The following is a 57,671-nucleotide window of genomic DNA, read 5'->3' as shown; positions in this document are numbered from 1 at the left end:
TTCGAGCGCCTTGCCAAGCTACCGCCAACCCAAACACCGAGCGTGCTGATTGCAGTACCGCCTGCCCCGCCCGAACCGCCTCAGGCTAAGGAGGAAGCACCGAAGGTCGCCGAAGCACCGCCAGTGATAAAGCCGCCTGAGCCAACTCGGCTTCAAAAGCTGATGGAGTTCCTCGAGCCAGAAGTCCAGCAGAAGCTGGTGACGCTGGCCGAAGTGAACGGACGTCTGAGAGTTCGCATCAACAATTCCGGCCTCTTCGAGACAGGCAGCGCCGAGGTGAGCCCGAAGTTCCGCGATCTAATCCAGCGCATCGGCGGGGCATTGTCGGCCGAGAAATTCCGCGCCGTGGTCATCGGCTACACGGATAATGTGCCAATCAAAACCGTTCAGTTCCCGTCCAACTGGCACCTATCCGAAGCGCGCGCAAAAGCCGTCGGCGATCTTCTTGCCCAATTTACCGGCCCGGAAGCAATCCTGACCGAGGGACGCGCAGACAGCGATCCGATCGCGGACAACAATACGTCCGAGGGACGGGAGATGAACCGCCGCACTGAAATCATGGTGCTGACCAACCCAGACGAGAAACTGAGCGACGCCGGCATTCTCTCGCCAACCATCACCACGACGCCGGGACAGCAGCCAGGAGCCCAGCAATGAATCCGCTGAGTTATTTTTATACAATCCGGGCTTATGTCGAGAGCTACGCCTCGCTCGTCGGGCGTCGCTTCATCTCGCTTCTGTGGGCCATTGCCCTTTGCGTCGTCATCTGGTTCTACGGCTATCTCGTCGCCTTTGGAAATTTCAAACCGTTCGGCACGACGCAGGCGCGGCTTATCGCCATCGGCGTCATTCTCCTCGTCTGGGTCGTATATATCACCATCGCCCTGTTGCGCGCCCGCAAACAGGACAAGGAACTGATCGACAGCCTCGAGCAGGAGGCGTTGGCCAATCGCAACGCAGAAGTCGGCGAAATCCAGACGCGGCTTAAGGAAGCGCTGGCGCTTCTACGCCGCATCACCAAAAAGCGCTTCGGCTATATCTACGATCTCCCTTGGTATGTGATCTTTGGTGCTCCGGGCTCAGGCAAGACCACGGCACTGACAAATTCCGGCCTGCAATTTCCCTTGGGTGACGCAATTGGAGAAAACGCGGTCCGCGGCGTTGGCGGAACGCGAAACTGCAATTGGTGGTTCTCCGACGAAGCGATCCTGATCGACACCGCCGGTCGCTATACGACGCAGGATGATCTGGATGGGTCCTCAAAAGCCGGCTGGGAGGGGTTCCTCAATCTGCTTCGTCGCTACCGCCGTTCGCAGCCGATCAACGGCGCATTGGTAACGCTATCGATCCACGATCTTCTGACCCGCGATCCGGAAGAACAGCGGCAGGAACTTCGTTCGCTGCGCCAGCGCCTGTCCGAGCTCGACGAATATCTCCACGCGCGCGTCCCGGTCTATCTGGTGCTGACCAAGGCCGACCTTCTGGATGGTTTCGTCGAATTCTTCGATGGCTTCAACAAGACTGACCGCCAGCAGGTATGGGGCACGACCTTCAAGCTGGACGAAAGCTACACCTCACAGTCTCTGCCCCAACGCTTCCTGGAAGAATTCGAGCTTCTTCAACAGCGTGTGGATGCCATGCTCATCGAGCGGCTGCAGCAGGAGCAGAATACAGAGATCCGCGGGCGCATCTTCCGCTTCCCGGCAGAACTTGCCAAGTTGAAGGATCGCTTGCACGAGGCATTGACTGAACTTTGTGCCAGTTCCCCCCTCATCGAGGCACCGCTTCTGCGCGGCGTCTATTTTGCTTCGGGTACCCAAGAAGAGACGGACATCGCAACGACGCGGACGCGACGAAGCTACTTCCTGTCACGCCTGTTCAAGGATGTTATCTTCCCGGAAGCAGCGCTCGTCATGCGCGACAAACGCCTGTCGGGGCGCCAGCATCTGGTTCGGCGTCTGGCCTATGGTGCAGCAGCAATTGTCGCCGCGATCGTCTTTACAGGTTGGATCAGTACCTACTACTCAAACACCCAGGCGCTTGCCGAAGCGGATCAGAAGCTCGACACCTATGAACGGCTGGTGCAGGGCATTCCGGTGCGGGATGTGTCCGACGCGGATTTTCTGCGCATCATGCCCGCTTTGGACAATCTGCGGGATGCCAGCTCTGGCTTTTCCAAGGACCGTCTGTGGAATATCAGCTTTGGCCTCGATCAGAAGGACAAGATCGCCGGACGCCAGAGGGATGCCTATCAGCGCGCCCTCAACGCCCTTCTTCTGCCGCGCATGATCGTGCAATTGCAGAAGCAGTTGGAGGACGAGAAGGACGTCACGCGAACATTCAATTCGCTGAAACTGTACGGCATGCTGGGCGGGATTGGCGGTCTGGATCGCGATTTCATGACGGTGCAGGCTGAAGACATGTTTGCTTCTCTTTATCCTGGCGACGGGAGAGCGGCAGCGCGCGCCTCCCTTAATGACCATGCCCGCGCCCTCGCCAATGGGAATCTCGCTCCCATCGAACTCGATGCCCGATTGATTGCGAAGGCACGTGAGACGATCAAGGACCAGGGCGTCAGCGCACGTGCTTACGACATCCTCGCAGGCTTGCCGCAAGCGCGGGCTCTGCCGGAGTGGACACCAGCCGCAGCTTTCGGGCCGCTCGGAGAGCGCGCCTTCGAGCGCCGCAGCAAGACACCCATGGTGGACGGCATCGAAGGTCTTTTCACGGCGGATGGCTATCGCAATGTGGTAATCCCGCAAGTAGCCTATGCCTCGCGCGTGGCACTCTCCGAAGCCTGGGTTCGAGGCTCGGATGACGCCGTGCGTGGCGCGACTGTGGAACAGGTGGCTGAGGCCGCGTTGCAGATCTACTTCGACCGTTTCGAAAAGCGCTGGGCGGATGTGCTCTCGGACATCCGGGTGAAGCCATCGCAAACGCTGGGTGATGCCGTCGAGACCACGCGGATTTTGGCAAACGACCGGAATATCGTCGTGGAGGCAGCCAAGTCCATTGCCGATGCAACCGATCTACGGCCGAATGCCGGCGCGAACCTTACCACGCTCGCCTCCACTGCCGATGGCGACGCAACGGCGACGATCCTTTCGGCGACGGTCAATGCCGTCGATCCCTATGCACGGCTGCGCGATATGCTGGCTGAAAAATCCGCGGCCTCGGTAGCGGACGCACAGTCGGCAGAGAACAAGACAGCCGGTACTCCATCCGAACAACTTCTCGCCAATCTGAAGACACTCAACGAACAGCTGGCACGCTCTTCCACCACCTCGGACGAGGTGGCGAAGGTCTTCGATGTTGACAGTCAATTGACCAAGTCCAATCAGGACCTGCTGCAACAGGCGCGGCAACTGCCTGCCCCGCTGGACGTCTGGATCGCTGGCATTGCGGCAGATGTCGGATCACTTGCGGTGAAATCCGCACGCAGCCGCATCGCCGATCTTTGGGCTTCGGACTCTGCGTCGCTGTGCTCGTCGGTCGTTGCCGGACGATACCCATTTGACCGGGCATCCTCGAGAGATGTGGCGATGGCGGACTTTACCAGGCTTTTCGGACCGAAGGGTGTCTTCCAGACTTTCTTCAAGCAGCGGATGGAGCCCTTTGTCGACAAGACGACGGCGCCGTGGAGCTGGAAGGGCACCTTTGGCTCGGCGGGGATTCCAAGTGAAGCCATCGCCCAGTTCGAAAATGCCGACAAAATTTCTCGGGCATTTTTCCCGAATGGCAGCGAGGTGCCGGTCGTTTCGATCAATGTGAAGCCGGTCTCGCTCAGCGAGCAGTCCAGTGCTGTCATGCTGGAAATTGAAGGAGAACGGGTGGTTTATTACCACGGTCCAATCCAGGCGAAATCAATCCACTGGCCTTCTCAGGAGAATTCCGCCAACCTGTCTCGCATCGCATTTCAGCCAGGCGGCTGGCAGCAGGCGAAGACTGAAAACGGCGATTGGTCTCCCTTCCGGCTGTTCGATGATGCGACAATCGAGGCCCAGACGGGCGACATCCTCCGGGCGCGCTTCGAAAATGACGGGCAGACCGCGGAGTTCGACATTCAGTTCGGATCTGTCCTTAACCCCTTCAGGTTGGATGCGCTGTCGCAATTTTCCTGCCCGACGCAATTTTGACCAGAGGTGAGAAGACCAATCAAGGAGAGGAACTTCATGCGCAATGACGGCAACAACCGAAGACAGATCACGCCTGGCTGATGACTAAGCCAGATCCAAAGCCGGCCGTTGCGGCGTCGGACAGCGACCGTATCGGCTTTTTCGGCAAAGTACCAAGCCACGGAGATTTCATTTCCGAGGGCCTGGACCGTGAGTTCATAACAAGACTGGATGAGTGGCTAAGAGCTGGCATGCACGCATGCGCCGACCAATACGGTGCGCGTTGGTCCTCCGTTTTTTCCAACGCGCCGCCGACGCGATTTATCTCCGAGATCGGCGTGTGGGGCGATGCCGCCTATGTCGGCGTCTTGCTGCCGAGCCGGGACCGCGTCGGTCGAAGATATCCGCTGGTGGTTCTGGCGCAACTTGCCAGATTTCGACTGCACCCAAGAACGCTTTATCTTGACGAAACCTGGTTCATGGCTGCAGAGGCTCTGGCTGAAACCTCGATGTCCGAGGATTTCGACATGAACCGCTTCACCACAGCGATCAAGCGGCTTCGCCTCCCCAAACCCAAGGAGGACGATGATGCTCCAGTTCCGACACACAACCGCGACAAACCGACGAGCCTCTGGTGGCAGATCGACGCGGAAACCCGCCGCCCGAAGGGCGTGAAGCTGGACGGCAGGCCCGGCACGGCAGATTTCATCAAGCTTTTCCAGGATAACAAGCTTCCGCCAGAGCCTGCCCCTCACTCCGAAAAGCAGCAGCAAGTGGGCGCGGCCAAGTCCCCGACACTTGCGCCCAAAGCGCCGGTTGCTCTCCCGCTTGCAGCGAAACCTGTTACGTCGACCCCGATCATCTACAGCTATGCGACGCATGCCGGAACGAAACTGTCGGCCAACGCGGACTCGCTCTTCGTATCCAGTCAACCTCCGCTCTTTGCCATCGCGGACGGCATAGGAGAAGGCCACGCGGCAGCCGAAGCAGCCCGGCTGACCGTAAACCTTCTTGCCGATGTGACGGCAGGCAGCGAGCATAGCGTCGATCCACAGACGATCAGAGGGAAACTCGGTACTGTCAACAGTCTCCTTCTGTCCCGACAGGTCGGCGAAGGCGCTTTGCGTCCGGGAGCAAGCGTCGTTGCGGCATCAATCTTCGATCAGACGATCACCGTCTTGTGGTCGGGCGATGCGCGAGCCTATCTTTTGAGGGATGGAACCATGCATCCGCTGACACGCGACCACGTGATTGTCGGAATGAAAAGAACTTTGGCGCAATATATCGGGCACTCGCAGCAATTCCGGCCCGACATTATTCGGGAAAACTGGGGGTGGAGCGACAGGTTGCTGCTCTGCAGTTTTCCGCTCGTCCAGCAACTGAAGGAACGGGTGGTCGCTGAACTTCTGTCCGAAACCAAGATCGAGGACTGCGCCGAAGCGCTCATACAGGAAGCGCTGATCGAGACCGCAAGAGACAATATCAGCGCCATCGTGATTGGGCACGACCGTGTGCCGAGATAGCAGCAATGATCAGGGCCTGGTAGCGCAGCGATATGCCGATCTCTGGCGCGCCATTCAGCAGGGGAACGAAGGCCTGCGCCCACCCCAGGATGCATTGGAATTGCTCGACCAGATCCGCAACGCGCTCGACCGAAACGCATCCACGATCTACGCGCAAAACTTTGGCCGGATCGCAAACACCTTCCTTGTCGAGACGGTCACCTTCACGAGCGAACGCACAGAAGTCCTGCATCTGCGCCATATCGATCTCGGCACGTCGCACGCGCTCAAGACGCTGCGACCAACTTGCCGCGACGACATTGTTATTGCACAATCCCTGCGTCGAGAGGCAGAAATGGGACTGCGTTTCAGGCATCCCAACATCCTCGAGACATCAGCCTTGTTACGTCTAGAGGATGGCAGACCGGGATTAGTGATGCCATGGCGTCCGCTCACACTTGCTTCTCTATCACAAGAGCAACTGCTCAATGAACGAGAAGCCTCAACGATCGTGAGAAGCGTTCTCCTTGCACTCGACACGATACATCGAGAGGGCCTTGTTCACTGCGACGTGGCGCCGAACAACATTTTCCTGCATGGAGACGATTTCGAACAGTCGCTGCTTGGAGACTTCGGCATCGCCATTCCGATAGGGTCCAGGCATCGAGATATCGGCATAAAGCGCGCGGGATCGCCAGAATTTGCAGCTCCCGAGCAGTTGCAAGGGGAGGAAGCCCATCCGTCTCACGATATCTATGCCATTGGAAAGCTGGCCGAAAAGCTCGCAAGCAAAATAAATGCGCCGAGGTCAATCTGGAGCGAATTGATAAAGCAATGCTGCCAGTTGCGTCCAGAAGACCGGCCGCAAAGCGCTCGGGAGATTCTGGACATTATATCAGGCTAAAAGTCGGCGCTGTCGCCTTCCGGCTGGTTAGCCTAACGTGCTCAGTTCGCGCTTCCCGGCTGAGGCGCTGCTGCTGTCGGTATGCTCTTCTGGAACACCGTCAACAGCTTGGCGGCATCAACAAGCGGCGCGTTGCTGGCATAGAGAACATCACCCTTCTGCATCTGGAACATCTGCATCAGCGCAATGCTGGAAGCGTCACGCATGTTCACACGGTAAATCACAGGGCGTTTCTGCGTTAGAATTTCGGCACGTTCCTTGGACGCAGTCGGACCGACCGAACGGAGCGGCACCTCTTCAGTGCGGAAGACATAGACATTGCGCGAGTCGGCGCGATCATCAAGAAGACCGCCTGCACGACCAACCGCCTGGGCAAGCGTCAACTTGCCGGTTTCAAATTGAAATTCGCCCGCGCTCTTGAACGCGCCAAGTGCCGTAAAACTGGATGCGTCGCCGTCAATCATGATTTGATCGTCAGGCGACAAACGAACATTCTGTCGATCTTCACGCATCACCCGATCAAGGGTTGCGCTTGCTCTCTGCTGACCGCGAACGATCGTCACGGTCGCAGCCCCCGGCGCCACTGCCGGGCCACCCGCTTGGCTGATCGCATCGAGAACCCGTTCCTGTCGCGCCGTCAAAGCGATCTTGCCTGGTGTTTTGACCGCCCCGCTGACCATCACAGCACTTGTCGGCTTGTCGACGACTGTCACGACCGCCTGCGGATTAACGGCAGATCCCTTCAATCCTGCAACAACCTGGTTCTGCAGTCCTTCTGGCGTGGAGTCGATCACCCTTTGTCTACCCACGAATGGCAGATTGACGTTGCCGCTTTGGTCGACGGTGAATCGACCAAGATTGAGCGTCTTGCTCTGCGTGGACGAGAAAAGACCATCTTCGCCCGTATCGAGCACGGTGATATCGACCACGTCTCCGCGCCGCAGACGCTGAGCGTTATATCCTGTGTTCCGCAATGCGGCGAGACCGGGGCCAGCAGAGTAAGACATGATACTCGCGTTCGATGTCGAAGCAGGAGCATTCGCAAGATCGATGACCGCAATTTTCTCGTTGGTATTCGGGAGAGTTGCTGACCTAATGTTTCCTGCAGTGGGACCATCAGAAGGTCTTGCACAAGCACTCAGCAAGGCCAAAAGAAGCACAGGAACGATCTTCTTCATCCATAATCCCCAACACAGAATCAGCTGCACGCAGGAATAGCATCAACGAATGAACCCGCAATAACTTTAAAGCCAAAAATTGAAAAATGCCGCTCAATCTCCGCTTTTATGTGTCGAACACGCAACCTCCGGGTCATGCAATAACGGCGCCAGTTCTGCAAGCACTCCGTCCACGGCCCGCCCCAGTTCGTCCAGCCTCGCCAGTAATAGTTTCCTTTGTCTTCCCGCACCTGATCCGTTGCCCGATCGGCTTATCACCTTCGTGCCTTCGGGGACGCTGTTCTCCTGGGGCCGTATTTCCATCGCGCCGGGCCAGTCCGACAGATGACGATGATGCTATCATGAGCATGATGGAGAAGAGCAGCAAAGAAGCCCGTGGCATCGAGCACCCGACCTTCAGGCAGCGCGCTAACCAAAAATGGAGGCGACCAAGCCGATCGTAGGGCTACTTGTGTCCCGACGCGTCCATGTTGATAGCGAAGTGAACGCCCATGCAACCAAACCTCTTTTATGCTACAAATCATCCATGGCACTTATTACCCTTGCTGTATCCGGCTATCGTTCACTTCGCAGTCTTGTCCTTCCGCTCGAACGATTGAATGTGGTAACGGGCGCAAACGGAAGCGGAAAGTCGAGCCTATACCGTTCGCTACGTCTGCTTGCGGACGTTGCGCAGGGTCAGGCAATTGCTTCCCTCGCTGCGGAGGGTGGTCTGCGATCGACCATGTGGGCAGGAGGATCAGGCTACTCGGTCGCAATGCGCTCAGGGCGGTCACCTATGCAAGACAACATCGGCGGCGGTCCGATTTCACTTCGTCTTGGATTTGCATCCGAGGACTACGGCTATGCGATCGATCTGGGTCTTCCTATCCCCGGTCCCGGCGCCAACCGGGAGGAAGTGTCGCTGTTCGGGCACGATCCGGTCGTTAAGGCGGAAGCTGTCTGGGTCGGCGAGAGGCTGTCGAGGCACAATGCCATTGCCCGGAGAAGCAATGCCTCTGTTCTGGTGCAGGACAGAAATGGTCGCCTGCGGCCTGTCGTCACTGACCTCGCGCCTTTTGAGAGCATGATGATGCGCGCCGCTGACCCGACCGATGCGGTCGAACTACTTCTTCTTCGCGAACGCATGCGGGCTTGGCGCTTTTACGACCACTTCCGGATTGATCGAGACGCTCCGGCGCGCAGTCCTCGGATCGGAACGCGCACGGTCGCGCTCGCGTCCGATGGTTCGGACCTGGCGCCAGCCATTCAGACCGTGCGGGAGATCGGCAATGGACCGGCGTTCGACGAAGCGATCGAGGATGCCTTCGCTGGGTCGTCCGTCGAAATCGGTGCTGCCGACGGTCTGTTTCGTCTGTCTATGCGTCAACGGGGGCTTCTCCGCCCTCTCGATGCCTCAGAACTTTCGGACGGAACCTTGCGTTATATCGCACTGGCAACAGCCCTTCACACGCCGCGACCCCCAGAACTGATGGTATTGAACGAGCCAGAAGGCAGCCTGCATCCGAGCTTGTTGGAACCACTTGCACGCATGATTGCATCGGCCAGCGAGCGCAGTCAGGTCATCGTAGTGAGCCATGCCAAGTCCCTCGTTGATGCACTCTCCCACCATGGGGCGCAGATGCTGGCACTGGAGAAGGAAAACGGCGAAACGATCGTTGCGAACGTCGAGCCCCCAGCTTGGACCTGGCCCGACCGGTGATCTACATGCACTTCTCCCCGGGGGAGAAAAATCAGAAGCAACCTTCACGCATCTTTTCAGAAAATCACTTTAAGCGTCTGTGATCATATGAGAAATTTCCGATATCGCTTTTGGCACGCAGATGCCCCTCCTCCATTCGCAGGGCTGCAACCCTTGCAATGACGTCGTCTGGCGGCACCGGTGGCGAAGAGAAGGCGAAAGAGCGATAAATGCTGGGCCTTGTTGCTCATGTGTTGGAAGATGACGAAAGGGCTGGTCGCACTGAATGCAGACCAGCCCTCGTTGTTGGAGTGACGAGATTACTCTTCGTCGTAGTCGCTTGCGGCGGCATTCACCGAGTCTTCAGCAAGTTCCGTGAGGCTCGCGTCAGCGGCTTTCTCCTGCGCTAGGATGTCATCGATGTGCTGCTTGGCCTCATCCATGCCGAGCGCGTCTGCGAAAGCGCGCATCGAACCATAGCGGGTAATCTCGTAGTGCTCGATCGCCTGACAGCTGAAGATGATTGCTGCGTCTGCGGCAACACTCGAGCCAAAATCCTCCAAGAGGCTTTCACTCTCTTCCAGAATTCCGTCGATAGCGTCGCACTTTTCAGCTTTAGCGCGCTTGCCCAGGAGCTCAAAAATTGCCTCAAGCTTCTCGATCTGGCCGGCAGTTTCTTCGCGATGAGACGTCAGTGCTTGCACCAGCTCAGGGTGATCCGCTGCCTTAATCATCTTTGGCAAAGACTTGTAGATTTTTTTCTCAGCGTAATAAATGTCGCCGAGCGCGTGCTCGAAAAGGTCAGAAAGACTTTTGTCGTCCTTCGCGGAGACGCTCGTCGCTTTCTTGGCGGCAGACTTGCTTGCCACAGCCTGTGCACGCTTCTTGCGCGCGTCGGAGCTCGCAGCCGCACTTTTGGTCCCAGACGCGCGCGCGGTCTTTTTAGCGGCGGTTCTCGAAGACTTATTTTCCTTGCTAGATTTTTCGGCTGTCGCCATCTCGTTCTCTCCCTTTAGAGCCTTATAATAGGCGTGGGAGAACGAAAGCGATTGGGCGATGTTCCAGAGAACGACGAAGTTAATTTCTCACCATACGAAATCAATTTAGGGAGAATTTCACTGGCCGACAAACATGCGGCTCAACGCGTGTCGTGAGACCTCGCTAGGAGCTCAAAGTCTTTTTGTGGATCTGTCGAAATGAAGTCGGAGATAGATGGGGTGGGCAGATCATACCATCTGCCCACCCTGCGACATCAGGCAAGAAACTCTATCAGGTCTTGGTTCAAGCGGTCAGGTACTGTCGCAAACAGGCCATGAGGTTCTCCGTCATACTCGATGAGTTTTGCTCCGGCGATACCATTGGCAGCGGCCCGACCCGTTGGATCGATAGGAACTGTCTTGTCACCCGTACCGTGGATCACGAGCGTGGGGATTGTAAATGCTGCAAAATCGGGACGGAAGTCGGTCTTGGCAAAGGCGTCAACGCACTCGATTGTGGCCTTCGGGCTCGCCATCACTCCGAGAACGAAAGACCAGTCCAGGACTCCCTGGCTGACCGGGCTGGTCACCAGGCCGACACCATAAAAGGTCTTGGCAAAGCTTTGCAGGAAGTCGAACCTGTCTTTGCGAATGTCTTTTTTCATGCCTTCAAACACGCTGGCATCGACACCGTTAGGATTGCTCTCGTCCTTTAGAAGGTAGCCGGCAACGGACGCAACGAGGACGGCTTTCGACACTTTCGACGCGCCATGGCGAGAGAGATAACGGGCTATTTCGCCGCCACCCATAGAAAAGCCTACTAGGCTGACGTTTTGGAGTTCAAGGCCATCGACGACGGCGGCGAGGTCGTCGGCGAAGGTGTCGTATGTGTAGCCGCTCGCGGGATGTCCCGACTGGCCAAAACCACGACGGTCATAGGTGATGACACGAAAGCCCGATTCCAAAAGGGCAACGGTCTGGTACTCGAACATATCGCCAGTTAGCGGCCAACCGTGAATGAGGATTACTGGGCGACCTTGGCCCATATCCTTGACGTGCAGTTTAGTCCCATCTTTTGCTTCGATGAATGCCATTTGGTAACTCCCTTAATGGTGCACCGGTAAAAGTCTGGCATGCAAATAGGGTTCCCTCGCTGCACCAAGTGAACACCATATAAGGGAGGTTTAGGAATGATCCCCGCGGTTACGGTTGCAGCCGCTCTGATCTGAAAGGCGAAGACGACGGCTCTCAAGCGTTTCTATCAGCCCCCCTGCTGAAACTTAATTTCAGCGAAAGGGACTGATCAAAACAAAGCGCGGACATGGCCTCTTGCGATTTCGCCCGTCACGCTTTGGCGGTCACGGCGCTGGGTCGTGCGCCGTCCGTCACCTTGCGATAGACGAGAAGTGTCGCCACCAGACCGCAGCCGCCTGCAAAGGCAAGCCAATAACCCGGTGCTGCCTTATCGCCAGTCTCCTCAATGAGGTAGGTGGCGATGGCTGGCGTAAAGCCCCCGAAGATCGCGGTTGCCAGCGAATAGGCCAGCGAGAAGCCCGCTGTCCGCACGATCGGCGGCACGATCTCCGTTAGCGCAACCACCATGGCGCCGTTGTAGCTGGCATAAAGGAAGCTGAGCCAGAGTTCGGCGATCAGCATGCGTTCGAAGCTCGGTGCGGCTACGAGCCAGGCGATCACCGGATAAGCTGTCACCAGCGCGAGCGCCGAAAAGACCACGAGGACAGGCTTTCGACCGATCCGATCAGAAACGGAGCCCATGACCGGCAGCCAGAAAAAATTCGACAAGGCCACGCAGAACGTTACGAGAAGACTGTCGGTTTCCGAGAGCTTCAGGACGGTCTTACCGAAGGTCGGCGTGTAAACGGTGATGGCATAGAAGGACACCGTCGTCATAACGACCATCAGCATACCGAGCAGGACAATCCCCCAGTTGGCCGCCAGCGTTTGGTATACCTGCGTCATTGTGGGGCGATGTTGACGGGCCGCAAACTCCTGCGTCTCTTCAAGCGATCGCCGAACATAGAACAGGAACGGAACGATGCCGCAGCCAATGAAGAAGGGTATCCGCCAACCCCATTCCGACATTGTGCTCTGCGGCATCAGAGAATTCAACGCGTAGCCCAGCAGGGCCGCGACCATGATGGCAACCTGCTGGCTGCCAGACTGCCAGGATACGTAGAAGCCTTTTTTGCCGGGCGTTGCCATCTCCGAAAGATAGACTGAGACTCCACCGAGCTCCACACCCGCCGAGAAGCCCTGCAGCAGGCGGCCAATGAGAACGAGAAGCGGTGCGAAAAGACCTATGGTCTGGACGCCGGGCACGAAGGCGATGAGCACGGTGCCGAGCGCCATGATGCACAGCGTGACGATAAGGCCCTGGCGACGGCCGATCTTGTCGATATAGGCCCCGAGAAAGATCGCACCGAGCGGTCGCATCAGGAAACCCGCACCGAAGGTCATGAAGGTCAGCATCAGTGATGCAACTTCATTGTTCGACGGAAAAAAGGTCTTGGCAATATTGCTGGCATAGATGCCGACGAGGAAAAAGTCGAACATCTCGAGGAAATTGCCGCTTGTTACGCGCAATACGGTGCCGACGCGGGATGAGCGTGTAGTTGCTGTCATGTGTTTCTCCCTTTGCATGAGACTCACCCCGTCTGGGGTCCTCCGGTCTTCATGCGAACGGCCGTGCATCAGTCGTAATAGTCCACGTCGCTTGGCGACGGCCGGGCTCCGACCTAAAGCTTGACCATACTGATGTCTAACCGCTTACATCGGAATTCCTGTCACCATCCTGTCACGGCGCCCGGGCGGCAAGAAATTGTCTTGTCCCACACCCGTCCTCCATGCTTGATCTAGGCCGAAGCAAATTATGACCAGGGAGGAAGGCATGCGGGTCCTCATTGTGGAGGATGACCCGTCGTTGGCGCGCGGGATCGTTTCGGCGCTCGTGGCCGCCGGCTACGCGGTCGATCGTGTCAGCAATGGCCGAGACGGGCTCGCTGCGGCCCTTGAGGAAGACTATGCGCTCGTCGTACTCGACCTCGGCTTGCCGGAAATGGACGGGCTCACGGTGCTGAAGGCACTGCGGCAAGCTGGCTCGTCAACGCCGGTGATGATCCTGACGGCGCGCGACGCTATCCCCGACCGGGTCGCCGGGCTTGATGTTGGAGCAGACGACTATCTTACCAAACCTTTCGCGCTCGAGGAATTCGAGGCACGTGTTCGCTCGCTCGTCCGACGCGGCCAAAATCAGCCGAGCCCGATCCTCAGCTGCGGAGCGCTTTCTATCGATCGCAATTCCAACACGGTAACGCTGGCGGGACGCACGCTCTTCCTGCGTCCACGAGAATACTCGGTCCTCGTCCTTCTTCTCAGCCGCGCTGGGCAGGTGGTGCAGAAGGAGCGCCTTGCCTCGGCGATTTCGAACTTCGACGATGCACTCACGCCTAACGCTGTGGAGCTGCATCTCGGCCGCCTGCGCAAGAAGCTTGAGCCACACGGCCCCAATATCCGTACAATCCGCGGGGTCGGCTATATTCTTGAGGTTGAGTGAATGAATGCGAGCGCGACGCCGTCCATTCGTCGGCGCCTTCTGCAAAACATGGTGCTGCCGGTTGCGGTGCTGGCGATCGTCTTTGGCATCGGTGGCGCCTTTTTGATCCACAGCGTTGTCAGCCTGACACAGGATCGGCTGCTCGATGCAGCACTCGTCTCCATCATCGACCGCGCGACCGCGCAGGGTCCGGCGCATCTCGACAACACGCTGGTACAGGGCGCTATCGAGATCTTGCGCGACGATGCGAATGATACATTTGCCTATTGTATTTCAGATGGCGGCGGCTTTCAGCGCGGCGATCGGGATCTTTGCGCACTGGACACGGGAACCGCACCACTCGACCGAATTGTGCATGTACCGGCCGATCTGGATAACAACCAGGTGCGCGTTGCGATAACGCGCCGCATCATTGAGGGCTTTGGGCAGCCCCTTACCTTCAGAATGGCAGAGACCCTTAACAGCCGACTCAATATGGAGGCACGGATGCTAGTGGTCCTCGTCCTTTTCGAGGCCGTCCTCCTCAGTGCTGCTGCCATTCTCTCTTACATGGCCATTCTGCGCGGGCTTCTACCGCTCACCGAGATCAGTCAGGAGCTTTTGGGGCGAGCTTCCCCCGGCGCTGTTCCCTTTGCCCGCATCGATACCGCGCCGGTGCCGGAAGAGGCTGTGGATCTCGTTTCAGCGATCAATACATTGATGGAGCGCCTGGATGAAACGATTGCCGGTGTGCGCGATTTTACTGCAGATGCCTCCCATCAGTTGCGCTCGCCACTAGGGGGCATCAAGCTGCATCTGGAACTTCTGCAACGGCAGGCCGCGGGCCAGGACAATCTTCTCGCAACACTGAGCGAAGCGCAGAACGGCGTCACCCGCCTGCAACGCATGCTTCAGCAATTGATCGTGCTAGCGCGCGTCGATTCCAAGAACGACACGGTCGATCTCGATCAGCGCGTCGACCTCAGCCGACTTGCGGCCGACGTCCTGGCAGAGCAAGCGCCTGAAGCTCTGAACCGCAATATTGATATCGTGCTTGATGCGCCCGACGATCCCATCAACGTCACGGGAAATCCACTTCTTATCAAGGAAATCATCGCCAACCTTGTCGAAAATGCGATTGCCCATAGTGCAGACGGCGATTGCGTCACTGTGCGCGCAAGAGCGGAGGCGGCGACGGGAACAATCGCAGTTGAGGATGAAGGGCCGGGTATTCCCGAGGAAGAGCGTAGTCGTGTCTTCCAACGCTTCTACCAGATTGCCCGTGGCAACGCGAAGCCGGGTTCAGGTCTTGGTCTTGCAATCGCGCGTCGGATCGCCGACCTCCACGGCGGCTTGATCACTCTCAGCGACACCGCTTCAGGCCGCGGCTTGTGCGCCCGGCTCAGCCTGCGGCTCTCTCAAACGAAGTCGCCGGACTGACCACGAGAGCCTATAGTGGCAAGGGATAGCGCATCGGCGATCTCGCCAGATCTAGAATGCCACCTCTGAGTATCCGGGATGACATAACCTGCGTTCTGTCACCCAAGATATGTTGAGAATTCTCCTCATAATTTGTTGACGGGCCGGATTTTTGTGTCCAGAAGTGACGTCTTATCCAGTTCTTAGAATTTGGCGACAGGCTGAAAGGCGTGTGCGGTGACATATCTTCACGCAATGCAAACCGAAATCCAAGGCATCCATGCCGTTTCACCTCCAAGGTGGCGTTCACTGGATGGCATCGTCGGTGTGCACTGGGAGGCTGAAGGTCACGCGGGCGCAAGTGGATATTACCTTTCGCCAGACCCCCGCATCATGCTGTTCTTCAAGGAAGTCAGCAGCCATATCCGCGTTTCCGATCAATCGTCTCGCTTCGATCGTTTCGAACGGGGATTGGCGTCCGCGGTTTATGTACCTGCCGGCGTGCCGTTATGGACGAAGTTTACGCGGCGTCATCGTTTTTCGCACCTTGATTTGCACCTGCACCAGGATCGCCTGATGCGTTACATCGCTCCAATCGTCGGGTCTTCTGCTGCTCGTGCCGTCTCAAAAAAACCGGTTGAGCTCAAAGAGGCCGGACCTTTGATCAGTCTCGCCAATCTGGTTGTCGATGAACTGGACCAGAGCGCCAGACACCCAGCATTTGCAGAGAATTTGGTCGGCAGCATTGTAACAGGCCTCCTTGATCTCCATGCGGCTGACGAGGAAAAGACTGCTGCAAGCGGCCGCCTGACCCAAGCTCAACTGAACCGGCTTTCAACCTACTTTGCGAATTGCGGTGGTCGACGTCTAACCGTGCGAGAAATGGCGGATGTCGTCGGCCTGTCCGAGAGTTGGTTCGCCACCGTCTTCAAGCAAACCACTGAGATGACTCCGCTGCAATGGCAGTTGTCACGGCGTATCGATCTTGCCAGACGCATGCTGAGCGACACCAGCGTCAGCATCGCCGATATCAGCGCGCAGCTTGGCTTCTCAGATCAGGCGCATCTGACCAAGGTCTTTCGCAGCCTCACTGGCGAAACACCGGCCGCGTGGCGACGTAAACACCCTTCAGAGTGAGAAGTCCCGGTGGCTTTCACCGGGACTATGACTGCCTACCAGGTCTGACGGAGCGTCGCATAGATGGTGCGTCCGGGATTGTAGTAGAGTGCACCGCCGTCGTTGTTCGCAATGTGCTTCTCATCGAAGACGTTGTTAACATTCAGCTGGAAGCTGGTGTTTTCCCGAATATTGTAAGAGAACGAAGCGTCGAGGACCACCGCTCCCTTCGATTTGCGCGTGTTGGCGTTGTCGAAGTAGTAGACGCCGGTGAAACGCGCTCCAGCTCCAAAGGTCATGTCACCGCGCTCGCCGCTTCCTTCCAAGGTGTAGGTGCTCCAAAGAGATGCCATATGCTCCGGCACCTGGGCAAACCTCTTGCCGTTATAGGTTGCGCCAGTGTCCACAATCTTCGAGTCGATGTACGAGTAGGCACCGATCAAGTTGACGTTGGACGTGAGCTCGAGTTTTCCTTCGAGATCGAAGCCCCGGTGGCGCACCTCTTTCACCGTGTTCGGCAGGTAAACGGGAGCCTCGTAGGTGGTGATGTTTTCCAGCGTCAGATCATAAATGGAAGCCGTAATGAGGGCCGGCATTGAACCCGGTCGATATTTGATCCCAGTCTCATATTGCTTGCCGTAGGTCGGTTCTTTTCCAGAAGTTGGCGGGGCCACTGATTCTGCGTAGCTGACATAGGCAGCGAGTTCGTCCGTCAACTTGTAGCTCAGGCCGAGGCGCTTGCTGAGTTCGCTGTAGGAGCCACTCGCGGTTGTGCCGTTGTTGAGGTTCTTATCCTCGAGATCCAGCCAGTCATTGCGTAGCCCGAGGCTTGCGGTAAGGCGGTCGTTGAAAACCAGGTCCTGCTGCAGGTAGATCCCGCCATTGACCTGATCCTTTTTCGAGCTGCTGAACGGCGCGAGCGGACCGGGCCCGCCTGCAAAAACGGGATTTGCAAAATCAATCTGTGGTGCAGCAGTATAATAGTTGGCGCCTCGAGAATTGAAGTTGCTGTAATCGGCCCCGACCAAGGTGCGGCTTTCAACCTGCTCAAACTCGGTTTCGTAAAGGAGATGGGCATCTGTAATGAAATGCTCAGCCGAACCGTCGCTGCCGAAGTAGTCGCGCTTGACCATGGTATCTGCGGAATCGCCTGCACCCAAGGTGTCATAGATGTAGGTGTAGCCAAAGCCGTTTCTCGACTTGCTGTAGCGCGTGTTGGAGCCGAACGACAGACCATTGCCGAAATCGTGCTCCAACATGACGGAGTAGGTGTTCCGGTTCGTCGTGTCGTAGTTGTAGGACGGCTCGCCGAAGAAGCGGTCGCGGTTGAAGTCTGTGGAGAGTGGGTGACCGCCGCTGCTTGGCGTGCCATCACGGTCCAGATGGTCGAACACGAAGGTCAGTGAGGTCGCATCGGTCGGCCGCCATGTCAGGCCACCTTGAACGAAGTTCTCATCATTGTTCGAGAAGTCGAACTCACCGTCCGAGCGCTCGAATTTCCCCGTCAGCCGGTAGGACAGCGTATCGTCTTCGGTCAGGTTGTCACCAAAATCGAAGCCCGCCTCCTTGTGTGCGTAAGAGCCCGTGGTGCCGTATATTTCGCCGAAGCGCTCGCTGCGCGGCTTCTTCGTCACATAGTTGATTGCACCACCCGGGTCTGAAACGCCAAAGCCCGTGGAGTTGGCACCCTTCAGCACTTCCACACGCTCAAAGCCATAGGGTTCTTCCTTCACGCCGGTCCAGGTGCGACCTACCATCAGGCCATCGCGATAGGTGAAGGGCGTAAAGCCGCGAATCTTGACGTAGTCGTAGCGCTCGTCCGAGCCATAGTAGTCGGTTGTTACGCCAGCGGTATATTGCACCACCTGTTCGATGCTATCGGCCTTGCGCTGTTCGATTTCCTTGGAGGTCACTACCGAGACCGTCGCAGGCGTGGTGAAGATTTCGCCCGGCATCTTGCCGACGGCACTTGATCGTTCCGCGACAATTGACCTGGAGTCATTGTCCGACTGGCCACTTCCCTGGATGGTAATTGTCTCCAGCACTGTCGCATCGCCGTTCGTCTCCTGCGCCAATGCGAATGCCGGCAGCAATGCGATGACTGCCGTGCAGCCAAGAAGGGTTGCGGTGCGATATCGCAGGAGGGCTTGTGTCTTGCTGTGGGAGGGAATGGCGCTGATCATGCTTTCATCCAGTCATTGGCGTTCCGATACTCCGCCAATGACCTGGTCATCGTCTGGAGCCGACCGACATCGCGCCACCCGCACATGGGATGCGAAGGAAGGCTGGCGCCGGTCAAACGCCCTTTAACTGGATAAATTAAATCCAGTATTGTATATATCTCTCTTTTGTAAAATCCCCCGGAAAATCAAGCCTGGTGACGCAACTGGAGGCCCAAATTGCTTGACCTTCCGACTTTAAGCTGAGACTGACGGTCAACTTAATGAGAAAGGAACAGGACCATGCGGATCAAACTTCATCAACTCGCGCCGCTTGCAGCCCTGCTCCTCAGCATGAGCGCACTACAGACCGCGGCAGATGACGCGGCTGGCTTTCCGCTCGACATCAAACATGCGCTTGGCACGACGACGATCGCGAAAAAACCAATCCGCATCGCAACGGTTGCCTGGGCCAATCACGAAGTTCCGCTTGCGCTGGGGATTGTCCCCGTCGGCATGGCGGCGGCCAATTTCGGTGACGATGACGGTGACGGTCTGCTGCCATGGGTCTCGGAGCGCCTTAAAGAGCTTAATGACAATCCGCCGCGCTTGTTCGATGAAGGTGACGGCATCGATTTCGAGGCGGTGGCCGAAACGCAACCAGATGTCATTCTCGCCGCCTATTCCGGCTTGAACAGAAACGACTACGCGACACTGAGCCAGATCGCGCCGGTGGTTGCCTATCCCCAGGCGCCGTGGTCTACCGATTGGCGCGAGACCATCCGTCTCGATAGCGCCGGTCTGGGAATGGCCACGGAAGGCGAAGCATTGATCTCGGACATCGAGAAGAAGATCGCAGCAGAGGTTGCAAAATATCCGGAGTTGATGGGCAAGTCTGCGATGTTCGTGACACATCTCGACGCAACCGATCTCAGCATTGTCAACTTCTACACATCACAGGATACACGGGTTCGCTTCTTCAAGGATCTGGGTCTCTCCATGCCCAAAAGCGTGGCTCAGGCATCGTCCAATGGCAGCTTTGCTGGCTCAATCAGTGCAGAGCAGATCGACATGTTTGACGACGTCGATATCGTCGTCACCTACGGCAATCAACAACTTGTCGAGGCAATGAAGGCCAATCCCCTTCTCGCCCGCATGCCGGCTGTCAAACACGATGCCATCGTGACTTTGGGTCGCGATCCGGTCGGCACGGCAGCCAACCCAACGCCTCTTTCCATCACCTGGGTCCTACCTGCCTATGTGGCCAAGCTGGCGGAAGCGGCGAGAAAAACGGAATGAATGCCCGCCGTATGCTGCATTTGATTCAGCAGCCGACGCCTACCCTGCCAAGTCGCACCAACCTCCTATGTCTCGTCGCGGTTCTCGTGGTCGCGACCATTGTGGCCATCCTTTCTCTTATGGTAGGGACGCGTGATGTAGCGCCGTTCGAGGTGTTGGCTGCGATTGCGGGGGACACGTCCACCCTGGATCGGGCAGCCGTGGCGACGCGAATACCGCGAACGGTGCTGGCGCTGATTGCCGGGGCGTCTCTCGGATTGGCCGGAGCCGTGATGCAGGGCATCACCCGCAACCCCTTGGCCGATCCCGGCATTCTGGGAATCAATACGGGCGCTTCTCTTGCTGTTGTCGTTGGGGTGGCCTGGTTCGGTATAAGCTCCGCTCACAGTTTCATATGGTTGGCAATTTTCGGGGCGGCAGCAACCTCCGTCTTCGTTTATTCGATCGGCTCAATGGGGCGCGGAGGCGCCACGCCTTTGAAACTGGCCTTGGCGGGCACGGCAACAGCCATCGCCTTTTCTTCGCTCGTCATCGCCATCGTTCTGCCGCGGGCAGATATCGCAGGTGGAATCCGTTCCTGGCAAATCGGCGGTGTTGGCGGGGCGACTTTCGAGCGCATGGAACCGGTTTATGGCTTTCTGATCATTGGCTTCGTGCTTTGCCTGCTCTCCGCCAGAAAGCTGAACGTGCTCGCACTTGGCGACGAACTCGCTGCCGGGCTCGGAGAAAACGTAGCCGTTGCGCGGATTACCGCGACAGTCGGCGCAGTGATACTATGCGGCGCGGCAACCGCCGTGTGCGGGCCCATAGGTTTTGTCGGTCTGGTGGTTCCACATGTCTGCCGCCTTCTGGTCGGTGTGGATTACCGCTGGCTCCTTCCATTCTCCGCACTTGGCGGCGCGATCCTTCTGACAGTGAGCGATATTGTCGGTCGCCTGGCCGCACGCCCGTCCGAACTGGAAGGGGGCGTCGTGACCGCTTTGGTTGGTGCGCCGTTCTTCATCTTCATCGTCCGTCGACAGAAGGTGAAGCAACTATGATTTATGCGTCCACCCACCCGGCTGCTGGGGGAACGATCAGAGAGAGCCGGAACCGCCACCTTCGACGTCGCCACGTGCTGCTGGCCGTCATGGCGCTGGCCATCCTCGCCGGATTTTGCTGCTCCCTCACCTTCGGCCAAACATATGTCCCTTTTTCGGATGTCATCCGCATCCTTGCGGGCGAAACCGTGCCGGGCGCAGGCTTCACTGTCGGCCAGCTGCGGCTGCCGCGCGCAGAGCTTGGTCTGGTCGCAGGTATGAGTTTCGGGTTGGGCGGAGCGGCATTTCAAACCCTCTTGCGTAATCCGCTCGCAAGCCCCGACATCATCGGCATCACGTCGGGTGCCAGTGCGGCGGCTGTCTTCTCCATCGTCATTCTCGGCATAGGCGGTCCTGCCGCCTCCGTCTTTGCTGTGGTGGCAGGGCTTGTCGTGGCACTGCTTGTCCATGGCCTCTCCTATCGCAACGGCGTCTCAGGGGCTCGGCTCATTCTTGTTGGCATCGGTGTTTCCGCCATGCTTGAGAGCATGATCGTCTATATCCTCTCACGCGCGCCTGCCTTCAGTCTTCAGGAGGCCATGCGATGGCTTACCGGAAGCCTGAATGGCGCAAAGCTCGACATGGCAGGTCCCCTGCTCCTCGCCCTTCTCATTTTTGGCAGCGTTCTTCTGGTTAAGGCACGTGATCTTGAGGTGATGCGAACCGGTGAAGACACAGCCACCGCACTTGGCGTCAACGTCTCATCAACCCGCCTTCTGGTGATCGTTTCCGCCGTGGGACTGATTGCAACAGCCACTGCCATAACCGGACCGATCGCCTTTGTTGCCTTTCTGGCAGGTCCGATTGCCGCTGGCCTATTTGGACGCCGCCATTCGATCCTCCTTCCCGCCGGACTGATTGGCGCAGCGCTGGTTCTGGCAGGTGACTTTGTCGGGCAATTTCTTTTGCCCAGCCGATATCCTGTTGGTGTCGTGACTGGCGCACTCGGGGCGCCCTACCTCATCATCCTGATCATTCGAAGCAACCGCCAAGGAGCTGCCTCATGACTGATCCCCGCCTCGAGGCCGCAAACTTGTCCGCCGGCTATGGTGAGAAGCAGATATTGAAGGGTCTGGACCTGGCTATTCCTTCCCGCCAGATAACTGCCGTTGTTGGGGCAAACGCCTGCGGGAAGTCCACGCTGCTCAAGGCCCTTTCGCGCCTCATCGCGCCGCAACAGGGCGAGGTACTTCTCGACGGGCGTGCCATCCACCGGCTGCCAACGAAAGAGCTTGCACAGCGGCTAGGGCTTTTGCCGCAATCACCCATTACACCCGAAGGCATTACGGTCATGGATCTGGTCAGCCGGGGACGGCATCCCCATCATGGTCTTTTCGCGTCCTGGACCAAAGATGACGACCGCGCCGTCGCCGATGCGCTGGTGGCAACGCAAACCCTGGAACTGGCAGACCGACCCGTCGATGAATTGTCTGGCGGCCAAAGGCAGCGAGTCTGGATTGCGATGGCACTCGCGCAGCAGACCGAAGTGCTGCTGCTGGATGAGCCGACCACATTTCTGGATGTGAGCCATCAGATCGATGTCCTCGACCTCTTGACCGACCTGAACCGGACGCGTGGCACGACCATCGTGATGGTCCTTCACGATCTCAACCTCGCTGCGCGTTACGCGGACCACCTTGTCGCCATGCTGGAAGGGCGGCCTTTCGTGGCAGGCCCGCCCCAAACTGTGCTGACGCAGGATCTGGTTCGAAACGTCTTCGGACTGGAGAGCCAGATCCTTCTCGATCCAACATCAGGCCGACCGATGATGCTCCCGATCGGTCGCCATCATATGCAGGCCCGTCACGTTCCATTTATGCAGGCAAGATCATGAACACACTACTCCTCTCCACCCTTTCCGGTGTCGCCTACCCCGCTGACGTCAACGCAATGCTTGCCGAGATTTGCGAGCACTTCGTTGAGCACTCCGACGTCGTTTCATCGCAGCAAGGCGCCTCCCTTAGATCTGAGGATTGGGCGATCGATGTAACCACCGCCGATGAGCGGTTGATGATCGAAATTCGAACAGAGAACGACCAGATGCTCGCGGCAACACGCACGATGTTTGCCGAGCACCTGTTCTATTTCGCCGGCGATGAACCGTTCACTCTCGAATGGTCAATACCAGCGCCAAAGGTTCGCCCACCCGGCTTTCACGAGGCAACGGTTGTCGGTTCCCAGATTGTTACGCCGCGCATGCGGCGGGTCATTCTGGCGGTAGACGATGTAACCCCGTTTGTCGGTGGCGACATGCATGTGCGTGTGCTCGTTCCGCCCGTCGGCCGGGTACCGGTTTGGCCAAAGCTGCAGGAAAACGGCCGCATTGGCTGGCCAGAAGGCGAAGACGAACTTCTTGTGCGCGTCTATACGATACGCTCGGTGGATCAAGAGGCCAACCACGTCAGCATCGACTTTCTCCAGCATCCGAAGCCTGGCGTTGCTACCCCCGGCGCCGACTTTGCGCGAGACGTAGAAGCTGGGCAACGGGTGGCGCTGATGGGTCCGGGAGGTGGCAGTTTGCCGGCATCGAAGTCTATCCTCTTTGCTGGCGATGAAACCGCCCTGCCAGCAATCGCAAGGATGGTGGAGGAAGCACCGGTTGGTACCACGATAAAGGCGATCATCGAAGTCGAGGATGCCGGGGAAGAGCAAGCGATCGGCCACGGTGAACCAGTTTCAGTCGAATGGCTGCATCGGTCTAACTATCCGCAAAAAGGCAGCGGAAGCCTTGTCGAGCGATTGAAAGCGGAAATAGATCAAACCTCGCGGGAGACATTCGTTTGGTTTGCCGGCGAGAAATCGGATGTTCGAACTATCAAGCGCTATCTTGCTGAGAAGGACCGTGACCGGAAGCAGCAATACGTTGCGTGGTACTGGCGCAACGAGGATTGACGGCGATATCGAACGAAAAGATGCTGCGCCCGTCACCCTCATGCGTAAAGCCCGTTTGGGGCAACGCCACGGGCCTAACATCCAGGTCTGCTAAAACGTAAGAAATCCGCCGGGATACGATAGCCGTACTCCAGTGGCGATGTTACAAATGCCCGGAAAAGCATCGGAAATTGGACGCGTTATGCCCTGGCTTCTTCCTGAGGATGGTATCGACCCTTACCGGACGAGAGTGATTGTTTTTGGAGTGGCCCGACGCTTGAAAACCTATCGCTCCGGCACCCATGGCAAAACGCAATTGCTCGTCAGCAACAATGCGGGGTGTTCAAACCGAAAGTCCGGGCGATGAAGATTTTGGTTGCAGAAGACGATGAGACGATGGCGGGATATATCCGCAAAGGTCTCATCGAACAGGGGTTCTCGGTCGATTGGGTGAGCGACGGTCGCGAAGCGCTGACCTATTGCCTCTACAACAGCTGCGATCTTGCAATCGTCGACAGGATGATGCCTGGCCTCGACGGGCTTTCTGTGGTCAAGGCGCTCAGAGCGTCAAAAAGTTCGCTGCCGGTCATTTTTTTGACTGCGGTCTCCGACCTCGAAGACAAGGTAGAGGGGCTGATGGCAGGTGGTGACGACTATATCGTCAAACCGTTTCACTTTTCTGAGCTTCTCGCCCGCATTCATGCCTTGTCTCGGCGTCCGAAAGAGAACAGCCAGAAGACGGAGCTCATTTGCCACGATCTCAAGCTTGACCTTCTCAAACGCGTTGCGGTTCGCCAGGGGCAAGTCATCGATCTGCAGAACAAGGAATTCGCACTGCTCGAACTCCTGATGGAAGCGGAGGGCCGGGTCGTGAGCAAGACGATGATCCTGGAAAAAATCTGGGATTTTTCCTTCGATCCGGGAACGACGGTCGTGGAGACCCATATCAGTAAGCTGCGCCAGAAGATCGACAAGCCCTTCGATACAGCGTTGATCCAAACCGTCCGCAACATGGGATACCGGATACGTGCGCCTCACTGATCTTATGTCCGGTAGTTCCTTTCGGACCTCAGCCAAGGTCGCGATAGGCGTTCTTGTTCTCATGAGCCTTGGCGGGACGCTCTTCATCGGATCGGTGACCAAGACCCTGCGCGATGCCACCGAGCAGCAGACCCTGGAGGAGGTTGTCCTTCTGAGCGACGTCTACTCCGCGGAGGGACGCGACGGCTTGGTGAAGGCAATCGGTACGCTGAGCAACCTTGTCAGCAGCCAGGACCGCATCTCCGCAGTCTATGATAAAAACGGGGTCAACCTGGCAGGTGCCGATCTCACCATGCCGGACTTCATCGGTGTCCGCGACACCACGCTGCAATCCCTCTCGACCCGAGGGAGCGAAGGCCATTTTGTGGTATCGGTCCAGAAGTTTAACGATGCAACGCTTGTGGTCGGCCGAAATCTCAAGGCCGTGGACGAGATGCGCGTTTACATGATTGCCGGCCTCGTGGTCATGACCTTGCTGTTGACCTTCGGAACATTGGTTCTGGGTCTGTTGGCAAGCAGTAAGAGTTTTTCGAAACTGAGGTCGATCGAAGGCGTTCTCGGGCGCGTTGCAAGCGGCGAATCGGATGCGCGCGTACCGATCGTGGAGAGAAAGGATCAGATCGACCGCATCTCCATTCAGATCAACGCGAACCTTGATGTGCTATCCCGACTGATGGCGAGCATGCGCGCGACAACGACTGCGATCGCCCACGATCTGAAAACCCCGCTCGCCCGCGTCGGGCTTTTGCTGAACGATGCGCTCGACGCAATCGAGGCCGGCCGCGATCCGCACCCGCAAGTCGAGCGCGCACTCAACGAGACCGGGTCGCTTAACGAGATCATCGACACAATTCTCCGCATCACCCGCATCCGCGCCGGTTCGCCGCGCAAGGACATGCAGTTGAACGACCTTCGCGGTCTGGTCGAAAATACGCTCGAATTCTTCGCACCGCTCGCACAGGAGAACGGGCAAACGCTCGAATTTAAGGTCGGGGAAACCGAAGAATACCTGCTTTTGTGCGACAAGAGCATGGTGCAGCAGATGCTCGCCAACATTGTTGGAAATGCCATCGTGCATGGAGGCTCCGGCATTTCGATCCGGGTTCGTCTTCAGGACAGGCCTGAGACGATCGACCTCATCGTTGAGGACACTGGCGGCGGCATCCCCGCCGGTCAGCGCAACGAGGTCTTCGATCTGTTCAAACGGCTCGACAGCGCCCGCAGCAAGCCGGGCAGCGGTCTCGGCCTTGCACTCGTCAAGGCGGTCGCCGACCACCATCAAGCCGTCATCACGCTTTCCGCGACCGATCCCGGCTCCGTTGATCATCCTGGCTTGCGCGTCACCGTCTCGTTCCCCAAGCGCCAACTTCAACAATAATTATAGAACGCGGCAAGCTGCCTCAAACTGCGTCGCTTAGTGTCTTAGCTGTTCATCGACTTCGGGAAATGAACCGTGAAAGCAAGAGCCGACTCGGGCCGTCCATGCTGGAAGAACTGCTCCCTCTTCAGCATATCCCGCGGAGATTGCACTGCAAGCTTACGTCGCCCAAGTGGCGAACGGAGGCTTTGTAGCTGCCCCTCGCCGGTTTCTTGCTTCCATCGAAGTCTTGACTCTGAAACCGCGGCGCCTCGGCAAAAGGCCGGGCCCGAATGCGAGGCACTCTGATGACCATGAATACACTTCGAACCGCAGCCCGCTCGAACAACGCCCTTGTCGATGCGCTCCGCGACCAAATGAACAAACGTATTGTCGGCCAGGAGACGTTCATCGACAGTTTGCTTCTCGGCCTGTTCGGTGATGGACATATTCTGCTGGAAGGCGCACCGGGCCTTGCCAAGACAAAGGCCGTCAACACCTTGGCGGAGCTTATCGAAGGCGAGCCGTGCCGTGTCCAGTTTACCCCGGACCTGCTTCCCAGCGACCTGACGGGAACCGAGATATATCGCCCGGAAAAGGGAACCTTCGAATTCCATCCCGGTCCTCTGTTTCACAACCTGATCCTTGCCGACGAGATCAACCGCGCACCCGCCAAGGTGCAGTCGGCGCTCCTGGAAGCCATGGCCGAACGCCAGGTCACCGTTGCCGGTAAGACCTACCGTCTACCGCAACTCTTTATGGTGATGGCAACCCAGAACCCGATTGAACAGGAAGGCACTTATCCGCTACCGGAAGCTCAGCTCGACCGTTTCATGCTGCATGTCAAGATCGACTTTCCCTCTCCGGAAGCCGAGCGAGAGGTCCTGCGGATCGTACGCGGCGAGGCCATGGCCGAAACTGTGAAGTCTACCTTCCGGGTGTCTCAACGGGAAATCTTCGAGGCCCGGCAGGCGGCTCTGAAAACCCATGTCTCGGATGCGCTGACCGACTACATCATTCAGCTGATCCAGGCGACCCGTCGTCCCCAGATGTACGGCGCCGACCTTGCGCATCAGATTTCCTATGGCGCTTCGCCCCGCTCGACCATCGCTCTCGACCGTTGCGCGCGCGTGCACGCCTGGATGAATGGTCAGGATTTCGCCACTCCGTCCGACGTGCAGGCCGTCCTGCATGACGTACTGCGTCACCGCATCATCTTGAGCTTTGAGGCCGAAGCGGAAGGCAAAACCGCCGACGCCTTCATCGATGCCCTGATCGACAGGGTTCCTGTTGCTTGAACAGTCGGGAGACCGTCATGACAGACCAAGACCTCAAAGGCATTGTCGCGACCCTGCCCGAACTTGTTCGGGTGCGGCCACAGCGCGGCTTGACCGGCTTTGCACCATCCGGTCGCGTCGCGACCCATCAATGGGGTGCCAACCGCTCCGTTTATCGCGGCCGCGGTATGGAATTTGCCGAAAGCCGTCTGTACCAGCCGGGCGACGACGTAAAATCCATCGACTGGCGGGTCACTGCTCGCACGGGCCAAACCCACACAAAGCTCTTCCAGGAGGAGCGGGAGAGGCCAATCGTCATTCTGACCGACATGCGCGCGATGATGCAGTTCGGCACCAGAAACCGATTCAAATCCAATCTGGCAGCCGAAGTGGCTGCCATGATGGCCTGGACCGGACATGACGGCGGCGATCGTGTCGGCGGCCTTGTGATGACGCGCGACGGTCTGCGGGACTTTCCCGCGGCCAGAACGCGGCGCTCGGTGCTTGGACTTCTGGAAGCGCTGTCGGAAGAAACCCGACTCGAGCGGCCTTTGGGCACGGAGGCGACCCTGGCGAACGCCCTGCGCCGTCTGCGTCACCGCAATCGGCCAGGAACTCTGGCTTTCGTTATCAGCGACTTCTCCGATTTTGGTGACGAAGCGGAGACCGAGCTCCGGCATCTGGCGGTGAATGCTCATGTGACCAACATCCACGTCAGCGATCCCTTCGATGCCGCTCTACCACCGCGCGGTGGACGCCTTACCGATGGCGAACATGCCTTGGCCGTCTCGGCGCTTGGCGGACGTAAACTCGAACGCTACGCGCATGAATTCGAGGTGCGCAAAGAGCGGCTGGAAACCGTCAGCCGGCACCACGGCATGGTGTGCCATTTCCTGCAGACACCGGATGATCCCTCCTGGATCCTCCATCCGCATCTCAACCGGAGTATGGCAGCATGAGCACGCAACTCACTCCACAAATGCAGGCTGAGCTTGCTCAGCTTCGCGACATTCATCTGCCTCAGCCAATCGGCTGGTGGCCGCTTGCGCCGGGTTGGTGGGCCCTCATCGCCCTTGTCTGCATCCTTAGCGTGGTCGCCCTCGTCTGGAGCCTGATGCGCCGCAAGAGCGCTCGTTTTCTGGCACTTCGCGAGCTTGAGGCGATCAAGCCTGACAAGCCGAACGAATTTCTTACGCAGATCTCTTCCCTGCTGCGACGGGTTGCCCGCCGCCGCTCGGCCGGGGCCGATGTTTTGACCGGCGAGGCGTGGAGCGCGTTTTTGATGGAAGGCAAATACGGAATGAGCAGCAACAGTGCGACGCTTCTGGCCACCGGTCCCTACGGTCCGCCGGCCAATGAGAATTTCGAACCGGAGGCGCTGCGCGCCGAGACCGCCACCTGGATCAGGAGGAACGGATGATTACCTTTCTCTGGGCATTTGCCTTTCTACTGCTGCCGCTGCCCTTTGTGCTGCGCTATTTCCTCAAACCCGCTGACAAGGGATTGGGCGGTGCATTGAAAGTGCCGTTCTTTGCCAGCCTGTCGCGGGACCTGGGAGGTCGGGCAGACCGCACCTCGACATCGTGGTGGAAGCTCGCTGCTGCTTCGCTTGTCTGGTTGCTGATGGTGACGGCACTCGCCCGTCCGGCCTATGTCGGACCGGAAGTGCCGCTACCTGCCGAAGGACGCGACATCATGATGGCTATCGACCTTTCCGGTTCCATGGCCGAGCAGGATTTCGCCGTCGGTGGCAGGCCCACCACCCGCCTCAACGTGGTCAAGGATGCGGCTGATGCTTTCATTAAAAGCCGCAAGGGTGACCGCGTTGGCCTGGTCCTCTTTTCGGATCGCGCCTATCTGCAAGCGCCTCTGACATTTGATCGGGAGGCCGTCCGCAAGCTTCTCGATGAGGCCCAGGTCGGGCTGACCGGTCAGCAGACGGCAATTGGCGACGCCATCGCGGTGTCCTTGAACCGTCTGAAGGACAGACCTGCCGAAGGACGTGTTCTCGTTCTCCTGACGGACGGCGCGAACAACAGAGGCGAAATGGACCCAATCCGGGCGGCCGAACTCGCCAAGAAACTGGGTATCCGCATCTACACGATCGGCGTGGGCGGAGCTCCGATGGCCGTCGACACCGCGATGGGTCGCCAGATGGTCACATCTTCTGACCTTGACGAAGGCGCCCTGCGCAAGATCGCGGACCTGACCGGCGGCCAATATTTCCGGGCGACGGACGTCAACGGCTTGGCTCAGGTCTACCGGTCCATCGACAAGCTTGAGCCGATCGGCGCCGACCCGGTGCATGTTCGCCCCGAAATCGCCCTCTATTTCTGGCCGGCCGGTCTCGCTCTCCTCATCGCCGCCCTTTCCGTGCTGATCGCTACGGTTCCGGCCTTCATCACAAACCGCCCTTTGTACAAGGGTCCCGTAGACAAGGAAGCCTGACATGGAAACCAAACTGTTCCACTTCATGCGCCCGGAATGGTTCTGGGCACTGATCCCGGCGGGCCTTCTTCTGTGGCTCGTCATGCGGTCCCGCAAGAATGCCACCGGCGGCAACTGGGGCAAATATGTCGATGCGCACCTGCTCCGGTACTTGGCGATGAGCGGCGCAACAGCCCGCGCATCGCGCTTCCTGCCATCGGTGGCAGCGGCCATGCTGGTCGTCCTGGTCACGGCGCTTGCAGGGCCGACCTGGCAGAAGGCTGAGGTTCCCTCCTTTACCGGTGGAGAGCCCGTGGTTGCGGTTCTCAGCCTGGCGCAATCGATGAATTCAGACGATTTGTCGCCGAGCCGCTTGCGCAGTGCGGTCCACAAGTTGCGCGACGTCCTCGCCCGTACAGAAGGCGATGAGCGCGCACTGGTCATCTATTCGGACATCCCCTTCGTCGCCGCACCTCTGACAAGCGACAACAAAGTGATTTCTCAGATGATCCCCGACCTTTCCACCAAACTGATGCCCGTACTGGGCGACAGGCCGGATCTTGCCATCTCGGAGGCAGTCTCCGTCTTGAAGGGAGCGAATGCAACGCGGGGTAAAATCGTGCTGCTCGCCGATAATGCCGGTGATGCGGCAGCAACTGAAAAGGCAGCAGCCGATGCACGCAAAGCCGGTTATACCGTCTCGGTTCTCGGCGTCGGCACAGAAAAGGGAGCCACGTTACAGACGGCAGGCGGTCAGGCCATTACCGATCGCTCCGGCGAAAAAGTAACGACGTCGCTTGATGCGGAAACTCTTGGCGCAGTCGCCAAAGCCGGTGGTGGTGTCTACTCTAGCGTGACCGCAAACAGCACCGATTTGGACCGCATCCTGCCGAAGACCGAAAAGGCTGAAGCCGCGGGCAAAGCTCAGGACTTCAAAGCCGACAGCTGGGTCGACATGGGGTACTGGCTCCTGATCTTGCCGGTCCTGCTTCTGCCCTTTGCCTTCCGGCGCGGCCTGGTCTTCGCCATCGGATTGATCGTATGCCTGAATTTCGTGCCGGGCCTTTCGACACGGCAGGCCCATGCAGGGACCTGGCAGGACCTATGGTCGACCTCCGACCAGCAAGGCAAGAAGGCTTTCGCATCAGGAGATTTCAACACGGCATCTGGCAAGTTCGAGACACCCTCCTGGCGTGGCACTGCAGCCTACCGCGCGGGTGACTACGCGGCAGCGGCTCAGGACTTTTCCGAGAGTGCTTACAATCGCGGCAATGCGCTTGCAAAATCCGGCCAGCTGAAGGAGGCGCTTGGCGCATATGACCAGGCGCTGGCTGCCAACCCTCATGATGCGGACACGAAGCACAATCGTGATCTCGTCCAGAAGCTGATCGACGATCAGAAAAAGCAGGAACAGGAGAAAAACAAGCAGCAGCAGCAATCTGGCCAAGGCGACAAAAAGGACCAACAGCAACAGTCTGGTGGCAGTGGTCAAAAGCAGGACCAACGGCAATCGCAGGGTCAGTCCGGCCAGCAGGATCAAAAAGATCAGCAGTCCGGTTCGCAAGGCCAGCAGCAGCAACAGAGTGCCGGTGGCCAACAGGAGCAAAAACCGGCTTCGGAGAATTCCCAGCAACAAAACGGCGGACAATCCGGCCAGAAAAATAAAAAGGACCAACAGCAGCAGGCAGGTGGCTCCGGCAATAAGGACCAGCAACAGCAATCCGCTAGCAACGGTCAAAAACAGGATCAGCAGCAATCTCAGGGTCAGTCCGGAAAGCAGGACCAGCAGCAGGCCTCTGAAAAGTCGCAGAAACAGAAAGACGGACAATCCGGCCAATCGGGCGATCAACAGCAGTCTGCCGCTCAGCCGGGTCAGGAAAACAGCTCGCAGGAAGGCGCCAACCAGCAAAGCGCGTCGAAAGGTGAACAACCCAAAGACCAGGCATCGGCCAAAGCGTCAAAACCCTCCGATCAGGCGAAAGCCGGCCAGTCTCCGAAGGCTGAAGCAGAAAAGGCCAAGGATCAAAATGCCGGTGCTGGCCAGCAACAGATGCAGGACGCCTCTGCGACCGAGCCGAAGGGTAAGGACAGTGGTAGCGAGCAGGCAGGCCAGCAGCAAGACAAGACCGGTCCTGAGGGGCTCGCCCAGGCGGACCAGGCGGCACAGGAGGCTGCCAAGGCCCGTCAGCAGGCAAGCGCTTCCGACAACCAAAGCGGACAAGCCGGCAAGGAAAGTGAAAACCCTCTTTCGAAAATGCTGTCCAGTGTCCTGGAAGGCAATGGCACCGACAAGGGCGGCGAGCGGGTAAAGGCCTCCGTACCCGGGGCTACGGTCGTCGATCAGGCAGTCGAGCAACAGTTGCGCGAAGTTCCTGACGATCCGTCCGGCCTGCTGCGTGCCCGTATTCGTCAACACTACGCCCAGCTTCGGTCTGGCTCCAACTAAGAGGAAGCAGAACTATGAATTTCAATAGCCTCAAGACCACAGTCAGCGCTGCTGCTCTTTCGATTGCGCTTGCCGTTCCTGCCTTCGCCGCAGGGCTATCCGCCCGCGTGGACAGCGGCACGGTGGCGCAACGCGACACGTTTCAGCTGACGCTGACGACCAACGGCCAGGCGGATGCAAGCCCGGACCTTACGCCTCTGCAGAAGGATTTTGAAGTCCTGGGCACATCGCAGTCCTCGTCGACGCAAATCATCAACGGAAAGCGGTCCCAAAGCGAAAGCTGGATCGTGTCCCTGTCACCGAAGTCGATGGGCACACTGGAAATTCCCGCAATAACCGCGGGAAGCCTGAGCAGCTCACCGGTCGCTATCAAGGTGGTGGATGCGGGCTCCATGCCCAAAGCCACCGGCACCTCGGCAATCGACCTTTCCGCAAGCCTCAAGGACGGCAGCCCCTTCCTGTTTCAGGAAACACCGCTGACCGTGCGGATCGAGACCAGCGCGCCGATAAAGAGCGCCGAACTCGTTGCACCGCAATCAAGCGCATTCGAACTCGTTCAACGCGGAGAAGACAGGGTGAGCCAGGCCACCCGGAATGGGCAGACGGTGTACGTCATCGAGCGCACCTATATGCTCAAGCCCCAGGAAAAGGGTGCAATCGAAATTCCCCCCTTCGTCCTGCGCGGCTCGGTCGCGGACCCTTCAGCGCGGGGCCGCGATCCCTTCGCAGACTTCCAGGGCTTCCCCTCGTCCATGTTCAACGACATGTTCGACAGCGGAAAACCGTTTGCCGTCCGCTCCGAACCGATCAAACTGACGGTACGCGCAGATCCCAACGCCGCCTCCGGGCAGCACCAGTGGTTCCTGCCCGCCAAGAACGTCAAGCTGACCGCCAAATGGTCTCCCGAACACCCGGTCTTCAGGGAAGGAGAAGCGGTAACCCGGCGCGTCAGCTTGCTGGCGCTTGGTGCGAGCACAGTTCAGCTTCCCGACCTGTCCTTCGAAAACACGGATGGCGCGCGCATTTATCTTGATGACACGCAGACGGGCGAGGATCAAACGGCTGACGGCACCGTGGCTAGAAAGGATTTTCTCGTATCCGTCGTGCCAACCCGTGGTGGTGAGATAACGCTACCGGAGATCAAGGTGAACTGGACCGACAGTGTCTCGGGAGAAGCAAAGACGGCCACTCTGCCAAGCGAGGTCATCAAGGCCGAGGGAACGATACCACCTGCCAACCAAACCGCGGTGGCGCAAAAAGCCGCACCTGCCTCTCCGGTCAAGCCGCAAGGACATCCGGAAAGCACTGAGGTCTTGCCCGCCTATATGATTGCAGGACTGGCGGCCGCCGCAATTCTGGCGGCACTCGGCGGCGTTGCCCTTTATTTCAGACGAAAGCAGCACGCCAATGAAAGCCTCCGAAAGCCCGTCGCGGCCAATACGTCCAAGCAGGAAGAGCGTCCGGACACGTCTTCCGACCGTCGCAAGCAACTGGCTTTGGCAATCAGCAAGGGGAAATCCGGCGATCTGCGCGGATCCTACGGCTGTGTTCTCGCCTGGCGCCGGCTGGCCGGTGGTGACCCTGCCATGACGGATGCAGCCAGAGAGGCAATTGCCGCTTTGGAAAAAGCCGCCTTCGCCCCTGTGGCAGAAGCCGCAGTGGCGAAAACTCACGATTGGCTTAACGTCCTTGCAAGGGAAGACCGCAAGATCGGCAATACGCAGGGCAAGACCTCGTCGAAGCTACCGTCGCTCTATCCGGCCTGAGGCATGACGACCGGTGCCCGCCGGGAACGGCGAGCCCCAGATGGTATGCGATAGCGGAGCATTGCATCCTATAGCATCGGCGCGAAAACCGAACTCGATCTTCGGATAAGCACGATGCGTAGGTTGAAAGAGTTGGAGCGCCGTGCGTCCAGAAGGATGCACGTCGCTCCAAGAGTTTCGAGAACAGGCCAAAAACGTCGCGCTCCGGGATGATGACCCCGCCACCGACCAACTTCGAGAGGAAGCTGAGCCGGGGCCGCTCCAGTCGAGATGTATCGGTGGACGGATGATCAAGGAAAGGCTTTAACCGAAGCTTGCTTGCTGGAGGGAATTGTGATCAGCGTCACACACACGATTCCGTCCCCCGGTTTTAGCCAGGTACAGAGCCCGGTCGGCTTGACGACAAACTTCTGACAGCCCCGCCCGTTGACGAGATGCCCTCGCGATCCCGACGCTGATGGTCACTTTAATTTCCGAGGCAATCGCTGGAAAATGCAAGTCCGCAACCGTCTTTCGAATTCGCTCTGCGTGGAGCTTGGCGTCACCAACCTCTGCTGGAAGGAAAATAACAAACTCTTCGCCGCCTTGGCGTGCCAGCAAAGCTGAAGACGGCGTGGTCGACTGGATCGCCTGGGCCATCATGACGAGAACCTGATCACCCGCAGCATGCCCAAAATGATCGTTCAATTGCTTAAAGTGATCTATGTCGAGAAAGAGGATGGCGTCCCCTTCCTGAAGACTGCTCGGCACGATCTCGCCAAACGCACGACGGTTGTAGAGACCGGTCAGTGGATCGCGATTGGCCAACTGTCTGATCTCGGTCTGCTGACGCTCGCTAATGAAAATCACGATCGAAACTGCTAAGACGAATTTGGAAATGATCATCAGAGAAAATCCGTCGACAACTCCCAGTATCGGGAATGTGTTGAAGCAGAACTCGATGGCCATCGTTAACGAGAGAAGACTGGTAGCCGCAAGCGTCCCTGCAACCAATTTTCGGATAGGCAGCGGTTCACGACGAGCGTCGCGCATGACGACCACTGCCGTCGCAGCAAATGCCAGAAATCCCAAGGACGTAAAGGTTACGGCCCGGTAGGTATTATTCAAATGAAATTGCGTGACGAGACCTGCAAACAGGATCCCAAGCATAGGCACGAAGACAAGCCAGGGATGGAATTTCCTTTTCGGCTTGCTGACGAGAACAAAGGCTGCACTCAGCAGGCAATACCCGAGAACGGCACAGGCTATATTTATGAGGCTGAGAACGCCATAGAGAGCCGGATGAAGCTCAGCATATCCCGCAAGCGTAGAGCCTGCTGCCAGAATTAAAAAGCTTACAGCGAGCAGTCCAACGCCTCGTTCCCCAGAGAAGCTTAGTCGCAAGTATCCTAGGGTCACGGCACCCGCGATGTAAGACGTCTTCTGGAGGAAAAGAACAGTCGGAAGATCTAGTTCGGTAGCCATTCAACACCACAATTTTATCTTGCAGCACTCCTACTCAAGATTGCTTAATCTTTTGCGAAAGCCTTGGAGCGTGGGAATTCGACGCATTCAGCGCGGCAGTGAGGCTTGAAGCAGGTCGCGCAAAAGTGGTCACTGGCTTTGCGATAACGACATGCGAAAAAATAAGGCCTGAATCGAAAACAGCTGATATGAAAGATCGCGACGCGCTTCCGACGAACCGCGAACGCTGTGCTAAGGGTCACCAGCAACACCAAAATATGATAAGGGTCGGCGGTCCGCCCACGAAGACCGGTTCAAGGCGGATCAAAACGAGCCGAGTGCATCGTTGCTCACGCGACGAGCGGATTGACTTTCCTTTCGCGCGCCCGCCCCACGCGTTTCGTGACGCGTATCGCAACAGCATCTCCGTCCGAAAGAGCGCCCCGGACAGCGTGAGTGATGCCTGTCGCAACGAAGTCGGCGTCGATGTCCTCTGCCGCTAGCGGACTTTCTCTGTCACCATCGGTCGCTGGCATGACGATCCCTACCCGCAAAGATGGCTTCTGACGCTTGAGACGGCGTACAGCTTGGCGGGCATGAGCCCTCGACCCTGCGTTCAGAAATGCGATGACGACGGTGTCGATCCCTGAGAGGGGAAGCAGGTTTATGGTCGTACCGCTGACCATGGAATGCTCGGCTTGGGAAACCGTCGCCCCCTGGATAGCAAGAGCTTGCGCAATCATCGAAGCGGCAGCGTCGTCCATCGCGCCCCTGCCGCCAATGCAGAGGACCGATTTCCTCTTGGTTTCCGTCGTTGCGGGATTCTCAGTTGCCTCGACCTGTGCAGCCTCGTCTGGCACTGACACATCGCGTTCGGCCTCTTCCTCGATGGCGATCTCAGCCAGATTGCCGATCAGTGTCTGGGTCGTGGACGCAAATAGGGCAATCTGCGCTTCCGTCATCACACCCCGCTGGCGATCCAACTCACCGAGTTTCAGAGCCGGAAATCCGACTTGCTCGTAGTAATCGAGGAGGTACTCGTCTTCGAGGAAATCTTCGGCGTTATCGGTCGCCTCGTTTGGGTCTCCCGCAAGAAGTCTCTGATAGAGCTTCTCCTGTGGCTGCAGGACGGGCTCGTTCCCCAGAAGAACGTCGAGGAAGCTGAACTGTGGGACATGGCGCCCGAGCACGACGAGGCAGACGGTAAGAGGAGTGGATAGCATCAACCCGACTGGTCCCCAGAGCCATGACCAAAAGATCGCTGAAACAATGATCGCGAGTGGGGACAGACCGGTATGGCTACCATAAAGCCAAGGCTCGACGACGTTGTTGCTGACGAGTTCCGTTATGATGAAGAGTGCTGCCACCCATGCGACGAGAGACCATCCGGGCGCGATCGCCAGCGCCAGGAAAAGCGGGAGGATCATGCCAATCACCGGGCCGATATAGGGAACGAACCGCAGAACGAGCGTTAGCAGTCCCCAGAGGATAGCGTTGGGAATGCCAAGCACCCACAGTCCGATCGCGATGGGAAGGGCATAAAGCGCGTTTACGACAAGCTGCATCAGGAGGTATTTGCCAACCCGCTTGCCCGCGTCCTGCAGCGCTGCCGTTGTCCGGTGCAGATCGCCCAGCCCGACAAGACGGATGAACCTATCGCGCAACTCCTCACGCTCCAGCAGCATGAAGATGACGAGGACGATGACGAGACCAGCTGTCGCGAACGGGCTGATCAGCGGCAGGATAAAGTTGCCGAGCGTTTGCACCGGATTGGAGCGCGTAATGATTTCAACTGGCATCGGTTCGCGTTTGGACGTTTGTACCGCGGCACCCTCTTTGCTCTCCTCGGCATTGTCCTGCATTTCCAAGCCGATGCGTTCAACGACTTTGCTGATATGTTCGAGCACGCCGCTGCCGGACCCAGCCTGGCTCAGTGCCTGTACCTTCGCGACGATATTGCGCTGATAGGTCGGAACGTTGTCTGCCAGATTGGCCACCTGTCCCGCGACGATGAAGCCGAAAGCCGCAATCACCAGGAAGGCGCTTGCCACCGCCATGAGGACGGCGGCGATCTTCGGGACGCGACGCTTGCGCAGAAAGCTAACGATCGGAGCAAGCGTGAAAGTCAGCAGCAGGGCAAGCGCGAGGGGAATGAACACATCCTGCCCGACATACAGAATGACCGCGACGCCGATCAGCACAACGATTGTCCGACCAGAAAGGGTTGGCACCTTGAGAGCACCCGATCCACTCGAGATTGCCCCTCCTGCGATTGCGTTTCTCTCGATACCGCTCACAAATTCCCCCACGCGCTGAAAGTATTGCCGTGACTTCCGGCCAGCAGGTAAATGCATCAGCGACGAAACTGATCGGGCGATGGAGAAATAAATTACAGCCAGAGTAAAACCACGTTTTCATACCGTTTCTAGAGCGGAGGTTGCTGGCATTCGCGAGACCAGAGTTCACTTTGGTGAAACCTTCGGGCGGAAGGGCAGTCAGCCTGGCAAGTTTGATTTTTCGACTGAACGAACTGCCAGCGAACGCACCCTTGCACAAAGACGGTCCCGTCTCGATATAAACTTCGCCCCGCTCTCCGCGTCTCCTCCTCAGTCCACGGGATCGACTTCATGCAAAAATCGCTTCACCTGACCGCCTTCATGCGTCCCGTCAGCCTTCATACCGGCGCCTGGCGCTATCCTGGTGCTTGGGCGGATGCCAACTTCAACTTCAGCCATCTGAAATCCTTCGCGCAGGCATTGGAGCGAGCGAAGTTCGATGCTTTCTTCATGGCGGATCATCTGGCAGTGCTCAACATGCCTGTGGAAGCCTTGAGGCGTAGCCACACGGTAACGTCTTTCGAGCCGTTCACCCTCTTATCGGCATTGGCAGCCGTCACGGACAGGATCGGTCTTGCGGCAACCGCCTCGACGACCTTCGACGAGCCTTACCATGTTGCCCGCCGGTTCGCCTCCCTGGACCATATCAGTGGTGGACGCGCCGCGTGGAACATCGTCACGACCTCCAACCCCGACGCCGCTCGCAATTTTGGCCTGTCCGATCATGTGGAGCATGGCGAACGCTACAAGCGTGCCCGCGAATTTTTCGATGTTGTCACAGGACTGTGGGACAGTTTTGCCGACGACGCGATGATCCGCGATCAGGAAAGCGGCATCTTCTTCGATCCGGACAAGATGCATGTGCTGGATCACGAAGGAGAAGAATTCAGCGTGCGCGGCCCGCTGAACATTGCCCGACCGGTCCAGGGTTGGCCGGTCATCGTCCAGGCGGGCCAGTCGGAACCCGGCAAGCAACTGGCGGCAGAAACGGCCGAAGTCGTCTTCGCAGCACCCCGTGATTTTGAGACCGCCAAGGCGCTCTATGCCGACATCAAGGGCCGCATGCCCACCGTTGGTCGCGACCCCGCGCATTTGAAAATTCTTCCCGCCGCAATGATCGTGATCGGCGACAGCGTGGAAGACGCAAAAGCCAAGCGTGCCAGGCTCGATAGCCTTGTGCATTACGAAAGCGCGATCGCCTCCCTCTCCATCGCGCTTGGCCACGATGCTTCCGGCTTCGATCCCGACGCCCCTCTGCCTGAAATCCCCGAAACCAATGCCAGCAAGAGCGGACGTGCGCAGGTGCTGCGGCTTGCCGAGCAGGAAAAACTGACGGTGCGGCAACTGGCACAACGCTACGGCGGCTATGCGGGACTGGCCTTCATCGGCACACCGAAGACGATTGCCGACGAGATGGAAACATGGCTTGCCGAAGAGGCGGCGGACGGTTTTACCTGCGTCTTCCCCTTTCTGCCGCAAGGCCTGCAGGACGTGACGGAGAAGTTGGTGCCGGAATTGCAACGACGCGGTCTGTTCCGCACCGACTACGAAGGCACGACCTTGCGCGAGCACCTTGGCTTGCCGCGGCCAGCCAATCGTTTCTTTGCGTAACCTCCTGGGCCGCTTTCGGACAGTCGTTTCGTGAGGGCGCCCTCGTGGAACAAGCGGGCAGCGAAGACGGTCTGCCCATTCAATGTCGCGCATGCCAGCGCGATGAAAGCCTATTAACTCATGGGCGCTACGGTTGATGAGGTGAACTGGGTTCCCTTCCATATCTTCGATGCATCGGCATCTGGAAAGAGCAGCCGCAGGTGACCGATGATTTGACCAGCGCGCGGATCTGAAAGACGGTAGAGAACCGCTTTCGCCTGTCTCGCTCCCACGATAATTCCAGCGTCCCTCAACTCGCCAATCTGCTGCGACAAGGTCGGTTGATGCACGTCAAGAATCTCTTCTAGTTCACCAACGGTGCGCGCGCCTTCCATCAAGACACACAGGATGGACAGGCGTACCGGGTTGGACATGGCTTTCAAAAAATCGGAGGCCGCACCGATCGCGCGGCATTTCACCTTCGGTGGGTGCGGTCTACGTTCAGTCCTATGGCTGGACTCTTGCATGCTCACTCTCCTCGCTCCCAATCTTAGAAAAATTTTCCGTTCGCCCCTCTGGGAAGAGGGTTGGATTCCTCGCGCCCTTCACTCTATCATTATATAAATTTGTATAAAGAAGATCAATAAGGGGACGCATTTTGGTTTTCAGGATCGGTCATCATCCGAATAACCTCCATCTCACCTTGGCCTCTCGCTGGCCGGGCGCATTTTCAACCATGAAACCGGAGTTCGTCGCCTATGCTGAAGGCCGAGAGACCGGCGCGCGGCTGGCGCGGGGTGAGTTCGATATCAGCGGCACCGGGTCGACGCCGCCGATCCTCGCAAAAGCATCGGGGCTTCCTGTCATCTATGCGGCTGCATCTGCGCCACGGCCGACGAATGGTGCGATCCTCATCTCGAAAACCAGCGACATCAATGCGGTCGCGGATTTGAAAGGCAAGCCGATCGCCCTCGTCGATGGCTCCTTCTTGAGCTATCTTCTGGCTAAGCAACTCGAAGAGATCGGACTGCGCCTGACGGACACCATTCGCCAGGATATGTCGCCCGGTGAATCTCTTGCGGCGTTGCGCGATAACGCCGTCGCGGCTTGGGTTGCGATGACCCCGCATCTGGAGCAGGTTCTCGTCAGCGGCGAATTTACCGTTCTTGCGCGATGCGGGACCCTTATTCCCAATCGCTCAACCTTCTGGACGATCGAAAATCGCGGACTGACCGAGACAACCCTAGAGGACTTCACTGGCGAGTTGAAACGTCTCGGCAGAGAGATCGCCAACGATCCGGAAAAGGCCGCCGAGCTTCTGTCCGCCTCTGGCGAAGAGGCTGAACGGCGCGCATGGACCCGCGTGGTTTCCGAGCGGAACTGGCAGGTGGATGGAGCCGACCAGGCGCTGCTGCGCGAACAGCAGGAAGAGGCCGACACGCTCTTTCACCACGGCGACCTTGATACGAAACTGACTATCTATCCGGTGGATAAGGGAGATCTCTGACATGAACGTGCTCTGGTACATGTGCGCGCCCGATGGCGCTTATCCCTGGAAGCCGGAAGGCTCCCGCACTATCGACTATGGCTATTACAAGCAGCTCGCACAGGCCTATGACCATCTGGGCTTTACCGGTGCTCTATTCGCCACGGGTGCGCATGACGTTTGGCCGCTCGCCAGCGCTCTCCTGCCCTACACAGAGCGAATGAAGTTCCTCGTCGCATTTCATCCCGGCCTGATCGCGCCCACCCTTCTTGCAAAGATGGCTGCGACATTTCAGGAGTTTTCGAACGGCCGGTTGATGCTCAATGTTGTCTCCGGCGATGCCAAGATGCTGGGTGCCTATGGCATGATGCTGCCGCATGACGAGCGCTATGCGATGGCCGATGAGTATCTTGCCATCTGGCACCGGCTGATGGCGGGCGAGAGCGTCACTCACAAAGGCAAGTATTTCCAGACGGAAGGGGCCAAGCTGGCACTGCCAGCAGGCACCTCCATCCAGCCGCCGCCGCTCTGGTTTGGCGGGTCTTCGGACAGCGCGATGGACGTCGCAGCCAAGCACGTCGAAACCTATCTTTCCTGGGGCGAGACACCCGAGCAGATGGGGGAGAAGGTTCAACGGGTCAAGGCAAAGGCTGCCGAGTACGGACGAGAGCTCACCTACGGGATCCGCCTCTACGTCATCGTCCGCAAAACCGATGAAAAGGCCTGGGAGGCCGCGGCCGACCTCTACGATGAGATGGACGACGCGGCGATCGCGGCAAACCAACGTTTCGTCTCCAACACGGACTCGGTCGGCCAGCAGCGTATGAGCGCCATGCATGGCGGCATCAAGCCTGCCAATCTGCGCGATCTGGAGATTGCCCCCAACCTGTGGGCAGGTGTGGGCCTCGTTCGTCCAGGTCCAGGCACGGCCATTGTTGGTTCTCCCGACACAGTGATCCGCACGCTCGAAGCCTACCAGAAAATCGGCGTCGATACCTTCATTCTATCGGGCATGCCCCTGCTTGAAGAGGCCTATCGCTTCGGCGAACTGGTACTACCGCGCCTTCCCGTGGCGCGCGTGACACCGGAACGCAAGCATTTCACATGGTCCACCCTGTTCGACCGGGACCTCAGCGGAAAGCCTGCCAATGTCTGACACAATGGCATCAGCGCAAGACAAGCGGCAACGGGCCGACCAATCCGCCAGGCCGAGGAATGCAGACGGCCGGCTATGGACGATCGGCGCCCGTATCGCATCTCCGATTGCGCTCATCGTCATATGGCAAGTTGCCAGCACCGTCGGTCTGTTGTCCCCGCGCATACTTGCAGCCCCGAGCGATATCGTCGCGACGGCGGTTCGTCTGATCGAGTCCGGAGAACTTATCACAGGGATTGCTGTTTCTTTTTTGCGCGTCGTGGCCGGGTTCTCGATCGCGGTCTTCGTCGGCATCACGCTTGCGCTTGTTTCCGGCCTCTCACGGCTCGGTGAAGCTGTCATCGATCCGCCGATCCAGATGCTGAAAGCCATGCCTTTCCTCGGCCTTCTTCCGCTTTTCATTCTCTGGTTCGGTATCGGCGAAGCGCCCAAGATCGGTCTCGTTGCCTTCGGCGCAATCTTTCCGATCTATCTGACGCTGCATGGCGGCATCCGCGGCATCGACAGGAAGCTCATAGAAGCGGGCCAAACACTCGATCTCGGCACCGCTGGCATTATCCGCCACATCATCATTCCAGGCGCGCTGCCGTCGCTTCTGGTCGGCATCCGCTACGGGCTGAGCGTCGCCTGGCTCAGCCTTGTGGTCGGCGAGCAGATCAATGCCTCGAGCGGCCTCGGCTACATCATCACCTATGCACGCGATTTCCTGCAAACCGACGTCATCGTCGTCTGCCTGCTGGTTTACGCGATGATGGGTCTTTTGACGGATGGACTGGTGCGGATGATCGAAGCTTATGCACTACGCTGGCGCCCGCAGGTGATCGCATGAGCAATCTTGTCGACATCAGACAGCTTCATCGCTCCTTTGGCGGACCGGCCATCCTGGACGGCATCGACCTGACCATCGCGCCGGGTGAATTCGTTGCGCTTCTGGGTCGCAGTGGATCGGGAAAATCGACGCTGCTGAGGGTGCTATCAGGCCTTGACGCCGCTCCTGCAGAAAGATTGGAGATTCCCTCAAGGCGTTCGGTGGTGTTTCAGGAGCCTCGACTGCTTCCGTGGAAAAGCGTCATGGATAATGTCGCGCTCGGCGTGAAGACGCCGGACTCCCGTTCGCGCGCCAGCCAGGCATTGGCGGATGTCGCGCTGTCTCACCGGCAAGATGCATGGCCTCTCACCTTGTCGGGAGGCGAAGCACAGCGGGCAGCGCTGGCGCGTGCCTTGGTGCGCGAGCCCGCTCTTCTTCTTCTCGATGAACCCTTCGCGGCCCTTGATGCGCTGACCAGATTGCGCATGCACGATCTGGTTTTTGAACTGTGGCGCAAGCACAAGCCCGCCGTGTTGCTCGTCACCCATGATGTATGGGAAGCCGTCGCGCTTGCCGATCGCATTCTTGTTCTCGATCAGGGGCGTATCGCGCGCGAAATCCGCATCGATGCTCCCCATCCTCGGCGCCGAAGCGATCCTCAACTGACGCTTGTCGAAACAGAGCTCCTGCAAGAGCTAGGCGTCGAACCGTCCCATGCCTGAAGCCAAACCTCACTCCCTAGCCGAAGCGGCAGACTGGATATTATGATGTTTACCAAGCGAAAGTTGTTATCCGCCCTCGTTGTAGCAGCGTCGGTGACGGGCCTTATCCCTGCGGCTCAGGCAGCAGACCAAACGATCCGCATCGGCTGGCTTCGCGGGCCGAACGATATTACCTTGGCCAAGTCGCGCGGCACCTTGGAAAAAGCGCTCGCCGAAAAGGGCATTAAAGTGGAGTGGGCTGGCCCCTTCCCCGCAGCAGCTCCCGCTTTCGAAGCGCTCAACGCTGGCAGCATCGACATCACGGCAGGTAGCTCGACATCGGCGATTGCCGCCTTGTCGGCTAAAATTCCGCTGGTCATTTTCGCCTACCAGAAAATGTCTCCGGGTGCTGAAGGCATCGTGGTGAAAAAGGACTCCGGCATCGCCTCGATCAAGGATCTTGCCGGCAAGAAGGTCGCCGTCAATAGGGGTGGCACCGGTGAATATCTTCTGATGCAGGGTCTGCAGACCAATGGTGTCGACCCGAAAAGCGTCGAGCGTGTGTATTTGAGCCCAAGCGATAGCGGGCCGAGCTTCACCCAGGGTCACGTCGATGCCTGGGCGACATGGGACCCATTCCTGACCATCGCGGAAACCGCCTATGATGGGAAGGTGGTTGCCGATGGGGCGGCGATCAAGTCGGACAATGCCGTCGTTCTGGTTGCCAGCGAGGAGTTTGCCACGTCGAAGGCAGACCAACTCCAGCTCGTCTTCGATGTTATCAAGTCCGAGAACGCCTGGGCCGTCGCCAATAAGGAAGAAGCTGGCACGGTGTGGGTCAAGGAGATGAATGTCCCGAGCAATCTAGCGGCAAAAATTGGCGAGAACAACGCCGTGCCCACCACGTCCGTGACCGATGCGGACGTCAAACAGATTGGAGCCGTCGCTGAATGGTATGCCAAAAGCGGCATCATTCCAGCACTTCCGAATGTTAAGGACAGCGTCATTTCTCTCAAATGACGGCCGGCGGTAAGTGAGCCGCGTCTGTCGCGGCTCTTTCCATGAAATCCCAAATTCCGGGCGACCACCTTTAGGCGTGACGCATCAGTCAGCAAAACCCGTCATCAGCTTGTCCAAGGTGATGGGGAGATCGCGAACGCGAATCCCTGTAGCGTTGTAAACCGCATTCGCAACGGCTGCACCGACCCCGGTTATACCAATTTCACCGATACCGCGCGCGCCCATCGGCGCTTGCGGGTCGGGCTTGTTGGTGTAGAGGATTTCGATTGCCGGGACGTCCATCTGCACTGGCACGTGGTAATCCGCTAGCGATGCGTTCACGACGCGCCCGGTCCGCTCATCGAAGTTGGTTTCTTCGGTTAGCGCGAGACCAATGCCCATGATGATGCCACCCTTGAACTGGCTGGTTGCCATTTTGTGATTGAGGATCTGCCCTGCGTCGAACGAACCCAGGAAGCGGGACACGCGGGCCTCGCCTGTCACCTCACTCACACGCACCTCGCAGAACTGCGCGCCATAGGAGTGCATCGAAAAGGCCTGCATTTCTGCAGGCGCGGGTGCTTCCGCCTCGCAAACGACGTCTTCTCTCCCCGCTCTTTCAAGGATCGATCGATAGCTTTCGAACCGGCTGCTGTCACTGACATGCGCCAGCCCACCATCTCTGGTCTCGACATCCGCAAGCGAAAGGCCAGCAAGGGGAGAGTCGTTGCCGGCGAGTTTGATCAACTCTTCGACAAAGACTTCGGTTGCCGCGATGATGGCGCCGCCGATGGATGCAGTCTGCGTCGAGCCCCCGGCGATCACGCCCCTTGGCAGTCGGCTGTCGCCATATTCAAAAGTGACATGATCAAGCGGGAGACCCAAGCGGGCAGCAAGGTGCTGTACCTGAGCGGTGGCCGTTCCCATGCCCATGTCATGGACAGCAGTCGAAACCGTAACATGGCCGTCCGCCGTCAGCCTGATCCGCGCCGCACCACCAGGAAAACGATGGTAAGGATAGGTCGCGGTCGCGCATCCCATGCCGATGAGCCACTCGCCTTCGCGTCTTTGACGCGGCGTCTGGCTTCTTTTACTCCAACCGAACTGCTCCGCGCCCTTCTCATAGGCTTCAATGAGATAGCGGGAAGAGAATGGCTTGCCGGTCGTTGGATCCGTCTTCGGCTCAATCCGCCGACGCAATTCGATGGGATCAAGCCCCAGTTTTTCCGCGAGTTCATCCAGGGCGCATTCAAGCGCGAACGTGCCGACGGACTCTCCCGGCGCGCGCATGAACGTGTTCACCAGCATGTCCAGGTCTGCCACATCCTGTCCGATCCTGAAGTTTCTGGCGCCATAGAGATGGCGAGCAGGAAAAGTAAATTGCTCCGGACAGGAATTATGCGGCGTCATCGCAGCAGTACCGGTGTGGATCAGCGCATCAAGCGTACCGTCGCGCCTTGCACCCAATGCCACGCGCTGTTCAGTCACCGTGCGTCCGCCGACGATGCGGAACACACCCTCGCGCGAAAGGACGATGCGCACAGGCCGCCCTGCAAGTTTCGCTGCCGCGCAAGCCAGGATCTGATGATCCCACAAGCACTTACCGCCAAAGCCCCCACCAACGTAAGGCGAGGTCACGTGGACCTTGCTGATATCGAGGTCGAAAATATCCGCCAATTGTCCCGTGGTAAGGTCAAGCAACTGGCTGGCATCGTGGACGCGCAGTTCGTCATCGTTCCAGACAACCGTTGCCCCATGCAACTCAATGGCGTTGTGGTTATGGCGTGGTGTTCGGTAGACGAGATCGACCTTGACCTCTGCATTCGCCAATGCAGCCTCGGCGTCGCCGATTTCGACAAAAGGGGGCTGACCGAGCAGATTTTCGAGTTGCCTTGGCGATTTTTTTGCTTCTTCGAAGGACAGGACCGCGGGCATCAGTTCGTACTTTGCCTCAATCAGCGATGCAGCGTAATCCGCCTGCTCCTGTGTCTCGGCAAGCACCAAAGCAATCGGCTGACCGTTCCAATGGATTTCGTCGTTTTGCATCACAGGAAGATCGCTCGCGCCAGCGGCTGTCGGAGATGACATCATCAGCGAGGGTGCCTTCATCCTCGGCGCGTTCTTATAGGTCATGACGAGAATGACGCCGGGTGCGGCTTCGGCCGCGCTGACATGCAATTCGATGATGCGACCGCGCGCAACAGTGCTGAACGCAAGAGCTGCGTAGCTGATGTTATCGTAGGGAAATTCCGCCGCAAAGCGCGTTTTTCCCTGGACCTTCATTGGGCCTTCAATGCGCGATACGGACTGCCCAAGCGATCCATGTTTTCGCAAAAGCGGGTCACTGGTAACTGCGGGTTGCCAGCGACTTTGTCTAGCTGCATCAGGTAGGATCTTGGTGTCGGAGCTCATGCGTTCTCTCCCTTCAATTCTTCAAGAACCGCAACGATGGTCCGCTTTGCCAACTCGATCTTGAAAGCGTTGTCTCGCAAGCCAATCGCATCTGCGAGTTCCGCTTCGGCGGCGGCACGGAAGGTATCGGCGGTAGCCCTTTGACCTTTCAAAATCGCTTCGGCTTTAAGCGCCCGCCAAGGCTTGTGTGCCACGCCGCCGAGAGCCAGCCTGACATCCTGCACTTCGCCAGCTCCGTTGACATCGAGGGCAGCGGCAACGGAGACGAGAGCGAAAGCGTAGCTCGCGCGATCCCTTACCTTTCGATAGGTGGATCGATAGCCAAAAGACAGCGGAGGAATTTCCACCGCGGTGATGAGTTCATCCGGATGCAGCTCTGTTTCGATCTCCGGCGTCTCGCCGGGCAAACGATGAAGATCCTGCAGACGCAGTTTGCGCGTGCCTTTCGGCCCTTGGAGATGGACCACCGCATCCAGGGCGACAAGTGCGACACACATATCCGAAGGATGGGTCGCGACGCAGCTTTTCGATACGCCGAGGATCGCATGGTAGCGATTGAAACCTTCCAGCGCATCACAGCCGGAATTCGGTTGGCGCTTATTACATCTGGCGGCATTGTCATAGAAATACCGGCACCGGGTGCGCTGAAGAATGTTGCCACCCACCGTTGCGACATTTCGGATTTGCGCGCTTGCACCCGCCAAAATAGCGCGGGAAAGGGCCGGAAATTGCGACCGCACTGCCGCGTGCGTGGCAAGCGCCGTGTTCTTTACTCCGGCGCCAACCAGAAGGCTGCCATCCGCCCGCAATTCGATCGTGTTCGAAAGCTGCGTAACATCAATCAGCGCGTCTGGTCTCTCGACCGTCTCACGCATGAGATCGACAAGGTTGGTGCCGCCGCCCAAATATTTGGCTTTTGGGCCGGCCTCTTTGAGCGCGACGGCCGATACACCGTCCGTTGGCTGGTGATAGGAGAAAATATTCATGCCGGTGCCCTCTCGCCGGCCTTCATCGACCTCTGCTCGATCAGTGTTTCCGAAATGGCTTCAACGATGCCGTTATAGGCGCCGCATCGACAGAGATTGCCGCTCATGCGCTCGCGAATTTCGGTTTCGTCCAGGGTGATGTGGTCGCTTGCAAGATCGGCGGTGACGACGCTTGGGACATTTCGTTCAATTTCACCCACCATCCCAACGGCGGAACAGAGCTGTCCGGGTGTGCAATATCCGCATTGAAACCCGTCATGCTCTATAAAGGCTTTTTGCAATGGATGAAGGCTGCCGTTCGCAGCAAGGCCCTCCACGGTCGTAATGTTTCGGCCTTGATACTGGACGGCAAGCGCGAGACAGGAGTTGATCCGCTCACCGTCCACCAACACGGTGCATGCCCCGCACGCCCCCTGATCGCAGCCTTTCTTCGTGCCGGTCAAATGAAGATAGTTGCGCATGAGATCGAGCAGCGAGGTGCGGATATCCGCCTCGACCTCCACTGCCGTTCCATTGATGTTAAATCGCATTGCAGATCTCCTCATCTTAAGGTCCGCGATGAACGCGTCTTCACGGCCTGTGTGAAACTTCTCATCCTGTTTCGTCGTGGCGTTCCGTCGAAACGATCGATGCGACGGTTTGTGCCCTTGCTTTAGTTGTGCGCTGAAAAGGATTGCCGGGTGGCGGCGATGTCGGCGATGACAGAAAGGGCCAGAGACTGCGCGTCTCTTGCTCCAGCGAAAATGCCGATCGGGGCCTTGATCCGCGCGATGACCTCAGCCGAATGGCCACCTTGCAGCAATTGCTCTACTCGTTTCTGATGCGTGCGCGAACTGCCGAGAGCGCCTATGTAAAAGGGCGATGCAGCGAGCGCAGCCTCAAGAACAGGTATTTCTCGATCCAGGTCATGCTGCAGAAGTGCAACCGCACTGTGTGAATCAATCAGCGCGCGGTCGGGCGGAAGGCTGGCCGCATCGTCAAAGAAAATGACGTCGTATCCCGCGGCTTTTGCGACACTGGCCGCTGTTTCGACCTCGAGCGTATGCCCCGATAAAATCAGGCGCACTGAAGGCCGGTAACAGGTGACAAAGGCATCCCCATCCCAACCGGTCCGACAGCGCTCTGTGGTGACCGAAAGTTGTTCATGGCGCGGGACGTAGTGAAGCCATGCGCTTTGACGGCTGTCGACGAGGCTCATGGTGTAACGGAGCGGCTCGATGTCTTTGACAATGTGGATGGCAACCGTAATGCCGCCTCCGCAAGGAAAAACGATATCGAAGACGCGCGAGCCCTCACCCAGCATGAAAAAGCGATCATGTCCGCTTCTTATGGTCTCCAAGGCCTCAGAGGCGATGGCAGCTTCCGTGCAGCCCCCTGAAACATAGCCGCAATAACGACCGTCGTTAGCGACCGCCATGTGCGCGCCAAGCGCGCGCGAAGAGCCGCCACGGATGTCCACCAGGGTACATAATGCGACCTGGAGCCCCGCCTCCTTGCCCTCAATGGCAAAAGCGAGGATGTCATAGGCCGCATCTGTTGAGAAAGCCTTCTGCGTTGGCGGCGATGCAGAAATGTCGGCGTTAAGAGGCAACCAACGAGCCGCATCATCGTTGCCTCTGATGTTGATAGCCGATCGCGTCATGAGAGCCTCCGGAATCGTGACATGAAATGGATGGATGACAGCGAAGTTCCTATGGAGCTCTTTGGGTCATAGTCGCCCGCCATCGTCATTCTCGGCATGACATTCGTCTCTTGGTTGGTTTAAAAGAAACGAAGGGCGCACCGTTAAACGGAGGCGCCTCCGTTTAAACTAGTGACTTGCGATCATTCGTCAAGCAATTTCTTATGGAAGGGCTTTCTCGTGCCCAAGCAACGAGCGCCATCGGTTGAACCGTCGCCACTGCGTGCCGATGCGAAGCGGAACCGCGCAAAGCTGATCGAGACTGCAGCCCTGGCGTTTACGGAACAGGGCGCGTCTGCTTCGCTGGAAGATATAGCGAGGCGTGCGGGGGTCGGGATTGGCACTCTCTATCGGCATTTCCCAAGCCGCGAGCATTTGGTGGAAAGCGTCTATCGCCGGGAACTGGAACTACTTGCAACATCCGCTCGCGCGTTGATACAGGAAGAAGAACCTGCAAAGGCGGTTGAAGAATGGATGAACAGATTTGTCAGCTACATGGCGGCAAAACGGGGCATGGCCAGCAGCCTGAAACTTCTGTTTACATCGAATTCCGCGCTGTTTGCCGACGGCACCAGGCTCTTGCATATGGCATTTGGAGAACTGCTGGACAACGCCGTCAAGGCCGATGCCGTCAAGGCAGATATCGAGGCAGCAGACGTGCTCAACGCGCTTTTTGGTATCTACTCTATCCCGGAAGGTCCGGATTGGCGTAATCGTGCGCACAGGATCGTACGGCTGGTCATGGATGGGTTGCGGCGCTAGCGTCGCCTAGCTCAAATTGAACGTGCTGTGATACTTCGATAGTCGCCGTTCTAACGAGTGTCGCGCTGCACTCTCGAGTCGTCGCAATTTGCCAATTGATGTGGCGTTTCACAAAAGTTACTCTGCCCACTGATATCACTTGATTTTCTTCGACATCTTCACTTGCCGTATTGGTCGCTGCTGGCGCCTTAAGGCGTTTCAGCCCTTCGCACCGGCAAGATCGGTGACCGGCACCGGATTGGCTAATCTGGCGTCCTTCATCGACGTACTCCGGGCATCGCCCACGTGGCGCGAAGGTCGCGACGACGACGAAACAACCGGGCGGCACATAACGGAGCCGACATAAGGTCCGCTGGCAGCATCAGGCCTTACTGCTCTCTTGCCGCTCACGTGGCTGGCTGTTCCGGGTTCCACAACAGGACCGGGCTTGTGCTTTCATACGCCATACCGTTCGGATAACTGATCGCCTCGAACTGCAAGCCCCAGGGCGCCTGAAAATATAGGATTGATTGGCCGGCGATCGGGCCGTCCTGAATAGGGAGGGGGCCTAGCCGGGTCTCAACGCCCATCTTGTCCAGATAGGCCTTCGCAGCGGCGATGTCTCGAACATAGAAAGCGATATGAAACGCACCTATGTCACTGTTCTTCTGCTTTAAATCCCGCTGGTCGGGTGCGGAGTATTCGAAAAGCTCGAGGTTTGAGCCGTTGCCACAGCGGATCATGGCGGCGCGTTCGATACGCGCGCGCGGATGAACGCCGAGCGCCTCCGTCATAAAACTCCCTTCCGGATCGCCGATAGGGCCGAAGGTGAGCACATGGATGCACCCGAGCACCCGGTCGAAGAAGTCGATGGCCTCATCGAGGTTCGGTACCGTAAGCCCGGTGTGGTCGTGGCCGACGAGGCCTGGAAGGCCTTTTTGGGTGGAAGCTGTCATGACACGTCTCCGATCAGGCTGCGGTCTTGTTCTGCGAGTTTAGATGCGGCTCTCACGCGGCTGGCTCAAGCACAGGTGGCGGCCGTGTCAGCCAGCCGTCATCGATCTCGGGAAGCGGGATGGCGTCAAGCAACAGGCGCGTATAGGGCGTCTTGGGGGCATCAAACACAGGTCCACATCTCCCCTCCTCCACCACTTCGCCAAACCGCATGACGGTAACGCGGTCGCAGATCGCGCGGATGACCGACAGGTCATGGCTGATGAAGGCCATGGCGAGACCCATCTCCTGCGATAGCTCATTCAGCAGATTCAACACCTGCGCCTGCGTCGAGACGTCAAGACCGGACACGACCTCATCGGCAAGTACGAAATCTGGTTTCATCAGCACGGCGCGCGCAATACCGACGCGCTGACGCTGACCACCGGACAGCTCATGCGGCGCGCGTTCCAGCATCACGGCAGGCAGTGACACGCGGTCAAGAATGGCACGCACCTGACGCTCGGCGTCTCGGCGGTCGCTCGCAAGACCATGCAGGAAGAGCGGCTCCGTGAGGATACGACGAATGCTATGACGCGGATTGAGAGATGCCATCGGATCCTGGAAGATCATCTGCATACGCCGGCGCAAAGGCCGCATAGCCTCAGGCGACAAGGCGGTGATGTCCTGCCCATTGAAACGAATAGTTCCGGCCGAGACAGGGACCAGTTTCAGAAGCGCACGGCCAAGCGTCGTCTTGCCCGAGCCAGACTCCCCGACAATGCCGACTGTCTCCCCACGCCTGATCGACACATCGACGCCGTGCAGGACACGAACGCCGGTGCGGCCACGACCAAAAAGCCCTTTGCTCGCGCCATAAGTGACTTCGATGCCCTTTGCTTCAAAGAGAAGATCGCTCATTTCACACTCTCCTCTCGGCGATGCCGATTTCAGCGCGCAATTGGCGGAACACAGCTTCGGGCACTGGCTCAAGCCCTGCATCGGGTCGATCGTAGCGGGGACCAGCAGCGATCAATGCGCTGGTGTAGGCATGCTTTGGTGCCATCAGCAGATCACGGGTCTTGCCATCTTCAATTACCTTCCCTGCGTAGAGAAGTGTCACGCTGTCACAGATCTTTGCCACGACACCGAGGTCATGGGTTACGAAGATCACCGCGGTTCCATGGGCTTCCTGCATACGACGGATGAGGCGCAGGATTTCCTTTTGCACGGTGACGTCAAGCGCGGTCGTCGGCTCGTCGGCGACAACGAGCTTGGGATTCAACGCAAAGGCCGATGCGATCAGAATACGCTGGCGCATGCCGCCGGACAGTTCATGCGGATAGGCATTCAGCACCCGCTTTGGATCACGGATCTGTACTTCGTCGAGAAGTTGAAGTGCACGCTGATGGGCATCCGTCTTGCCCATACCAAGCCTCAGCCTTAGCCCATCGGTCAATTGCGCCTCGATCCGCCGCGCCGGGTTGAGTGCCGTTTGCGGGTCTTGCGGTATCAGCGTGATGTCGCGACCCATGATATCGGCGAGTTCGCGGCGCGGCATGGCGAGGAGGTCACGCCCCTCGAAACGGATGAAGCCGCCGGTAATTTTCACGGTGGACGGCAAGATGCCGAGCAGCGCTTTGGCGATGGTGGATTTCCCGGCGCCCGATTCACCCACGAGACCGCGGACTTCCCCTTTTTCCAGGGTTAGCGAAACGTCGCGAAGGACCGGCGCGCCGGCGTCACGCGTGGAGATGGCACTGAGGCCTTGAATAGCAACAAGCGACTGGGTCATCGGCGCATCACCGGATCGAGCGCCGTGCGCAGACCGTTGCCCAGTTGATTGAAGGCGAGAACGGTGGCGAAGAGCGCGAGGAGAGGAAAGACGAACACCCACCATCCCTGGTGGATCATCTGGCGACCCTGGGCGATCATACCGCCCCATGTCGGGATGTCCGAAGAAAGCGACAGGCCGACGAAAGAAAGGATCGCTTCGACGATGACGGCAATGCCCATTTCAAGGCTGACAAGAGCAATGAGGACGGGAGCCACATTCGGCAAAATCTCACGCCATAGAATATGGCTGCGGGAAAAACCGATCGTCTGAGCGGCCATCACATAATCAAGGCGTGCCTGCGCCATTGTCTCGGCCCGAACGACACGACAGAAGCGCGTCCAGTCGATGATGACGATCGCGGCGATGACCGAGTGAAGGCCTGAGCCCATGACCGCCACCAGCAGTACCGAAAGAAGCACCGGAGGGAAGGCCATCCAGATATCGACAAGGCGTGAGATGACCCGATCCGCCCACCCGCCATACCAACCGGCGGCGAGGCCAAGCAGCGTTCCTATGATGGCAGACAGGCTGGCGGCAACGAATGCAACGGTCAGCGCTATCCGTGATCCGTAGAGCACACGGGAAAGAACGTCACGGCCAAGGTCATCGGTGCCGAGATAGTAGCCGGGCTCTGCCCCTGGATAGTTCACGGGTGGCATGTTGCCCAACATCAGATCCTGCTCGAGCGGGTCTTTCGGTGCGATGTAGGGCGCAAAAAGTGCGATGAGCAACAGGATGAGGAGGAAGCCGCCGGCGATCACCACCCGCGGTTCACGCAAAAGCGGTTTGATGGTCTTCATCGGCAGACTCCGGAAACGGAAAGCTGTGTCCATGGTGGTTGCGGTTTTTGACATCTCACCCATGAGCGGCGCTCCTTGGGTTCAGCCACGCCGCGATGAGATCGACCAGGATATTCACCAGAATGAAGATCGCGCCGAAGGTTAGCACGATGCCCTGGATCAGCGGCAGATCGCGGTTGATGACCGCGTCGATCGCCATGTTGCCAAGGCCCGGATAGGAAAAGATGCGCTCCACGATGACCGTGCCGCCGATCATGAAGGTGAACTGAACGCCTGTAAGCGTCAGCGTTGGCCCGACGGCATTGCGCAGCGCCTCCTGAAGCACCAGCCGAAGTGGCGACATCCCTTTCAGCCGCGCCAGCAGCACGTAATCCTGCACCATGGCTTCCGCGAGCGCTTCCTTCAGCGTGCGCACGACGATGGCTGCCAAGGGCAGGCCGAGCGCCAGCATGGGCATCACCATGTGGGCGAGGATGTCAACGAAAGCCGCGAATTTGAACGTAACCAGGCTCTCGATGAGGTAGAAATCCGTGCGGAAATCCGTCGTCAGCCCCGGATCGATACGCCCGGACAACGGGAAGACTGGCCAAAACACACCAAGTAAGAGGACAAGCGCCAGCGCCCAGACGAAATCTGGCACGGCTAGAAACAGCCCGTTGATAAAATCCAGCGCAGGATCGAGCTTTGTACCGCGCGCGAGTGCGCCGAGAACCGCAATCATTCCACCGGTGAGAACCCCGAAAACAAGCGCGGCAAAGGCGAGTTCGAGTGTTGCCGGCAAGCGGCCACCGATCAGTTCCAGGACATCGCGGCGTTGCGAGATCGACGTGCCAAAATCACCCTTCAAGACATCGCCAAACCAGATGGCGAATTGCTGTGGCAGACCGAGATCGAGCCCGTAATGGGCGCGTAGTGCTGCAATGTCGGCGGGCGTCGCACTCGGCGAAATCATCATGGCGACCGGGTCGCCTGGCACGATGCGCAGCAGACAGAAAACGATGACGGCGACGCCCATGAGCGTCAGCACCGCCATTACAAGACGATTGAGAAGATCGGAAGCGGTCATGATCAAACCTTCCTGTTGCCGTCAGCGTCGGCGGCTGCCAGACGCGCGGTTCTGCGAACAGGGGCGAGCAGCGCCACGACGAACGGGACGCAACGCTGCTCTATCTCGTCAGGCCTTGGAGACCAGGGTCGGCTGAAGCGCGCTCGAAACATTCGGCGTCACCTTCAGCGAAGACTTGAAGACGATGGGCTGCACATATTGCAAAAGCGGAATGACGTAACCTTGCTCGGCAATATACTTGTCGGCTGCCTTCCAACCGGCGATACGCTTGGCCTCGTCCTTCTCGCCCCAAAGCGGGCCAATGAGGGCGTCGACATCGTCACTTTTCCAGGCCGAGTGCGGCGACTTGGAGAACATGGCGAAGCCGGTCGATGTCGTGGGGTCGCCGATCGCGTTGCCCCAATTGTAGAAAGCCGCAGGCGCGAGCTTGTGACCGGCGCGCAGCTCAAAGTGCTTCGCCACCTCGTAGACTTCGATCTCGGCCTCAATGCCAACCCTGCGCCACATGCCGACGATTGCCTGGATCATCTCGTAATCCTTCGGCTTGAGACCGCGTGTCGTCTGGATCTTGAACTTGACCGGTTTGTCCTTGGAATAACCGGAAGCCTTGAGAAGCTCGGCAGCCTTCTCCGGGTCGTAGCCAACCTTGATCGAAGCGTCATAGGCTTCGTATTCCGGAGCTTCCAATGTGTCGATCGGAACGCCGTAGCCACGCAGGAGCTTTTTGACAATACCGGCCTTGTCGATGGCGTGATGAGCCGCCAGTCGAACATTCTTGTCCAGCATGGGTTCGACATTGGTGATGAAGATCATGCCGATATCCGAGATCGGCGATGAGACGCCGGCGAAGCCCTTCTTCGCCTTCAGTCGGTCGAATTCCTCATAAGGAATTTCGAGCGTGACATCGGAGGAGCCGGATTCGATTTCGGCGACACGGCTCGTCGGATCGGTGACGAATTTGAAAATGACGGTTTCGAAGGCGGGCTTGCCGCCCCAGTAGTTTGGGTTGGCCTTGAGGCGCAGGAAGGAGTTGCCCTCATAGGCGTCGAACATGTAGGGGCCTGTGCCGACAGGCTTCTTTTCAAAGCCTTCCGAACCGACCTTTTCGTAATAGGCCTTGGGCAGCACATAGCCGGTGAGGAAGGCCATCCACTTGAAGATCGTCGGATCGAAGTTGAGAACGTCGGCGGTGATCCGCTTGCCTTCGACCTTGTAGTTGCCGATGCTGGCCCAGACGCTCGCGACAGGATTGCCGCTGTCTGGCTTACCGGCGCGGGTCAGCGACCAGACGATATCTTCTGGGGTGAAGTCCGAGCCGTCGTGCCACTTCACGCCTTCGCGCACATCCATCCAGACCCTGGTCTTATCGTCGTTCCAGCCCCAGTCGGTCAGCAACCCAGGCTCGAAGGAAAGATCCGGCTTCTGGCCGATATATTGATCGTAAATTGAGCGATAGATCGCCTGGATTGCCGGGTTCACGCCTGATAACCCGACCGTCCCGTCGAAGGATGGCAGGTTGGAATTGAAGGCAATCGTCAGAGTATTCGTTTCTGCGGCCTGAACCGAAATTCGTCCGGCAAGAATGCCGGTCAGAACGGTAGCCGCACCTAGTCCCAGTACGCCACGACGCGTCATGTCAGTCATTTTGGACTCCTAAAGTTCCCCTTGAAGGACTTCCGGTGTTTCCCGGATTTGTTATTGTTTTAAACTTAAAATTAAAATCCTGATTTTGACAAGAGCCGGACCACCCGTTTTCGAAAATAATATGAAAGAGAATATTTCTTGAAATTGCCCGACGGGTAGCATTCGTCGCGTTTTCGTTGGTATTTCTTGAGTTAGCGTTCATCAAGGGCCCGGAAGATAGGGTAATCAGCGGCAAAAACATCGATCCGGTCAGGAAAGATCGAGACGTTCCAAACCCCGTTTATTTTAAGCTTGATGCATTATCGAGAAAATGTATGCATACAGAAATAAAATCAAAACACTGGTGGAACGAGATGGCTGAATTTGATGCGGTGGTTCTGGGCGCGGGTCACAACGGGCTGGCAGCAGCGGTTCATCTGGCCGCGAAAGGCTGGAAGGTCGCAGTGGTCGAGGCAAAAGCGAGTGCCGGTGGTGCGGTCAAGACCCAGGAATTGATTGAACCCGGCTTCCGTCACGATCTGGCAGCGATGAACCTTTCCATGTTCGCTGGTTCCGCTTTTCATCAAACCTATGCTCAAGAGCTTGCAGCGCACGGCCTGAAATTCGTCCCCGCCTCAAGATGCTTTGCCAGCGTCTTTCCAGACGGAACCCATCTCGGCATCGGAACCGACCGTTCCATCAACAAGGCAGCGATCGCTGCCCTTTCGGAGAAGGATGCCGAGAGCTTCGCCGCCATGTCGGATGATTTTGGTGCCAAGGCTCCCCATCTCTTCGGTCTATTGGGCGCTCCCATGCCTTCGTTTCAAAGCGCCAAGACTGTCTGGAAGGCGTGGCGAGCCGGCGGCATTCCCCTGCTCACCGATCTTCTCCGCCTGCTCCTGTCGT

General features: G+C 58.2%; 47 protein-coding genes (2 of these 47 running past the window's edge). 29 read left to right on the top strand and 18 right to left on the bottom strand.

The window, feature by feature from the left end; translation table 11 throughout:
- From tssL to ACTJK5_RS18295, 4 genes are all read left to right on the top strand, one after another.
- Window positions 1-657 carry the final stretch of a type VI secretion system protein TssL, long form gene (gene tssL / locus ACTJK5_RS18310; RefSeq protein ID WP_440612964.1) on the top strand. Its footprint begins 855 nt before the window's first position, so the window shows 657 of its 1,512 coding nt (coding positions 856-1,512); its start codon lies beyond the left edge, outside the window; the stop codon is at window positions 655-657.
- The gene (gene tssM, locus ACTJK5_RS18305; protein WP_440612963.1) at window positions 654-4,136 is read left to right on the top strand and encodes a type VI secretion system membrane subunit TssM; all 3,483 of its coding nucleotides are present in this window, start codon (window positions 654-656) and stop codon (window positions 4,134-4,136) included. The genes tssL and tssM overlap by 4 nt, the downstream gene beginning before the upstream one ends.
- A gap of 80 nt (window positions 4,137-4,216) precedes the next feature.
- A complete protein-coding gene (gene tagF / locus ACTJK5_RS18300; RefSeq protein ID WP_440612962.1) occupies window positions 4,217-5,638 on the top strand; it encodes a type VI secretion system-associated protein TagF in 1,422 nt (473 codons plus the stop codon).
- A complete protein-coding gene (locus ACTJK5_RS18295; RefSeq protein ID WP_440612961.1) occupies window positions 5,613-6,521 on the top strand; it encodes a protein kinase domain-containing protein in 909 nt (302 codons plus the stop codon). Before tagF ends, ACTJK5_RS18295 begins: the two co-directional genes overlap by 26 nt.
- A 41-nt stretch (window positions 6,522-6,562) precedes the next feature.
- Here ACTJK5_RS18295 and ACTJK5_RS18290 read toward each other — a convergent pair whose 3' ends face one another.
- Window positions 6,563-7,699 (bottom strand): polysaccharide biosynthesis/export family protein, encoded by a 1,137-nt coding sequence (locus tag ACTJK5_RS18290; protein ID WP_440612960.1) that lies wholly within the window; start codon window positions 7,697-7,699, stop codon window positions 6,563-6,565.
- Between the two features lie 526 nt (window positions 7,700-8,225).
- On the opposite strand from ACTJK5_RS18290, the gene ACTJK5_RS18285 reads away from it, so the two are divergent.
- Window positions 8,226-9,401 carry an AAA family ATPase gene (locus tag ACTJK5_RS18285; RefSeq protein ID WP_440612959.1) on the top strand — a complete coding sequence of 392 codons (1,176 nt, stop codon included), beginning with the start codon at window positions 8,226-8,228 and terminating at the stop codon, window positions 9,399-9,401.
- Window positions 9,402-9,700: 299 nt separating this feature from the next.
- Here the strand turns inward: ACTJK5_RS18285 and ACTJK5_RS18280 are convergent, their stop codons facing one another.
- From ACTJK5_RS18280 to ACTJK5_RS18270, 3 genes are all read right to left on the bottom strand, one after another.
- Window positions 9,701-10,378 carry a YciE/YciF ferroxidase family protein gene (locus ACTJK5_RS18280; RefSeq protein ID WP_082447398.1) on the bottom strand — a complete coding sequence of 226 codons (678 nt, stop codon included), beginning with the start codon at window positions 10,376-10,378 and terminating at the stop codon, window positions 9,701-9,703.
- A 254-nt stretch (window positions 10,379-10,632) separates the two neighbouring features.
- Entirely contained in the window at window positions 10,633-11,451 is an 819-nt protein-coding gene (locus tag ACTJK5_RS18275; RefSeq protein ID WP_440612958.1) for an alpha/beta fold hydrolase, read from the bottom strand.
- A 250-nt stretch (window positions 11,452-11,701) separates the two neighbouring features.
- Window positions 11,702-13,000 carry an MFS transporter gene (locus tag ACTJK5_RS18270; protein WP_113273354.1) on the bottom strand — a complete coding sequence of 433 codons (1,299 nt, stop codon included), beginning with the start codon at window positions 12,998-13,000 and terminating at the stop codon, window positions 11,702-11,704.
- Between the two features lie 265 nt (window positions 13,001-13,265).
- Here ACTJK5_RS18270 and ACTJK5_RS18265 point away from each other — a divergent pair, with 265 nt between their 5' ends.
- The 3 genes from ACTJK5_RS18265 to ACTJK5_RS18255 all read left to right on the top strand — a co-directional run bounded on the left by ACTJK5_RS18265 (window position 13,266) and on the right by ACTJK5_RS18255 (window position 16,466).
- Window positions 13,266-13,931 carry a response regulator gene (locus tag ACTJK5_RS18265; RefSeq protein WP_112520310.1) on the top strand — a complete coding sequence of 222 codons (666 nt, stop codon included), beginning with the start codon at window positions 13,266-13,268 and terminating at the stop codon, window positions 13,929-13,931.
- Window positions 13,932-15,350, top strand: coding sequence for an ATP-binding protein (locus ACTJK5_RS18260; RefSeq protein ID WP_440612957.1), 1,419 nt, complete (start codon window positions 13,932-13,934; stop codon window positions 15,348-15,350).
- Between the two features lie 216 nt (window positions 15,351-15,566).
- Entirely contained in the window at window positions 15,567-16,466 is a 900-nt protein-coding gene (locus ACTJK5_RS18255; RefSeq protein ID WP_440612956.1) for a helix-turn-helix transcriptional regulator, read from the top strand.
- Between the two features lie 35 nt (window positions 16,467-16,501).
- Here ACTJK5_RS18255 and ACTJK5_RS18250 read toward each other — a convergent pair whose 3' ends face one another.
- On the bottom strand, window positions 16,502-18,628 hold the full coding sequence (locus tag ACTJK5_RS18250; protein WP_440612955.1) for a TonB-dependent siderophore receptor: 2,127 nt from the start codon (window positions 18,626-18,628) through the stop codon (window positions 16,502-16,504).
- Between the two features lie 279 nt (window positions 18,629-18,907).
- Between ACTJK5_RS18250 and ACTJK5_RS18245 the strand changes: the two genes are divergently transcribed.
- From ACTJK5_RS18245 to ACTJK5_RS18185, 13 genes are all read left to right on the top strand, one after another.
- Window positions 18,908-19,903 carry an iron-siderophore ABC transporter substrate-binding protein gene (locus ACTJK5_RS18245; RefSeq protein ID WP_440612954.1) on the top strand — a complete coding sequence of 332 codons (996 nt, stop codon included), beginning with the start codon at window positions 18,908-18,910 and terminating at the stop codon, window positions 19,901-19,903.
- The gene (locus ACTJK5_RS18240) at window positions 19,900-20,943 is read left to right on the top strand and encodes a FecCD family ABC transporter permease (protein WP_440612953.1); all 1,044 of its coding nucleotides are present in this window, start codon (window positions 19,900-19,902) and stop codon (window positions 20,941-20,943) included. The genes ACTJK5_RS18245 and ACTJK5_RS18240 overlap by 4 nt, the downstream gene beginning before the upstream one ends.
- The gene (locus ACTJK5_RS18235) at window positions 20,940-21,989 is read left to right on the top strand and encodes a FecCD family ABC transporter permease (protein WP_440612952.1); all 1,050 of its coding nucleotides are present in this window, start codon (window positions 20,940-20,942) and stop codon (window positions 21,987-21,989) included. Before ACTJK5_RS18240 ends, ACTJK5_RS18235 begins: the two co-directional genes overlap by 4 nt.
- Window positions 21,986-22,816, top strand: a complete 831-nt coding sequence (locus ACTJK5_RS18230; protein WP_062426834.1) for an ABC transporter ATP-binding protein — start codon at window positions 21,986-21,988, stop codon at window positions 22,814-22,816. The genes ACTJK5_RS18235 and ACTJK5_RS18230 overlap by 4 nt, the downstream gene beginning before the upstream one ends.
- On the top strand, window positions 22,813-23,874 hold the full coding sequence (locus ACTJK5_RS18225; RefSeq protein WP_440612951.1) for a DUF2218 domain-containing protein: 1,062 nt from the start codon (window positions 22,813-22,815) through the stop codon (window positions 23,872-23,874). Before ACTJK5_RS18230 ends, ACTJK5_RS18225 begins: the two co-directional genes overlap by 4 nt.
- 342 nt (window positions 23,875-24,216) lie before the next feature.
- Window positions 24,217-24,894, top strand: coding sequence for a response regulator transcription factor (locus tag ACTJK5_RS18220; RefSeq protein WP_062597858.1), 678 nt, complete (start codon window positions 24,217-24,219; stop codon window positions 24,892-24,894).
- A 61-nt stretch (window positions 24,895-24,955) separates the two neighbouring features.
- Complete coding sequence (locus ACTJK5_RS18215) at window positions 24,956-26,272, top strand: sensor histidine kinase (RefSeq protein ID WP_440612950.1); 1,317 nt, start codon at window positions 24,956-24,958, stop codon at window positions 26,270-26,272.
- A gap of 287 nt (window positions 26,273-26,559) precedes the next feature.
- Window positions 26,560-27,549: an AAA family ATPase gene (locus tag ACTJK5_RS18210; protein ID WP_425532490.1), complete on the top strand. Its 990-nt coding sequence runs from the start codon at window positions 26,560-26,562 to the stop codon at window positions 27,547-27,549.
- Window positions 27,550-27,566: 17 nt separating this feature from the next.
- Complete coding sequence (locus tag ACTJK5_RS18205; protein WP_440612949.1) at window positions 27,567-28,487, top strand: DUF58 domain-containing protein; 921 nt, start codon at window positions 27,567-27,569, stop codon at window positions 28,485-28,487.
- Window positions 28,484-28,948, top strand: coding sequence for a DUF4381 domain-containing protein (locus ACTJK5_RS18200; protein WP_153312444.1), 465 nt, complete (start codon window positions 28,484-28,486; stop codon window positions 28,946-28,948). The genes ACTJK5_RS18205 and ACTJK5_RS18200 overlap by 4 nt, the downstream gene beginning before the upstream one ends.
- Window positions 28,945-29,976 (top strand): vWA domain-containing protein, encoded by a 1,032-nt coding sequence (locus tag ACTJK5_RS18195; protein WP_062426828.1) that lies wholly within the window; start codon window positions 28,945-28,947, stop codon window positions 29,974-29,976. The genes ACTJK5_RS18200 and ACTJK5_RS18195 overlap by 4 nt, the downstream gene beginning before the upstream one ends.
- A gap of 1 nt (window position 29,977) precedes the next feature.
- Window positions 29,978-32,401 carry a VWA domain-containing protein gene (locus tag ACTJK5_RS18190; RefSeq protein WP_440612948.1) on the top strand — a complete coding sequence of 808 codons (2,424 nt, stop codon included), beginning with the start codon at window positions 29,978-29,980 and terminating at the stop codon, window positions 32,399-32,401.
- A gap of 14 nt (window positions 32,402-32,415) precedes the next feature.
- Window positions 32,416-34,167 carry a BatD family protein gene (locus tag ACTJK5_RS18185; protein ID WP_440612947.1) on the top strand — a complete coding sequence of 584 codons (1,752 nt, stop codon included), beginning with the start codon at window positions 32,416-32,418 and terminating at the stop codon, window positions 34,165-34,167.
- 303 nt (window positions 34,168-34,470) lie between these two features.
- Here ACTJK5_RS18185 and ACTJK5_RS18180 read toward each other — a convergent pair whose 3' ends face one another.
- Together ACTJK5_RS18180 and ACTJK5_RS18175 are read right to left on the bottom strand one after the other, a co-directional pair.
- Complete coding sequence (locus ACTJK5_RS18180) at window positions 34,471-35,631, bottom strand: GGDEF domain-containing protein (protein WP_440612946.1); 1,161 nt, start codon at window positions 35,629-35,631, stop codon at window positions 34,471-34,473.
- A gap of 329 nt (window positions 35,632-35,960) precedes the next feature.
- Complete coding sequence (locus ACTJK5_RS18175; RefSeq protein WP_440612945.1) at window positions 35,961-37,964, bottom strand: AI-2E family transporter; 2,004 nt, start codon at window positions 37,962-37,964, stop codon at window positions 35,961-35,963.
- Between the two features lie 273 nt (window positions 37,965-38,237).
- On the opposite strand from ACTJK5_RS18175, the gene ACTJK5_RS18170 reads away from it, so the two are divergent.
- A complete protein-coding gene (locus ACTJK5_RS18170) occupies window positions 38,238-39,557 on the top strand; it encodes an LLM class flavin-dependent oxidoreductase (RefSeq protein WP_274102825.1) in 1,320 nt (439 codons plus the stop codon).
- Between the two features lie 113 nt (window positions 39,558-39,670).
- Here ACTJK5_RS18170 and ACTJK5_RS18165 read toward each other — a convergent pair whose 3' ends face one another.
- A complete protein-coding gene (locus tag ACTJK5_RS18165) occupies window positions 39,671-40,063 on the bottom strand; it encodes a metalloregulator ArsR/SmtB family transcription factor (protein WP_082478978.1) in 393 nt (130 codons plus the stop codon).
- A gap of 209 nt (window positions 40,064-40,272) precedes the next feature.
- Between ACTJK5_RS18165 and ACTJK5_RS18160 the strand changes: the two genes are divergently transcribed.
- From ACTJK5_RS18160 to ACTJK5_RS18140, 5 genes are read left to right on the top strand one after another with little or no spacing between them, the layout of a single operon-like run.
- Window positions 40,273-41,043 carry an ABC transporter substrate-binding protein gene (locus ACTJK5_RS18160; protein WP_144622215.1) on the top strand — a complete coding sequence of 257 codons (771 nt, stop codon included), beginning with the start codon at window positions 40,273-40,275 and terminating at the stop codon, window positions 41,041-41,043.
- Between the two features lies 1 nt (window position 41,044).
- Window positions 41,045-42,178, top strand: a complete 1,134-nt coding sequence (locus tag ACTJK5_RS18155) for an LLM class flavin-dependent oxidoreductase (protein ID WP_440612944.1) — start codon at window positions 41,045-41,047, stop codon at window positions 42,176-42,178.
- The gene (locus tag ACTJK5_RS18150) at window positions 42,171-43,007 is read left to right on the top strand and encodes an ABC transporter permease (protein ID WP_440612943.1); all 837 of its coding nucleotides are present in this window, start codon (window positions 42,171-42,173) and stop codon (window positions 43,005-43,007) included. The genes ACTJK5_RS18155 and ACTJK5_RS18150 overlap by 8 nt, the downstream gene beginning before the upstream one ends.
- Window positions 43,004-43,708 (top strand): ABC transporter ATP-binding protein, encoded by a 705-nt coding sequence (locus ACTJK5_RS18145; RefSeq protein ID WP_112956375.1) that lies wholly within the window; start codon window positions 43,004-43,006, stop codon window positions 43,706-43,708. Before ACTJK5_RS18150 ends, ACTJK5_RS18145 begins: the two co-directional genes overlap by 4 nt.
- A 45-nt stretch (window positions 43,709-43,753) precedes the next feature.
- Window positions 43,754-44,707, top strand: coding sequence for an aliphatic sulfonate ABC transporter substrate-binding protein (locus ACTJK5_RS18140; RefSeq protein ID WP_113175651.1), 954 nt, complete (start codon window positions 43,754-43,756; stop codon window positions 44,705-44,707).
- A gap of 84 nt (window positions 44,708-44,791) precedes the next feature.
- On the opposite strand, the gene ACTJK5_RS18135 is transcribed toward ACTJK5_RS18140, so the two are convergent.
- The 4 genes from ACTJK5_RS18135 to ACTJK5_RS18120 form a co-directional block, all read right to left on the bottom strand.
- Window positions 44,792-47,098, bottom strand: a complete 2,307-nt coding sequence (locus tag ACTJK5_RS18135; RefSeq protein WP_440612942.1) for a xanthine dehydrogenase family protein molybdopterin-binding subunit — start codon at window positions 47,096-47,098, stop codon at window positions 44,792-44,794.
- Window positions 47,095-48,084: an FAD binding domain-containing protein gene (locus ACTJK5_RS18130; RefSeq protein ID WP_112956377.1), complete on the bottom strand. Its 990-nt coding sequence runs from the start codon at window positions 48,082-48,084 to the stop codon at window positions 47,095-47,097. The genes ACTJK5_RS18135 and ACTJK5_RS18130 overlap by 4 nt, the downstream gene beginning before the upstream one ends.
- Entirely contained in the window at window positions 48,081-48,629 is a 549-nt protein-coding gene (locus ACTJK5_RS18125; RefSeq protein ID WP_440612941.1) for a 2Fe-2S iron-sulfur cluster-binding protein, read from the bottom strand. The genes ACTJK5_RS18130 and ACTJK5_RS18125 overlap by 4 nt, the downstream gene beginning before the upstream one ends.
- A gap of 107 nt (window positions 48,630-48,736) precedes the next feature.
- On the bottom strand, window positions 48,737-49,726 hold the full coding sequence (locus tag ACTJK5_RS18120) for an XdhC family protein (RefSeq protein WP_440612940.1): 990 nt from the start codon (window positions 49,724-49,726) through the stop codon (window positions 48,737-48,739).
- A 219-nt stretch (window positions 49,727-49,945) separates the two neighbouring features.
- On the opposite strand from ACTJK5_RS18120, the gene ACTJK5_RS18115 reads away from it, so the two are divergent.
- Window positions 49,946-50,527: an SbtR family transcriptional regulator gene (locus ACTJK5_RS18115; protein WP_162723160.1), complete on the top strand. Its 582-nt coding sequence runs from the start codon at window positions 49,946-49,948 to the stop codon at window positions 50,525-50,527.
- 386 nt (window positions 50,528-50,913) lie between these two features.
- Here ACTJK5_RS18115 and ACTJK5_RS18110 read toward each other — a convergent pair whose 3' ends face one another.
- From ACTJK5_RS18110 to ACTJK5_RS18085, 6 genes are all read right to left on the bottom strand, one after another.
- On the bottom strand, window positions 50,914-51,462 hold the full coding sequence (locus ACTJK5_RS18110) for a VOC family protein (protein WP_113225749.1): 549 nt from the start codon (window positions 51,460-51,462) through the stop codon (window positions 50,914-50,916).
- Window positions 51,463-51,514: 52 nt separating this feature from the next.
- Window positions 51,515-52,360 carry an ABC transporter ATP-binding protein gene (locus tag ACTJK5_RS18105; RefSeq protein ID WP_112956381.1) on the bottom strand — a complete coding sequence of 282 codons (846 nt, stop codon included), beginning with the start codon at window positions 52,358-52,360 and terminating at the stop codon, window positions 51,515-51,517.
- 1 nt (window position 52,361) lies between these two features.
- On the bottom strand, window positions 52,362-53,234 hold the full coding sequence (locus tag ACTJK5_RS18100; RefSeq protein ID WP_112956382.1) for an ABC transporter ATP-binding protein: 873 nt from the start codon (window positions 53,232-53,234) through the stop codon (window positions 52,362-52,364).
- Window positions 53,231-54,076, bottom strand: a complete 846-nt coding sequence (locus ACTJK5_RS18095; RefSeq protein ID WP_440612939.1) for an ABC transporter permease — start codon at window positions 54,074-54,076, stop codon at window positions 53,231-53,233. Before ACTJK5_RS18095 ends, ACTJK5_RS18100 begins: the two co-directional genes overlap by 4 nt.
- Window positions 54,077-54,131: 55 nt before the next feature.
- Entirely contained in the window at window positions 54,132-55,142 is a 1,011-nt protein-coding gene (locus tag ACTJK5_RS18090; protein ID WP_112956383.1) for an ABC transporter permease, read from the bottom strand.
- A 108-nt stretch (window positions 55,143-55,250) separates the two neighbouring features.
- Window positions 55,251-56,786, bottom strand: coding sequence for an ABC transporter substrate-binding protein (locus ACTJK5_RS18085; RefSeq protein WP_112956384.1), 1,536 nt, complete (start codon window positions 56,784-56,786; stop codon window positions 55,251-55,253).
- Between the two features lie 314 nt (window positions 56,787-57,100).
- Between ACTJK5_RS18085 and ACTJK5_RS18080 the strand changes: the two genes are divergently transcribed.
- Window positions 57,101-57,671 carry the start of a phytoene desaturase family protein gene (locus ACTJK5_RS18080; RefSeq protein WP_440612938.1) on the top strand. The gene runs 1,040 nt beyond the window's last position, so only the first 571 of its 1,611 coding nucleotides appear in the window; the start codon lies at window positions 57,101-57,103; the stop codon falls past the right edge of the window.

The sequence above is a fragment of the Agrobacterium sp. 22094 genome, assembly GCF_052046015.1.
Classification (GTDB): domain Bacteria; phylum Pseudomonadota; class Alphaproteobacteria; order Rhizobiales; family Rhizobiaceae; genus Agrobacterium; species Agrobacterium cavarae.
This window is presented reverse-complemented; position numbering and strand designations above follow the sequence as displayed.

Excerpts from the sequence above, each read along its gene's own strand:
- ACTJK5_RS18105 (WP_112956381.1), bottom strand. The coding sequence starts at position 52,360 with ATGAGCGATCTTCTCTTTGAAGCAAAGGGCATCGAAGTCACTTATGGC.
- ACTJK5_RS18085 (WP_112956384.1), bottom strand. The coding sequence starts at position 56,786 with ATGACTGACATGACGCGTCGTGGCGTACTGGGACTAGGTGCGGCTACC.
- ACTJK5_RS18195 (WP_062426828.1), top strand. The coding sequence starts at position 28,945 with ATGATTACCTTTCTCTGGGCATTTGCCTTTCTACTGCTGCCGCTGCCC.
- ACTJK5_RS18175 (WP_440612945.1), bottom strand. The coding sequence starts at position 37,964 with ATGCATTTACCTGCTGGCCGGAAGTCACGGCAATACTTTCAGCGCGTG.
- ACTJK5_RS18095 (WP_440612939.1), bottom strand. The coding sequence starts at position 54,076 with ATGAAGACCATCAAACCGCTTTTGCGTGAACCGCGGGTGGTGATCGCC.
- ACTJK5_RS18100 (WP_112956382.1), bottom strand. The coding sequence starts at position 53,234 with ATGACCCAGTCGCTTGTTGCTATTCAAGGCCTCAGTGCCATCTCCACG.
- ACTJK5_RS18150 (WP_440612943.1), top strand. The coding sequence starts at position 42,171 with ATGTCTGACACAATGGCATCAGCGCAAGACAAGCGGCAACGGGCCGAC.
- ACTJK5_RS18220 (WP_062597858.1), top strand. The coding sequence starts at position 24,217 with ATGAAGATTTTGGTTGCAGAAGACGATGAGACGATGGCGGGATATATC.
- ACTJK5_RS18210 (WP_425532490.1), top strand. The coding sequence starts at position 26,560 with ATGACCATGAATACACTTCGAACCGCAGCCCGCTCGAACAACGCCCTT.
- ACTJK5_RS18185 (WP_440612947.1), top strand. The coding sequence starts at position 32,416 with ATGAATTTCAATAGCCTCAAGACCACAGTCAGCGCTGCTGCTCTTTCG.
- ACTJK5_RS18290 (WP_440612960.1), bottom strand. The coding sequence starts at position 7,699 with ATGAAGAAGATCGTTCCTGTGCTTCTTTTGGCCTTGCTGAGTGCTTGT.
- ACTJK5_RS18215 (WP_440612950.1), top strand. The coding sequence starts at position 24,956 with ATGAGCCTTGGCGGGACGCTCTTCATCGGATCGGTGACCAAGACCCTG.
- ACTJK5_RS18090 (WP_112956383.1), bottom strand. The coding sequence starts at position 55,142 with ATGACCGCTTCCGATCTTCTCAATCGTCTTGTAATGGCGGTGCTGACG.
- ACTJK5_RS18155 (WP_440612944.1), top strand. The coding sequence starts at position 41,045 with ATGAACGTGCTCTGGTACATGTGCGCGCCCGATGGCGCTTATCCCTGG.
- ACTJK5_RS18145 (WP_112956375.1), top strand. The coding sequence starts at position 43,004 with ATGAGCAATCTTGTCGACATCAGACAGCTTCATCGCTCCTTTGGCGGA.
- ACTJK5_RS18200 (WP_153312444.1), top strand. The coding sequence starts at position 28,484 with ATGAGCACGCAACTCACTCCACAAATGCAGGCTGAGCTTGCTCAGCTT.
- ACTJK5_RS18250 (WP_440612955.1), bottom strand. The coding sequence starts at position 18,628 with ATGATCAGCGCCATTCCCTCCCACAGCAAGACACAAGCCCTCCTGCGA.
- ACTJK5_RS18110 (WP_113225749.1), bottom strand. The coding sequence starts at position 51,462 with ATGACAGCTTCCACCCAAAAAGGCCTTCCAGGCCTCGTCGGCCACGAC.
- ACTJK5_RS18180 (WP_440612946.1), bottom strand. The coding sequence starts at position 35,631 with ATGGCTACCGAACTAGATCTTCCGACTGTTCTTTTCCTCCAGAAGACG.
- ACTJK5_RS18170 (WP_274102825.1), top strand. The coding sequence starts at position 38,238 with ATGCAAAAATCGCTTCACCTGACCGCCTTCATGCGTCCCGTCAGCCTT.
- ACTJK5_RS18275 (WP_440612958.1), bottom strand. The coding sequence starts at position 11,451 with ATGGCATTCATCGAAGCAAAAGATGGGACTAAACTGCACGTCAAGGAT.
- ACTJK5_RS18190 (WP_440612948.1), top strand. The coding sequence starts at position 29,978 with ATGGAAACCAAACTGTTCCACTTCATGCGCCCGGAATGGTTCTGGGCA.
- ACTJK5_RS18120 (WP_440612940.1), bottom strand. The coding sequence starts at position 49,726 with ATGACGCGATCGGCTATCAACATCAGAGGCAACGATGATGCGGCTCGT.
- ACTJK5_RS18125 (WP_440612941.1), bottom strand. The coding sequence starts at position 48,629 with ATGAGGAGATCTGCAATGCGATTTAACATCAATGGAACGGCAGTGGAG.
- ACTJK5_RS18245 (WP_440612954.1), top strand. The coding sequence starts at position 18,908 with ATGCGGATCAAACTTCATCAACTCGCGCCGCTTGCAGCCCTGCTCCTC.
- ACTJK5_RS18225 (WP_440612951.1), top strand. The coding sequence starts at position 22,813 with ATGAACACACTACTCCTCTCCACCCTTTCCGGTGTCGCCTACCCCGCT.
- ACTJK5_RS18205 (WP_440612949.1), top strand. The coding sequence starts at position 27,567 with ATGACAGACCAAGACCTCAAAGGCATTGTCGCGACCCTGCCCGAACTT.
- ACTJK5_RS18280 (WP_082447398.1), bottom strand. The coding sequence starts at position 10,378 with ATGGCGACAGCCGAAAAATCTAGCAAGGAAAATAAGTCTTCGAGAACC.
- tssM (WP_440612963.1), top strand. The coding sequence starts at position 654 with ATGAATCCGCTGAGTTATTTTTATACAATCCGGGCTTATGTCGAGAGC.
- ACTJK5_RS18140 (WP_113175651.1), top strand. The coding sequence starts at position 43,754 with ATGTTTACCAAGCGAAAGTTGTTATCCGCCCTCGTTGTAGCAGCGTCG.
- ACTJK5_RS18260 (WP_440612957.1), top strand. The coding sequence starts at position 13,932 with ATGAATGCGAGCGCGACGCCGTCCATTCGTCGGCGCCTTCTGCAAAAC.
- ACTJK5_RS18285 (WP_440612959.1), top strand. The coding sequence starts at position 8,226 with ATGGCACTTATTACCCTTGCTGTATCCGGCTATCGTTCACTTCGCAGT.
- ACTJK5_RS18130 (WP_112956377.1), bottom strand. The coding sequence starts at position 48,084 with ATGAATATTTTCTCCTATCACCAGCCAACGGACGGTGTATCGGCCGTC.
- ACTJK5_RS18265 (WP_112520310.1), top strand. The coding sequence starts at position 13,266 with ATGCGGGTCCTCATTGTGGAGGATGACCCGTCGTTGGCGCGCGGGATC.
- ACTJK5_RS18165 (WP_082478978.1), bottom strand. The coding sequence starts at position 40,063 with ATGCAAGAGTCCAGCCATAGGACTGAACGTAGACCGCACCCACCGAAG.
- ACTJK5_RS18135 (WP_440612942.1), bottom strand. The coding sequence starts at position 47,098 with ATGAGCTCCGACACCAAGATCCTACCTGATGCAGCTAGACAAAGTCGC.
- ACTJK5_RS18240 (WP_440612953.1), top strand. The coding sequence starts at position 19,900 with ATGAATGCCCGCCGTATGCTGCATTTGATTCAGCAGCCGACGCCTACC.
- ACTJK5_RS18235 (WP_440612952.1), top strand. The coding sequence starts at position 20,940 with ATGATTTATGCGTCCACCCACCCGGCTGCTGGGGGAACGATCAGAGAG.
- ACTJK5_RS18270 (WP_113273354.1), bottom strand. The coding sequence starts at position 13,000 with ATGACAGCAACTACACGCTCATCCCGCGTCGGCACCGTATTGCGCGTA.
- tagF (WP_440612962.1), top strand. The coding sequence starts at position 4,217 with ATGACTAAGCCAGATCCAAAGCCGGCCGTTGCGGCGTCGGACAGCGAC.
- ACTJK5_RS18160 (WP_144622215.1), top strand. The coding sequence starts at position 40,273 with ATGAAACCGGAGTTCGTCGCCTATGCTGAAGGCCGAGAGACCGGCGCG.
- ACTJK5_RS18230 (WP_062426834.1), top strand. The coding sequence starts at position 21,986 with ATGACTGATCCCCGCCTCGAGGCCGCAAACTTGTCCGCCGGCTATGGT.